This is a genomic window from Pradoshia sp. Z6_59 (genome assembly GCF_058267515.1).
Genome location: NZ_JBZCPP010000003.1, coordinates 173015 through 229276, shown reverse-complemented (window position 1 = coordinate 229276; position 56262 = coordinate 173015). Strand labels below are relative to the sequence as shown.

The window sequence follows — 56262 nt, the reverse complement described above, 5'->3', positions numbered from 1 at the left end:
GCTTACAAACAACCTGTCATGTAGAAGATAATATTGAAAAACTGAAAACAGCCTTCTCTAGTACACAAGATTTTGATACTCGTTATTTCTCAAATGGTGATCAAAAATATGGCTTGGCATTCATCAGGACAATCGTTAAAAAGGATATTATCGATCACTTTTTGATAGAACCATTAGTGGTTAACTCTTCACTCATCCCTGCTAACCTACCGGTGGCACATGTGTCTGCCTATACTTCTTTTAACGATATTATCAGTAATATGTTGGAGGGAAATATTGCTCTGTTTAAAGATGGCGATACAACCTGCTATTTAGTTGAAGCAGCAAATTTTAAGACACGCTCTATTGAGGAACCTGCATCGGAACAAAGTATACGTGGTTCTCATGAAGGGTTTGTAGAGAAAATTGAAGATAATTTAAATCTGATAAGAAAAAGGGTCAAAACGGAGAACTTGGTGGTTAAAACAAAAACACTGGGTTCAAATCCAAAGGCTACAGCCGCTCTTGTTTATATAAAAGGAAAAGCAGACCCGGCGGTTCTAGAAAAAATAGAAAAAAAATTAGATTCTATCCACATTGATAAGGCCATCAATACGGAAGTTATTCAAAATTATATAGAAGATTATGTTTACTCACCGTTTCCTCAAATCTTAAATACAGAAAAACCCAATCGGGTTGCAAATCACTTATCAATGGGTACCATTGGCTTAATGACTGAAGGAAGCTCCACTGTCTTCCTGATGCCAGTTACATTCTTTTCTTTTTTCCATGCAGCTGATGATATTGAAAGTCGGTTTTATATAAGTTCATTCGAAAGACTTTTACGCCTGTTTGCTTTATTTCTAGCTATTACCTTGCCATCCTTTTATATCGCGCTTGTATCATTTGATTTTGAGATTATTCCATTAAACCTTGTCGCTAATGTTAAAGGGTCATTGGAGAATATTCCCTACTCTCCTTTAATTGAGGCTCTTATTATGGTGGTCATCTTGGAGCTTCTTAAGGAATCCGCCATCCGTTTACCCAGTTCCGTTTCACCAACGATTGGTGTGGTAGGTGCTTTGGTCATAGGTACGGCAATTGTTCAGGCTAACCTGGTTTCTAATACGATGTTAATCGTGATTGCGATTACAGCCATTTCGGCATTTACTATTCCAAATCAGGAAGTCGCACAAATGATACGTATTCTAAACATCCCACTCATCATCATAACTTATATTTTTGGCTTAGTTGGAATAGCGATTGGATTCACTTTAATTATCTATCATTTATGTGAATTAGAATCTATGGGAAAACCTTATTTAGCACCGGTCGCGCCGTTTAATTTTAAAAGCTTGTCGAAAATGCTATTCAAAATACCATTTAAGAAGGAGAGTTAAATGGACTATGATGGCTTCTAATAAAAAGTTATTATCTGCTCACCAGTTATACTTTTTAACCGTACAATCCGTTAGCTCTGTCATGATTTTTGCCATTCCTTATCTCGTTAATGAGCATAGTAAACATAATGCCTGGATATCTGCCATCATCACTTTAATCTTCTTTCAACTAATTGGCTGGGTCATCTTTTCATTGCATAAACGATTACCGGATAAGAATTTATTCCAAATGACAGAGATATTAACAAGCAAATGGATCGGAAAAATAATGAATTGGCTGTATATCATCTATTTCATTGGCCTTGCTACCTATACGGTTTTATATTTTACGTATTTATCAAAGGAATGGACACTGCCTGTCACACCGCTATTTGTTGTTTACCTAATCTTTATTTTAATGGGACTCTATATAGCCAAAGGGACGATAACTACACTCGCGCGGTTCAGCGGCATAACATTACTGGCGTTAACAGGCTTTCTCCTGTTCTCTATTTCTTTTGCCATTCCTAAAATGCATCTTTTATTTCTACTGCCAGTTGGGGATGTTCCAGTTACTAAAATTTTGAATGGTTCATATCATATGGGGATTGGTTATGCAGGCCTAAGTTCATTACTTGTATTATTACCACTTCTTCAAGACAAGTTAAAAACAAAAAAAAGAGTAATTACTTTTTCAATCCTGACTATTTCATTGATTTATCTTTTTTTATTAGTAGTCTGTCTTGCCCATTTCGGTACATATGCATTAGGTCTAGTTCCAATTCCAGTTCTCTATTTACTAAAAATATTGACCGTACTTAGCATTTTTGAACGGATGGATTTGATTATAATGTGCGCCTGGATTGCTCCAATGCTCGTTTCCTATGTCCTATATATTTTTATGGCAGGAATAGGAATATCAGAAAATACTCGATTCAAGAACAAAAAAATGATTGTATTGGTTATTACTTTGATAATCTCATTTCTATGTGTTCTTTTTCCGGAAGCGCAGGATAACATGATTCGTCTTAATAATTATTTGCTACCCTTTACTTATTTGTTCATGATAGGTTTTCCCATTCTTCTACTGGCTATTGCTATGATTCGAAAAATAAATGAAAGTCATCAAGATCAGGCAGGTGATTGATCCGTGAAACTATTAAAGATAGGTTTAATATTATCCATATTGATTGCTACCACAGGATGCTGGGACCAAAATTTTTTATCTAAAACTTCTCTGGCATTCAGTTTAGGTTTTGACAAAGCTAAAGGCCCGGAATCACTGGAATTAATTACAATTATCCGTGCATTAAAGCCTGCAGGCGGGGGACAAATAGAACCCTATAATACAAGTTATAATGTAAAGGGAGCATCTCCATTAATTTTAAGGGAAAAAATGAATCAAATTACGCCCGGCGAATTCTCAATAAATAAATTAAGTAATGTTTTAATAGGCGAGGAATTGGCGAAAACAGATATTTATCCCCTGCTGGATGTGTTATATCGTGATGCAAAAAGTAATGTAAACGCAAAAGTCTTGATTACAAAAGGAAAATCACGAGACATTTTAAAAGACGAGTATATTAAGGGCACTTTAATTAGTAGAGCCTTACAAGAGTTACTCGACAGTGCAGAAGACCATTCCATTATTCCAGAGCAATCATTAGCTACGATTATGCCTGCCATGTTTGATCCAGGTCAGGATTTTGTCGTTCCCTATGTAGAAAAACTTAAGGGTGGCCTGGTAAAAGTAAAGGGAGTAGCTTTATTCGATAAATTAAGGTATACCGGAAAAAATTTAATTGGGGAGGACTCTTCTTTATACTTATTAATGGTTGGCAAAGAAGGAACCTATACTCAATTTACAATAAATAATCCGGAGAAAAAAAATGAAATTGATGAAAAGGTTAGCTTTTTTATTCGAAAAAACACACATAAAATAAAATTAAAAATTAAGGACTCTAAACCGGTCTATTCGGTTTCCTTAAACTTAAGGGTTTCTGTAGCTGAATATACAAAGGGATTGCTCGAAGATGACGAAATTAAAACCCTTGAAGAGCATATATCCAAGGACTTGACGAAACAAGCTAAAAAAGTAACTGATACGTTAGTGAAAAGCAATTGCGATGCACTCGCGCTTGGCCGTAAGCTGATGGTTAAGGATCCAAAATTGTTTGATGAGTATAAGAAGAATGGAATGTTAGATTTAAAAAAAGTCGAGATTAACCCAACTGTTAAAATAAAAGTTGTGGACAATGGAATTTTAGATTGAAATAGATTTTTATAAGAGCGAGGAAGATGTATGAATACTGCTCAATATATTTTCAATAAACTTCATTTAGTTGCTCGTCTGATTATTATTATCGTTGGCATTATTCTGGTCTATGGAATCCTTATGCATCTGATTGAGCCTGAAACATTTTCCAATATTGGGGAGGGAATATGGTTTACCATTGAATCAATTACAACTGTGGGGTATGGAGAAATTGTACCCAAAACTCTTATAGGGAGATTAACTGCCAGTACATTAATCTTAATTGGTGCAGCATTTGTTTCTTACTACTACGCATCTATGTCATCCTATGTGATTAAACGGCAGACAGCCCTGCAGCTTGGTTCTGCCATCTATACAAAGCGTAAGCATCTTATTATAGTTGGTTGGAATGAATGTACTAAAATGCTAATCGATACATGGCATAAGGAGAATCCACGAAGAAATATAGTCATCATAGACGAGACATTAGAATCTCATCCAATGCCAGACACTCATATCTTTTTTTTGAAAAATGACAGTACAAATGAACAGACATGGATTCATGCAAATGTAACCGAAAGTGAATTCATCATTTTAACAGCAGATCGCTCGAAAACTGAACGTGCTTCTGATTTGCATGTCATCGCTTCTTTACTGTGTATTAAAGGCCTTTATCCAGAAGCCACTTGTATCTGTGAAATAATGGCTCCCTTTCAAATGAAAAACGCCAAACGGGCTGGTGCAGATCGTATTATTGCGACTAACACGATTATTAGCCAATCCATTATAAAAACAGTAGAACAAGAGCCGTTCTAAAAGATAAATTTATTTAGTTTACTCATATCCCAACACGGCAATTTCCGCTTCATTTACTAATGCTCTGCCTAAATCTAAATATCTTTCCAAACCCGAATCACCACCATACATGTTATCTGATGGATTTGAGTCACATTCATCGGAATATGGATAATGATTCATATAAAATTGGACACCTGTTTTAGCTTCATAAGATAATAAATAAGGAGTTCCAAAGCGGATTACTCCGTTTTTATCTTCTATAGATCCTTTAATTGTAGTAAAGGGAATCCTAATATAGTTTGATTTATTACCGCTATCCATTAGATAATCAAAATAACCATGCTTATAATCCCAGTTTCCGCCAACGATAAACCCATGGCTTCCAAGCTGATGATGGGCATACACATAATTTGTTATAGCATTTGTAAGACGTGATGGTATTTCAATCATGTTATCCCTTCCTTCCTCTAGATCCTTTATTAATATCCACTGATAGAAGGAAAGGTATGTCTGGTATTGGCAGCCTTCAACACCTAATATTCTCAACTATGGTACATATAAAAAATACCCGGTTCATTTACCGGGTATTTTTTGCACGAACATAATATTAAGAATTTAATCGTTTTTCAAGCTCAGCTTTCTTTTCTTCAAAGCCAGCTTTGCCAAGTAAAGCGAACATATTAACTTTATATGCTTCGACACCTGGTTGATCAAATGGATTTACCCCCATTAAATAGCAGCTCATTGCGCATGCTTTTTCGAAGAAGTAGACCATATAACCAAATGTATATTCATCAAGTGCCGGAATGCTCACAACCAAGTTCGGAACTCCGCCATCTGTATGAGCTAATAATGTACCCTCAAATGCCTTATTATTCACGAAATCTACTGTTTGTCCAGCTAAATAATTGAGGTTATCCAAATCATTTGCTGCCTCTTCAAGAACTAATTCATGGCGTGGTTTTTCTACTTTTATAACTGTTTCAAACAGATCTCTGCGACCTTCCTGTACGTATTGTCCTAATGAGTGAAGATCAGTTGAGAAGTTCGCAGAAGATGGGTAAACTCCTTTTTGATCTTTTCCTTCACTTTCACCAAAGAGCTGTTTCCACCACTCGGAGAAATACTGTAAGGATGGCTCATAGTTAATCAACATCTCAATGGTCTTCCCTTTACGATAAAGAAGATTACGAACAACTGCATATTGATATGCCTCATTGTTCTCTAATTCAGATTCCGAATAATCTTGCTCAGCTGCGGCTGCACCTTTCATGATAGCATCGATATCCGCTCCGCTTGCAGCAATCGGCAGTAATCCAACAGCTGTAAGAACAGAATAACGTCCGCCTACATCATCAGGAATGACAAATGTTTCAAAGCCTTCTTCATCAGCAACTGTTTTTAAAGCTCCTCTAGCTTTATCTGTAGTTGCATAAATGCGGCCCTTTGCTGCTTCTGCGCCATATTTTTCTTCCAATAGCTTACGGAAAATACGGAAGGCAATCGCTGGTTCAGTAGTTGTACCGGATTTAGATATAACATTAATCGAGAAATCTTTTCCTTCAAGAAGATCCATTAAATCGCGCATATATGTAGAACTGATATTGTTACCTGCAAAAATGATTTGCGGAGCTTTACGCTTTTCACTAGGCAGAATATTAAAGAAGCTGTGTTGAAGCATTTCAATTGCCGCTCTAGCTCCAAGATAAGATCCGCCAATCCCAATAACTAATAAGATATCAGAATCGTTTTTAATCTTTTCTGCTGCTTTCTTTATACGTGCAAACTCTTCTTTATCATAATCAGAAGGCAAGGATAACCATCCAAGATAATCACTACCAGCCCCTGTTTTTTCATGAATCGTATGATGCAGTTGCTTTACAGTATCCTTCATATAAGACACTTCATGCTCTTGGAAAAATTCCAACGCTTTTGAATAATCAAATTTAATATGAGTCATTTTTTGTCCTCCATTCAGTTTCCTCATTCTCACTTTACAGAATCCGAAAATGATAATCAAGTTGCGACTAATAGCTTCAAAAATTTCAAACGCTTACATTTCGTAACATTGAGAAAAAGGTCTTACAGGAAGACCTTTTTTTCAAACTATAAAGATGCTTTGAGAATAGATAGTACATCCTCTTTATTAAGCTTTTTAAAGTTTCCGAACTCACCATTCACCATTGCTTTGTCTGCTATTAACTCTATTTTGGAATCGTCTATATCATAATCAGCCAATCGGGATGGAGCACCGATTCCTGTCCAGAAATCTCTTATATTACGGATACAATCATTAGCAATTTCCTCTTTTGATTTACCAGCTGGATCAACGTCAAATACCTCAGTTCCCAATCTGACTAACTTATCAAGATTTTCGTGCATACAGTGCTTCATCCAGTTTGGAAATAGGATTGCCAGACCTCCTGCATGAGGAATATCATAGACAGCTGACACAGCATGTTCGATATTATGCGTTGCCCAATCGCCACGGATACCCACACTCAATGTACCATTTAAAGCCACCGTTCCACAGTAAAGAATTGTTTCCCGATACTGATAATTTTCCATATCGTTCAGTAATTTCGGAGCCGTTTCTTTAACTGTTTTTAATACTGATTCACACATTCTATCCTGTAAAGGAGTATTTTCTGTGTGGTTAAAATACGTTTCCAGTACATGTGACATCATATCAACCATTCCATAAATCGTCTGATCGCGAGGAACTGTGAACGTATTAACCGGATCCAGGATAGAAAACTGAGGGTATGTATAGGGTGAACCCCACCCGTGCTTCTCCTGTGTCTCCCAATTTGTAATCACACTGCCAGAGTTCATCTCAGAGCCTGTGGCTGCCAGTGTTAAAACTGTACCAAACGGCATAGCGCCCTTTACCTTAGCCTTCTTCGTGACTAAATCCCATGGATCTCCCTCATACACAACACCTGCCGCTATTGCCTTCGTACAATCAATAACACTCCCTCCGCCAATAGCCAATAGGAAATCAACCTCATTTTCTCTGCATATATCAATCCCTTTGCGAACAGTAGAGATACGCGGATTTGGTTCAACCCCGGATAATTCATGATAGGTTAGTTCTCTGTGCTTCAGCTCATCAACGACACGGTCATATAAGCCATTCCTCTTTATGCTTCCCCCACCATAAATTAATAAAATATTTTTTGAATCGGCTGGTATTAAATTTTTCAGTTCTTTAACTGTATCCTTACCAAATACTAAATTTGTCGGATTTTTATATGTAAAATTTTGCATAATTCTATTTCCTCCTTATTATTCCGTTTTCTTTATCTTTAATTCCTTTAATTTCATTAATAAAACCTAAAATCATGTATAATATTTTCTTTTTTTAACCACTCTATAACTGAACCATGCTTTTTGAAGGAGGAAATCAAATGAGTGGTATACAACGTACCGCACTTGTCTTAACAATTATAGGCGCCATTAACTGGGGACTGATCGGATTTTTCCAATTCGATTTGGTAGCTACTGTTTTTGGGGGCGGAAGCCAAGCTGGTGGTTTCGCACGTGTTATTTATGCACTTGTTGGAATTGCAGGCCTTGTCAATCTTGGATTATTATTCAAGCCAAGCGAACAAACAAGCAGCCAGGAACAACCAAATCCATCAAAATCATAATATCTAGAATAGGCCCATCCCTTTATTTGGATGGGCCTATTCATTTATACAGACAATACCTTCTTAATTTTTGAAATCGCCCAATCAAGTTCTTCTTTGGTAATGATAAGTGGTGGGGCAAAACGGATGACATTATCATGAGTTTCCTTACATAATAAGCCCTCATTCTTTAACCGTTCACAATATGGGCGTGCTGCTTCCGTTAATTCCATACCAATAAATAAACCGCGACCTCTGATTTCCTTTATAATTGGATTTTCAATCTTCCTTAATTCTTCACTCAGATAGGCTCCCAGCTGTTCGGATTTTTCAGCCAAATTCTCTTCAACTAACACATCAATAGCTTCCATAGATACTGCGCAGGCCAATGGATTACCACCAAAAGTAGATCCATGGGATCCCGGATTAAAAACATCAAGAATATCATGATTGGCCAGAATGCAGGAAATTGGGAATACTCCGCCACCAAGGGCCTTCCCTAAAATATAAATATCAGGAACAACATCCTCCCAATCACAGGCAAACATTCTGCCCGTTCTGCAAAGCCCTACCTGAATCTCATCTGCGATAAATAACACATCATTATCCTTACATACTTCATACGCTTCCTTAAGGAACCCTTCAGAAGGTATATTAATTCCTGCTTCACCTTGGATTGGCTCAATCAAAAAGCCTGCTGTATTGGGCGTAATCGCTTCCTTTAAAGCTTCTATATCGCCAAAGGGGATAAGCTTAATGCCTGGCAGCATAGGACCAAAACCTCGTTTATATTCCTCATCAGAAGAAAGAGAAACAGCAAGCATCGTTCTGCCATGAAAGTTCCCAGTGCAGGCAATAAATTCTGCCTTGTCCTTCTCTACTCCTTTTACGTCATAGGCCCATCTTCTCGCAGCTTTAAAAGCTGTTTCTACCGCCTCAGCACCAGTATTCATAGGAAGTGCTTTATCTTTGTTTGCAAGCTTGCATATTTTTTCATACCATGGACCAAGCTGATCATTATGAAAAGCTCTTGAAGTCAGAGTCACACGATCTGCTTGCTCCTTTAAAGCTCGAATAATTCTTGGGTGACGATGTCCCTGGTTTACAGCCGAATAAGCACTCAGCATGTCCATATATCGGTTTCCCTCTGGATCCTTCACCCAAACACCCTCAGCTTCTGCTATAACAATCGGCAATGGGTGATAGTTCCTGGCACCATATTGTTCTGTTTGTTCAATCACTTCGTTGGAAACAGTTGTCTTTGTCACATGAATCGGCCCCCTATCTAAGTTTTTCATTCGTATAAGGTATAATTCCATTCGACTAAAAACCTATTTAAACGATAATTGAGTCTTGTCTATATTATCCGATAATTTACGAACAATTGGAATTAATAACTGTTTACAACAGAAAAACTGCCCTCATCACAGTCGAAACAAGTGATGAGGGCAGTTTCTGCATTTCTATTCAATTATTTTTTAATAAGATCTTCTCGTTTGGATTGTTCAATCCACTCTTCCAATTTATCTTTAAGTGTATTGAATCCTTGTGGTGTTTCAGCAGGCGGAATTTTAACTGAACTTTGTTGAGATTTTTTCTTAGGCTTACGAGCTTCCTGTTTAACTGCTGGCGGCTCTTCTGTAGCACGGATAGATAAAGCGATTTTTCCAGCTTCTTCATTAACGGAAAGAACTTTAACTTTAACTTCATCGCCTAATTTTAATTGATCATTAATATCTTTCACAAACCCGTACGTAATTTCAGAAATATGAACGAGTCCTTGTGTATTTTCGTCTAAGGCAACGAATGCTCCATAAGGCTGAATGCCAGTTACTTTACCGGTAAGAATTTGACCTACTTCATATTTTGTAGTCATAATAACACTCCTATAAATGTTTAAATTTTTCGTTTATATACGCAATATAAAATTATAGCATAATGTTGAAACATTATCAAAAATGACCTATACACTCTTCTATTTTTATTTACCCTATCGCCTAATAATAAACACCTTTCCCGACAGGAATAACTTACCTGCTCAATCAGATTTAATATTCTGGCAATTATTCCTGTATAATGCTACTATTATACGATTAATAAGATTACAAGCTATGAGGTGCATACATGCAAAAACATGAACAATGGTCATCAAAGATTGGATTTATTTTAGCTGCTGCCGGTTCAGCAATTGGACTGGGTGCCATTTGGAAATTCCCCTACATGGCTGGAACAAATGGCGGTGCAGCCTTCTTCCTTTTATTTATTGCGTTCACACTTTTTATCGGTGCTCCTATTTTAATTGCCGAATTTGTCATTGGACGAAATGCACAAAAAGATGCAGTCAGTGCCTATAAAGTTATAGCCCCTAATTCTAAATGGTTTTTATTGGGGTGGATGGGTGTAATTGCTTCCGTTCTGTTGCTATCCTTTTATAGTGTGGTAGGCGGCTGGATTTTATCCTATCTAGGCAGAAGTCTACTTGGGCAGATAACAGGGGTAGCTAATTATGAATCATTATTTAATAACATTATTGAAAATCCATATGAATCAATTATTTCCCAGATTCTCTTCATACTATTGACGATTTGGGTGGTTCAGGGAGGAATCAAAAAAGGGATTGAACGGGCAAGTAAGTATATGATGCCGGCATTATTCATTTTGTTTATTATATTGGCCGTTCGATCGTTAACCCTGGATGGAGCTATGGAAGGTGTTAGATTCTTCTTGCAGCCAGACTTCAATAAAATCACTGGTGAATCCGTATTGCTGGCACTTGGACAAGCCTTTTTCGCTCTTAGTGTGGGAACATCTGTAATGGTAACCTACGCTTCCTATTTGCCGAAAAACGAGAATTTGATGAAATCCGGCTTTTCTGTTGTGGGATTAAATATTTTAATCTCCTTATTAGCAGGACTTGTTATTTTCCCTGCCGTATTTGCGTTGGGATATGATCCTGCATCAGGTCCAGGGCTAGTTTTTGTCATACTGCCAGCTGTATTTAATGAGATCGCATTCGGAGGATTTTTTATGATCATCTTTATGGTCTTATTGTTATTTGCGACTCTTACCTCCGCCTTTTCCATTTTGGAAATTGTTGTAGCAGTCATTTCAAAAGAAAATCCCGAGAAACGAAAATCTTCCGCATGGCTGGCTGGAATCATTACCTTCATTGTTGGGATTCCGAGCGCTTTATCCTATGGAATCTTAAGCGATGTTCATATTGCAGGTAAAACTTTCTTTGATCTGGCAGATTTTATTGTTTCAAATCTTGCCCTGCCGCTCGGTTCGCTGTTTATTTCTATATTTATAGGTTACGTTATGGATAAAAATGGAGTCAGAACAGAGTTACAAAATGGATCGAAATTGAAATACTGGATGTTTAACGGTTGGTATATCTTAGTCCGTTACATATGCCCCGCCGCAATCTTATTAGTCTTCCTGAACTCTATTGGAATTATTTAGTAAGGTGGTAGAATATAAGGAGAACTATTAATATCGGGAGGGATTGATAATGGCTACAATTGGAGAAAATATTCGTAAGTACAGAATTGACAAAGGAATGAGTGTGGAAGAGCTAGCATTACGCTCCAGAATTGGCACTCACAAACTTAAGCAATACGAGGAAAATGAATTGATACCAAGCCTCCAGGTTCTTCTGACTATTTCAACTGCATTGGATTGCCCTGCCTCTGAACTAATGGAGCACGCCAATCCAACAGGACCATGCCAACTAGATCCCGAACTCCATACCCTCATCAATACAATGGGACAAAAACGAGCAAAACTAATACTAAAGAAAACCCAAGACATAACAGAAGCCGAATTTTTGAGGATAATGGGGAATTTAAAAGGCTGAAGGGCCTTAAGACTTAAACCAAAGAATAGGACGCCACACAGTGTGGCGTCCTATTCTTTTTGACCAAAATTCTGTTTTAGATGCTTATAAAAGGGATGCCAACCAATTTAATAATCGTGCCTGGCTGGAATTTTGTCTGGGTCAGCTGAATTATTCAAGAGTTTGGCTGGATTAATGTAAAAATCGGCTGGATTATTATAGGATTCGGCTGGATTCCCATCCAACTTGGCTCTATTTCTATTAAAATACGTTTTATTTAAAAAAGAATCCCCCAAGTCAGCAAACAAAATGCAGATATTCCAATGAATAGCCTGATTGTTGATAGTCTGCTATAGAAAAGCTGAGCTACTCAACACCTATGGGACACCTATGACCGACCTTTACCCGGGTATAGGTGCCTGAAAGGTGGGTGATGTATGGTGGATAGCTGCTTTGCTTCACCTATGAGGCACCTTTGACCGACCCACACTTCACCTACGCCCGACCAAGCCTTTTGAATCAAATTGGACACACATCCCTATCACAAAACAAAGGGCAACCATAAGTCCATTTAACGACTTATAGTTGCCCCTCATTTTCTATATTTGAAAATCTCTTCCCTATACTCAGAAAACTCTTAATATAAGTCAACAAGGAAATTATGAATGATTGTTTAAAAACCGTTCAATCCTGGTTAAGGCTTCCCGCAATTGATCGATAGACGTAGCGTAGGAGCAACGAATATGCCCTTCTCCTCCTATGCCAAATACACTGCCTGGCACGACTGCCACCTTTTCCTCGATCAATAATTTTTCTGCAAATTCCTCGGAGCTCATACCAGTAGATTCAATGGATGGAAAGGCATAAAATGCTCCGCCCGGCGTGTGGCACTTCAAACCAATCTCATTAAAGGAACTAACAATATAATTTCTGCGATGATTATAGCTCATACGCATTTCTTCCACATATCTCGCTCCATATCGCAGAGCCTCCAACGCAGCATATTGGGCAGATGTAGGAGCACACATAATAGCGTACTGATGGATTTTCAGCATTGCTTCAGAGATTTCCTTGTTTGCACAAACAAAACCAAGCCTCCAGCCTGTCATAGCAAATCCTTTTGAGAATCCTGATATTAATATCGTCCGTTCATACATTCCTTCAATGGCCGCAAAGCTAGTATACGCCTCATCATAAACGAGTTCCGCATAGATTTCATCGGAAATCACAAGAACATCATGTTTAATAGCAATTTCAGCTAATGCTTTCAAATCATCCTTAGACAATTGGGTTCCTGTTGGATTATTGGGTGAACAAATCATAATAGCCTTTGTTTTCGGTGTTATAGCTGCTTCTAACTGTTCGGGTAGCAGTTTAAAATCAGATTCTTTCATGGTTCCAACTGAAACAGGCTTACCTCCTGCCAATGCCACTAATGGAGCATAGGAGACGAAGCATGGTTCAACGACTATTACTTCTTCTCCTGGGTTGAGAATGGCTCGCAAGGCGATATCGATTGCCTGACTTGCACCGACAGTTACGATAATTTGATCCTCAGGGGAGTATGTTACCTGGAAACGCCTGCTCAAATAGGCTGCGATTTCCTCACGTAAATCAAGTAATCCTGCATTGGCTGTATAAGATGTATACCCTTCTTCCATCGAAAGGATAGCAGCTTCCCTATATCGCCATGGAGTAACAAAATCTGGCTCACCTACACCAAGCGAAACGATACCTTCCATGCCTGCTGCCAAATCGAAAAATTTACGTATTCCGGATGGCTTCATTTCTCGAGCCGTATCAGAAAGATAACTCGTTTTAATCATGGAGTTATCACAATCCTTTTATCCTCATCAAGAGGTGCAAATACAGTCCCATCATGTTTATACTTTTTAAGAATAAAATGAGTCGTTGTAGAAATAACTGAATCAAGAGTCGATAATTTGTCCGAAACAAATCGTGCTACCTCATTCATCGACTTGCCCTCAATGACCACAGATAAGTCATATGCACCTGACATTAAATAAACGGATGTGACCTCTTCATAACGATAAATTCGTTTTGCTGTCTCATCAAAGCCTACGCCTCTTTTAGGGGTTACTTTCACATCAATCATGGCAGTAACTCCCTCATGATCTTTAACCTTAGACCAATCGACCAAAGCGGCATAGCCGACAATAATATTAGATTCTTTCAGTTTTTTTAAGGCTAGTTCAACTTCCTCTTTAGACATTGCTGTCATTTTTACTATATCATCCAGAGGGATTCTGGCGTTTTCTTCGAGAATATTCAAAATCTCAATTTCCTTAGCTGTAAGGTTCATACCCTCACCTCCATTTAAAAGTATCAATAGATATAAAGATATCTGAAAATTTAAATTAAACTTTTTCCATTATAACACTTATTCTATACATATGAATATGTAATCAATTATTTTCTCCTCACATACCCTATTAATTTGAGGAAACAAGCCAATTAATAAATCTTCGAAAACTGGCAGTCTGTAAATATATGATAAAATAAGGGAATCATATAAAGGCGGGGTGAGAAAATGAACAGTACAACAAATACAGAGACCATTTTAGATCGTAAAGGAACAGCTTCGTATAAATGGGATAACGTTGATTCATTATTCGCAGGCAGTGACTTATGGCCAATGTGGGTGGCAGACATGGACTGGGCTTCGCCTGTTCAGGTACAGGAAGCTTTAATTACCCGCATTCAGCACCCAATCTTCGGCTATACATTTGCCTCCGATTCTGTATACCAGGCTATTATAAATTGGATGAAGGAAAAGCATAAATGGCCTCTTGAAAAAGAAAATATTTCTTTTAGTCCAGGTGTAGTTCCGTCCTTAGCAGCAGCTGTTCTTGCATTTACTGAAGCAGGAGATCAAGTGATGATTCAAACACCTGTTTACGGTCCATTTCATAATATCGTTAAAAGTAACGGAAGAACACTTGTTACCAATAGAATGAAAATCAACCAAAATCAATTTGAAATCGATTATGAGGACTTTGAAAACAAGCTTCGTGATGGAGTGAAATTATTCATCTTATGCAGCCCGCACAATCCTGGTGGAACAGTTTGGGCAAAGGAAGACCTGGAGAGAATGATCGGACTATGTCAGCACTATCAAGTACCTGTCATTTCCGATGAAATTCACGCTGACCTGATTCTTCATGACAATATTCACACACCTGCCGGAATCATCAGCAAAGATGTTATTACACTGATGGCTCCTAGTAAAACCTTTAATATCGCTGGATTGCATGGCTCCCTGATTCTAAGCGAAAAGAAAGAATACCTCTTAAAAATGGAACAGCAATTCCTCAAACAAGGTATTGGCGGCATTAATGTACTTGCCTATACTGCCATGGAAGCAGCCTATACACATGGTGCTGAGTGGTTGAGTGAGACAGTATCCAAAATTGAAGAGAATATTGAAATCCTGACTGATTATGTTTCTAAGCATTTACCGAAAATAAACATCATGATTCCTCAAGCATCTTTCCTTGTTTGGATCGACTTACGGGATTTAGGAATATCAGACATCGAAATTACAGAAAGGCTCATCCATAGAGGGAAATTAGCTCTTGAACCCGGTACGAAATATGGGCCAGATGGCGAAGGATTTGTTCGAATGAATATAGGATGCTCTAAAGAAACTCTCATTGAGGGCTTGCGCAGGTTGCACGAAGCATTCCAAGATCTACACTAATTATGTTACAGGCATTTGCCAATCAGTTTGGCAAATGCTTTTTTCGTTTTAATACGAATCCACTGAGATATTGGGCATAAAAAAACTGCACAATTTGCATGTGCAGCCATCATTGGATATTTTGCTCTTTTAATTTTTCTTCCAATTCTTTTGCCTTCTGTTCCTGCTTACGATTATAAACAATGATAAACCGCATCGTTAACACTGCAAACAATGTAAAAATGGCCATCGTTAATCCGGCTGGAATGTATTCTCTTTTATCTTCAGGAAAATACAAGAATAATCCTATAATAAACGCTAATGGCTGAGACATGTTTTAAGACATCCTTTCCTGATTTGAAAACATTTGAATTTTAACCATATTATAACACGACTGAAGTGAGTATAGGTGATATTTGATTATCCTCATCTATAAACAAGAAAAAAGCTGCCGAATCATATCGACAGCCTTCTTACATTATATAGATTATTTTAGGATGTTGATTTTTTCAATCACAACATCATAAACTGGTTTATCGTTAGGACCTACTTTAGTAGTGGCGATGTCATCTACAACATCCATTCCTTCAGTTACTTGTCCAAACACTGTATGTCTGTGGTCAAGCCAAGGAGTTCCGCCTACTTCCATGTATTTTTCTACTGCTTCCTGAGGATATCCCGCTTGTTCCATTTGTCCTTTTAGATTCGCTTCAACAGCACCTTTTTGAACAATAAAGAATTGACTTCCATTTGTACCAGGGCCGGCATTTGCCATAGACAAAGCTCCACGGAAATTAAATAAATCCATCGTGAATTCATCTTCGAATGATTGGCCCCAAATGCTTTCTCCACCCATTCCTGTTCCAGTTGGGTCTCCGCCTTGAATCATGAAATCATTGATCACACGGTGGAAAATAATTCCCTCATAGTATCCATTTTCTGCATGAGTCAGGAAATTTTCAACCGCTTTAGGAGCTTGGTCAGGGAATAATTTGATTTGGATGGATCCTTTATTCGTTACCATCTCCACTAGTCTTTCATTACCTTGTACTTCTGTAAATTGAGGTAATACTGTCATTTTATCTTCGCCTTCTTTCTCTATAATGGTTTGATCCAGCTTTAAAGTTGTTTGATCACCAGATTGGAATACCTTATCTTTTAGATACAGATTCCAAATCGCTGCACCAAGGAGGATTATTAATAATAGTATCATGGTCTTCCATTTCATTTAAACTACCTCCAATTTTTCACTTTACACGATTCTCAAAAAAAAAGCATCTTTCTGAAGAGCTTTTTCTGGGATTGATTATGGTGCAACGATATGATAGAGAAGTACAGTAATGAATGGGGGGATAGAAATGAATGAACTCACTATCAGCGACCAAGTGATTGCACATTATAAAACAGGTAAATATGTAGGTGAAATTACAAATATCCGAACTAATGGATATATGGTTGTTAAAATACTGGCTGTATTAAAGCATCCTATGCAGGGAGATCTTCATCATCCAAAACAAACAGAGGTTGATTTTTTCCATGAGCGAAAGGCTTTAGCTTACAGGGAACAGACCAACATACCGGCGAACATGGTGAAACCGTTTATAGGGGATATTCCTGATTATACAGAATCTCTCCGCCATTCTCTTGAAACATTAAAACAGGAATTGCAAAAAGAGGAATCAAAGTGGTCAGATATGTCTTTGGCAGCTATATCGAATATAGAGCGCGAGTATTTTCCAATATGATAAACATAAAAAACCAAATCACTCTTCACTGATTTGGTTTTTTACGTCAACCCATTAAATAACTGTGAAAAATCCACTACGTCTCCGATTGTCGTTGGCTTATAGTTATCCACATACCTCCTGTCCTGCTCAATTAATGTAAACAGTTCATACGTCATTCTGGCATCATCCAAAGCACGATGCCAAACACCATTACCCTTATCCCCATATTGTTGAACTGCTTTCCACAGGCCTGTTTGATTTCGGTCACCAAAAAATTTTTGATACTCAATCGATAAATCCAACTGCTTTCCCGTTAAAGGAAATATATGTCCTGAATACTGACAATTTTGCTTCAATACCTTCATGTCCATGTTTCCCCATGTAGCAATCGTTGGAGAGTTCGGATGATCCAATTCTCGCAGTAAACTGTGAAATACCTCAAATTCCACCCCTGTCTTAAGATCATCTTCGGTAATATTCAAAAACTTCTCACATCGTTTTGTTAACGTCTGAAATACTCTGGGCAGCACATAAGAATTGTATTGATTGACGATCGTTCCACTTTTTACCTCGATAATTCCATATTCAATGATTTCTGGAAAGAACCCATTCGGATTATTTCGATCCTCAGGCATTGTAAATTCAAAATCTATGAATAAATAGTGGTCATCCTTCTTCACAATGATACAACCTCCTTATTTTCGTGTATTCTATTGCCCTTTCCAATTTTTCCTCTTTTAACCATAAAATCAATACAATATAGTTAAATTACGAATAGACTACCGGGTGGGTAAAAATGAGAAAAATAATTGGATTTTGTATGATTTTATTACTGGTTCCGTCCCTATACGGTTTGTGTACATTAACACTGAATGAGTTTTCCAAATTGCAAAGCCTCAATCATGTATTGGACACCAATTTACAAATAGATCAATCAGCCATGCAGCTTAACAGTACAATCACAGATTCCGATGGACAAGCCATCAGAGAAATCTATCAAACAGAGAATCGGAAATATATAAAGGATGCTGATATCCCTCAAATTTTAAAGGATATTTACGTAGTTTCAGAGGATCAGCATTTTTATTCACATAAGGGGTTTGATTTATCAGCTATTAGCAGAGCGTTCATTATTAATACGGGAAGCGGGGGAATTCATCAAGGGGGCAGCACCATTACACAACAGCTCGCTCGAAATTTATTCCTCACCAATGAACGTACATATAATCGTAAATTAACTGAACTGCTTTATGCCTATCAGCTTGAGCGCAATTTTTCAAAGGATCAACTATTAAATACTTACATAAATGCGATTTACTATGGAAACAGTTCCTATGGAATTGAAGCTGCTGCTCATTTTTATTTTTCCAAATCAGCAAAGAATCTCACGAATGGTGAACTCTCTTTTCTGGCGGCAATTCCAAATAACCCTAGTCTTTATGACCCGCTTACCAATTTCCAAAATACAAAAAAACGCCAGGGTAGACTTCTGCAGCAACTTGAGAATAATAATCTCATAACGAAAGTAGAAAAAGAGCAAATTTTAAAGGAATCAATAAAATTAAATCTTTCAAAACGAATCCAAGAATTCCCTGATTATACCGATTATACGCTGGCTGAATTTCGTCAGCTGGTCGCAGAGCAGGATGGTTATCAGTTTTCTGGTTTGTCTGAAAAAGAATCTAATCAATTAACAAAGAAATTAGATAACCGAATTAAGGAACTACTTCATTCAGGAATTACTATCCATACATTTCTCGATTCGGATATTCAGAGAAAAGCCACAGCAGCTGTTAGTAGCACCCTGCCTTATAAAAACGTTGAAGCATCAGCGGTAGTTATTAATCATTCTACTCATGAGCTTGTCTCGTTGATTGGGGGAAAAACATATAAACCCTCAACATTTAATCGAGCCTATCAAAGTTTTCGCCAGCCAGGATCAACGATTAAACCATTGCTGGTATATGCGCCATATTTGGAAACTAATAAGGATCGTTCCATAAATCAAAAAATAGACGCACGAGCGATATGCATCGAAAATTATTGCCCAGAGAACTATGGTCATTCAACATATAGCAATCTTACTCTTAATCAAGCTATGGCCAAATCGGTTAATACTGCAGCTGTTCGATTACTTCAAAAAACAGGTATTAAGGAATCATTCCTCTATCTGGATAAATTCGGATTCAAAAAGTCAATCCCCGCCGACCGAACATATTCTGCTGCTATAGGCGGTTTTAGGTATGGAATGTCTGTTCTTGAATTATCTCGGGCATATACTGCTTTTATGAATGACGGCAACTATGTTACAGCACATGCCATCAAGAATGTTACAGATTCTAATGGGAAGATGATTTATCAATGGGATATGGAGAGAAAGAAAATATGGAGTCAAGAAACAGCAGATAAAATGCAAACTCTTCTGACTGAGGTTGTAACGAATGGTACTGCTCAATCTGCCTATATGAATAAAGCTTATATAGGGGGTAAAACCGGAACAACAAATGATTACCATGATTTATGGTTTGTTGGGATGACTGCTTCTTATACAGGTGGGGTCTGGGTGGGCAAGGATCAGCCGTCCAGTATTGAATTTTTAAATAAAAGTCAGCCACAAATGCAAATATGGAAAAGCATGATGGATTCTCTCTATTAGAGGTTCATCATGCTTTTTCCTTTACAGCGGAAGTCCAGCCATTATACTATTATACAATTTTAAGACAGAGAGACAGACTGCCAATAACAGAACGGCCCAGATTGTTACATGGAAAAATATAATCCCTATCAATCCTATACCCGATAAGGATGCACTGATTTTATACAGAAAGTATATAAAAGCGAATAATGAAGTAAGTAAAAAGCAACCCGCAAGTAACCAAATAGATAGACTACATAACATGGATACAAGTCCACCTATCAGAAAAATTATAGAAGCCCCTCTCAGCTTTTGCAGATCTTCTCCCACTTTATCCTTTGAAAAAAACAAAAGTGACAGTTCCATGAAGGTATCAACAAGAAGCTTTAGCGCAGCAAATAACATAAAAAAACAGATAAAGAACAATAATAAAAAGGATAATTTAATATTAATCTCTGATAACAACCCAGTCATGCCTGAATAGAGCCCATTGCTTTTTAAAAACACGATCATTCTCACCATAAGATGAACAGCAAAGGACAGACTAAATGCCATTATCGATAATAAGGGAAAATAACCTGTTACGTATGTATTCTTCATTTTTCGTTTTCCTTTTATTTCATATTTTCCCATTATACATCATTTACCGGAAAGGAGAATTGATTTTTTTAATTTTTTTCCTTCATATAATACATGGTTAAAACACATGAATACCAGTCTTTTCAAGTACAGTCTAATATAAATTTGCGGTATAATTTGCTATGCTGAATGTACGGATTGGTACATTTTGTTGTAATTTTTCAATATTTTATAATTTTTTAAGGGAGGTCCTTATGTCAATGCTTCACTTGAGTATATTACTGCCCTTTTTGGCTGCGATATGTATTCCGGTTATAGGCAAATATGCTCGTAAAATACATACCGGATGGTTCGTACTCATCATACCTATCGTGTTATTTGGTTATTTGTTTACGTTCCTGCCTGAAATATCAGATCATCAATCCATAACAGCAAGTTATGCATGGATCCCTTCACTAAACATTTCATTTGATGTTTATGTAGACGGATTAGGCCTGCTCTTCGCTATGCTGATCACAGGCATTGGTACACTCGTTATTCTGTACTCCATCTTTTATATGGACAAAACAAAAGAAAAATTGAGTAATTTTTATGTCTATTTACTATTATTTATGGGGGCTATGCTTGGGGTTGTCCTATCTGATAACTTAATTGTCCTTTATACGTTTTGGGAATTTACCAGCCTTTCTTCCTTCCTGCTAATTGGTTATTGGCATGAGAGAAAAGGATCCCGCTACGGAGCGCAAAAATCATTATTAATCACCTTTTTAGGTGGCTTATCCATGCTCGGAGGTTTTATTACCCTCTCCGTAATGGGAAATACCTTCAGCATCAGAGAATTAATTTCAATGGCTCCAGATTTGATAAACCATCCTCTGTTTTATTTTTCGATGATACTCGTTTTATTAGGGGCATTCACGAAGTCAGCCCAATTCCCATTCCACATTTGGTTACCTGATGCAATGGAAGCACCTACACCAGTCAGTGCTTATCTTCATTCAGCAACGATGGTTAAAGCAGGTATCTATTTAGTAGCACGTTTGAGCCCTATATTTGCTTTATCGGGTGAATGGGTATGGATTATTGGCCTGGTCGGTATCATAACCTTAATTTGGGGTTCCTTTAATGCAGTACGTCAGTATGATTTAAAAGGGATTCTTGCCTACTCAACAGTCAGCCAGCTCGGCTTAATCATGTCCCTGCTTGGCATCGGTGCGGCTTCCCTCCATAGTGGATCAGCTGAGAATAATGTATATATTGCCGCTGTTTCGGCAGCTGTTTTTCACCTGATTAACCATGCAACTTTTAAAGGTTCATTATTCATGGCAGTCGGTATTATTGATCATGAAACGGGAACTAGAGATATTCGTAAACTGGGCGGATTAATGACCATAATGCCAATCACTTTTACTATTGCTGCAATCGGAGCATTCTCAATGGCAGGCTTACCTCCATTCAATGGATTCTTGAGTAAGGAAATGTTCTTTGGCAGCCTATTAGATATAACAAAAGCAGATTTTCTTAACCTGCAAACATGGGGTAATTTATTCCCTGTTATTGGCTGGATGGCAAGTGTATTCACATTTGTTTACTGTATGATTCTTTTATTTAGAACTTTTGGCGGCAAACTTCAGCCTGAAAAATTAACGAAAAAGCCGCATGAGGCACCGATTGGATTATTGATTTCACCAATCACACTTGCAGCCTTGGTTATTATTTTTGGATTATTTCCAAACATCCTTACTTCAACAATTATTGAGCCAGCTACTGCAGCTATTCTGCCGAGCCTGTATGAAAACGGAAATCCTCCGCATCTTCATATACAAATGTGGCACGGAGTAAATGGCGCATTATTGATGACAATCGGAGTTATCATCTTAGGAATTATCTTGTATAAGTTTTATCCAAAATGGAGCAAGATTTATACGTATTTCTCTGATAAATACACATTAAACAATGCGTATAATATGGGATTAAGATCAATGGATACAGGTTCACGTCTTATTACCCGCGGATATATGAACGGGAGTATCCATGATTATTTAGTTTATATATTTGGCTTCATGATCATCAGTTTACTTTATACGGTTTGGAAAACCGATAGCTTTGCATTCGAAACTACCAGCATGACTCCAATTGGGGTATACGAAGTTATTTTGATCTTTATCTTAGTGCTGGCTTCAATCATGATCCTATTTGCAAAATCGAGACTGACTTCAATTATTTTGATGGGAGCGGTTGGTTATACGGTGTCACTTTTATTTGTTCTATTCAGGGCACCTGATTTAGCCTTAACTCAATTTGTCATTGAAACAGTTTCTACATCCCTGTTCTTGCTTTGTTTCTATCACTTGCCGAAGTATAAACCAAAGGAAAAGCGTATGCGCTTTAAATTGACGAACCTGGCAATCTCTCTTGGTGTCGGAATTACGATGACACTTATCGCACTTGCTTCTCACAGTACGAAGCTATTTGAATCCATCTCTGAGTTTTATAAAGAGGTTACGTACAAAGAAGCCGGTGGAGAGAATATGGTTAACGTAATCCTGGTTGACTTCCGTGGTTTGGATACCATGTTTGAAATTACCGTACTATCCATTGCAGCCATGGGAATTTACACCATGATTAAACTCCGTCTCACGAAAAGAGGAGGGGAAGAATGAAAACAAATGATTTAATTTTACAGACGGTCACTAAAATCGCAACTTTTATTATTATTTTGTTCTCAATAAACATTTTCTTTGCCGGACACTATACGCCCGGCGGTGGATTTATCGGTGGTCTTATGACTTCTTCTGCCATCATTCTTTTATTGCTGGCATTTGATTTAAAAACCGTAAAAAGTTTTCTGCCGGTAAATTATTTATCGTTGGTTGCTGTTGGATTGTTGTTATCTGTCGGAACTGGAGCTGGTGCGTTATTCTTCGATGCTCCTTTCCTGACGCACGCATTTGATTATTTTGATTTACCGCTCCTTGGTAAAACATCCCTTCATACAGCAGTTATCTTTGATACGGGTGTTTATCTAGTTGTAATCGGCGTGACAATGACCATTATTCAAACGATTGGGGAGAGTGAATGATGGAGATTTTAATGTGTTTTGCTATAGGAATTCTATTTACGATTTCCACCTATTTACTTTTATCAAAAAGCTTGCTTCGTATCATTATTGGAACAAGCATATTGAGCCATGCGGTGAATTTATTGGTTCTTACCATGGGAGGATTAAAACAAGGAGCTGTGCCTATTTTAAGTGAACACGCCAAATCCTATGTGGATCCACTGCCACAGGCATTAATCCTGACAGCGATTGTAATTAGCTTCGGTGTCACATCTTTCTTCCTGGTATTGGCCTATCGTTCCTATCAGGAACTAGGAACGGATAACATGGATCAACTGAGAGGAAATAAGTCATATGAATAACCTTGTTATATTACCTATTTTACTTCCGTTATTAACAGGAATTTTATTGTTATTCCTTGCGAAAAAAATAAATGCCCAAAGAATAGTCGCCTTGGCCTCTTCAATACTGGTCCTGGTAGTTACCTTTTCACTTTTAATAGAGGTAAAAACAAATGGCATTCTAACCTTGCAGGCCGGCAGCTGGGATGCCCCTTTTGGAATTAGTCTTGTAGCGGATATGCTGGCAGCCTTACTGGTTTTAACTACATCTCTAATTACATTAGTAACAATTATTTATTCTTTTAAAAATATTGATGCAAACCGTGAAAAATATTTCTACTATGCCCTTATCCAATTTTTAATTGTAGGTGTTAACGGGGCATTTTTGACCGGAGATATATTCAACTTATTTGTATTTTTTGAAGTAATGCTAATGTCATCTTATGTATTACTGGTGACAGGTGGGACAAAAGTACAGCTCCGCGAGTCTATCAAGTATTTGCTTGTAAATGTAATTGCTTCTGGCCTTTTTGTCGCTGCTGTTGCTTTTCTTTACTCTGTTGTAGGTACGCTGAATATGGCGGATATCTCAGAAAGAATTGCGGAAGTAGACCAGCCGGGAATCATCACGGTTATCGCTGTTCTGTTTCTAATCGTGTTTGGATTAAAGGCAGCTATTTTCCCTTTATATTTTTGGATGCCCGGCTCATACTTTGCGCCGCCAATTCCAATCCTGGCATTGTTTGGTTCATTATTAACAAAGGTTGGTGTTTATTCCATCCTAAGAACCTATACCATCATGTTTTATCATCAAACTGACTATACGCATACATTGCTGGAGTACCTTGGAATTTTAACCATTGTATTCGGCTGTATCGGTGTATTGGCCTATATGGATGGCAAAAAAATCATCATTTACAATATCGTAATTGCAATAGGTGTTATAATCTTCGGTATTTCAATCATGAATACCGCATCTATATCTGGTTCCATTATGTATACAATCCATGACATGATGATTAAAGCAGCCCTGTTTCTGCTTATTGGAGTTATGATGGCTAAAACAGGGACAAGTAATATTAAGCGCATGGGTGGGCTAATTCACGAATCTCCACTTTTAGCTTGGATGTTCTTCATAGCAGCTATATCGTTAGCCGGGGTTCCACCTTTCAGTGGTTTCACAGGGAAATTATTAATCATTCAGGGTGCCTTTGATGAAAGGCATTACGTTGGAGGATTGGTAGTCCTATTCTCAAGTTTAATTGTTTTATATTCCGTGATGCGCATTTTCATATTCGCATTCTGGGGTGAGAAAAAGGTTTACGATGAGAACTTCTCCAAGAAAGACAATCGTTTCTTACTATTGCCGATTGGCATTTTACTTGTAGTCTCAATATTGTACGGATTGGGCTCTGAGGTTGTTTATACGTATGTGTCTGATGCGGTTGATGTTTTAATGAATCCAACAGATTACATTCAGGCCGTACTAAAGGAGTGATGAAGATATGTCTTATCAAATATTATTAAATGTAATTCTAGCCTTGACCTGGATGTTTCTGACGACGTCAAATACAGCCGCTTCATTTATTATCGGCTATTTAATTGGGGCGATTATTCTTTTTCTATTCAGACGCTTTTTTTCGACTCGATTTTATTTGCATAAGGTATTGGCTGTCCTGCATCTCTTGGGGATATTTATACGAGAATTATTGATTGCAAACTTCGACGTTTTCAAAACAATCATCAGACCAAAGCTTGAACTGAAGCCAGGAATCTTTACTTATGAAACCAAACTTAAATCGGATTGGCAGATCACTCTTCTGTCCTGTCTGATTACCTTGACTCCCGGTACATTAGTTCTGGATATTTCTTCTGATAATAAAACATTATTCATCCATGCATTAAATATATCGGAGATTCCAGAAATGCAAGAAAGCATAAAAAATTCATTTGAACGGCTTATTCTGGAGGTGAGTGAGTAATGATTAGTTTCATCCTTCAGCTTTCTTTAGTCTGTATAGCTATTTCGATGCTCATTCTAATTTATAGAGTAATTAAGGGACCAAGCATCCCTGATCGTGTAGTGGCATTGGATGCTATTGGCATGAACTTAATTTGCATGATAGCCATCCTATCCTTATTGCTCAGCACATCGATGTTTTTAGAGGTTATCCTTCTGATCAGTATTCTTTCGTTCACTGGTACGGTTGCCTTTTCGAAATTCCTGGAGAAAGGGGAAATCATAGAAAATGAACGAAATTAGTTCCTATATTTTTGTATGTATTGTTTTAATCGGTTCTATATTGACCGTTATATCAGCTCTTGGAATACTTCGTCTACCTGATGTATATACACGGAGCCATGCAGCTTCTAAAACATCCACTTTGGGTGTAACCCTTGTATTGCTGGGCACATTCTTATATTTCTGGCTTACAGAGGGCCATTTTAACTCCCGTATCCTGCTAGCTATTTTGTTTATTTTTATGACAGCTCCAGTTGCCGGACATTTAATCAGCCGTGCAGCCTATAATACAGGCGTTAAATTGTGGAAACATAGTGTGCGTGATGATTTAAAAAAGGCAAAAAAACAGAAAAATAGTTAATGACAGAAAAAGAGGATGCTTACAAGGTCGCTTTAGACCTTGTAAGACATCCTCATTTTTTTATTTGGATCACTGCAAGTGTACATCTGCTGATACATATTAATTCGTTCTCTTCATCAGTTATTTTAATTTCCCATACCATTGTTTTTTTTCCTCTGTGTATAATATTTCCTGTTGCGGTCACCAAGCCCTCCCTTTTGCTTTTAAGATGATTCGCATTAATCTCTAAACCAACGACTGCTTCTTTCTCCTCGTCAACCATTGTATATCCACCAAGACTGGCGACCGTTTCGGCAAGAGCAACCGATGCACCACCGTGAAGTAGTCCCATAGGCTGGTGTGTCCGTTGGTCAACGGGCATGGTTGCAACAACCCTTCCTTTACTGACCTCAACTATTTCTATCCCTAATGTACCCATCAATGTTTTACTTAAATCCAATTAAAGGCATCCTTTCCATTGCTTATTTGTTATGAATTAGATAAAGAGCGGAAAAATAAAGGAGTAAAGCTTACTTACAAGTGATTCCTATTCAGATTTTTTAAGGTGAATCCCTTCAAAGATGATGAATGGGCTATCCGTAGGACTTTACAAAAAGCATATCTAGATGATGGAGGTATGGTCAAATGGATCTTCGAGAAGGAATGGTTCCAACTGTATTAGGTACTGCTGTCGCCGCTACTGGTTATGCTCTTAAACAAAAGCATAATAGCAATAAAATGATTGCCAATACACTATTTGGATTTGGGCTTGCCCATATTGCTCTTGGTGTTATTGACTTAGTCGAGCATCGCAACGATATCTAAATGAACATCATCTATCCCCTAAATAAGCAACTTAACCGTTGCTTATTTTTTGGTCTAATACAATCTACCTTCTCCTATATATAGTTATAAGGTAATTTATTTCGTAAGAGGAGGTGCCCATATGTATGCAAATCAACAGTTTTATAACTGGGCTCAAAGTCTAGGTCCTCATTACCACATACCCACATGGATCCATCCATCTGTTATGGGTATGAATTCTTATTCTTCATATAACAGAAAAGTTCCTGCTATAGATACAACAAAATTTAAGAATTCTGCTAATCGAACCGCGTCCTATCTGACTGAAGCATTAAGAATCGCCAATCAGATCTCTACATCTCAAGACTTAGCTCGTCAAATTATGGCAGCCTCGGAGTTTAATAATCTAAGCGAAGTGAATCGATTATTGCTTTCAACCGGTATTCGAATAGCTCCGTCCATCTATTACGATCCGGAGGGAATTCGGCTGGTTTTTGCTGATAAACAAACCAGTCCTCCCTGTTGTGAAGTTGGGGTAGTCATACGATGGAGCTAAAAACCAGCAGTTTGATAACTGCTGGTTTTGTTTATAAATTATTATTAATAAAATCCGCCACCATATCCATAAGGGTATCCATATCCATACGGAGAATAACCATATCCATATCCCCATGGTCTGCTAAGCAATGCTCCACCTATTAATCCGCCGGCTAATCCTAAACCAAATCCCCCGATCGGACCTCCAAATCCAAAACCAAAACCTGGTCTACCCCATGGTCTTCCCCACGGTCCGCCCCACGGTCTACCCCATGGTCTACCCCATGGTCTCTGTCTATAATCCATCTGTAAAATACCTCCTGTGTGTTTTAATGCCTACACTATTATGTATGCAAAAACCTAACAGCAGGTAAGGGCGAATGCCCTCTTATAAGAATACATTCACATTTAAATCTATTTATGAGTATGGATTATTCTTTACCATCTAAACCAAAACGTTCAACCAATACAGCCAATGTCCTCGCCATTACACCAGTAGCACCTGATGGTCCAAGCTCATAGCTGGAACGTCTTGTTGATGTACCAGCTATATCTAAATGCACCCATGGAGTCTCCTCAGCAAATTCACCAACAAATGCACCTCCCATAATGGCATGCCCCTCTGCTCCCGGCGAATTATTAAGATCAGCTATTTTGCTATTGCGAACACGCGCTTTATCCCTTTCGGTAATTGGCAATCTCCACATGGGTTCTCCAGCTTCATCAGATGCTTTTAAGACTTCCTCAAACCAGCTTTCATGATTTGTCATTGCACCTGTCATTTCTACACCTAATGCTGTAATAACTCCCCCGGTTAATGTAGCTACATCAACTAAATAATCCGCTCCATGCTGTTTAGCATATGTAATCGCATCTGCCAACACAAGACGCCCCTCGGCATCTGTATTCAAGACCTCAATTGTTTTACCAGCCATGGAGACTATGACATCATCTGGTTTGAAGGCATTTCCGGATATCATATTGTCTGTTGATGGAATAACGGCCACAACATTTTGTTCAGGTCTCAATTCCCCAATTATCTCCATAGCTCCAAGGACAGCGGCTGCTCCCCCCATATCCGTTTTCATTCCAACAATCCCTGCTTTTGTCTTTATTGAATACCCGCCTGTATCAAATGTAATTCCTTTGCCAACCAAACCAATTACATCTGTCCATTCAGATTTCCCTTGATATTTCAGGACAATCATTTTAGGTGGTTCAGCCGATCCTTGGTTGACGGCAAGCAAGGCTCCCATTCCAAGCTCCTGCATATCCTCTTTTTCAAGGATTTCACACTCAAACTGATATTTATCAGCCAGTCCTTTTGCATAATTGGCCATATCTGTAGACGTTAGCATATTACCTGGAAGATTTACTAAAGTCCGAGCTGAATTGGTTCCTTTTCCGTATGTATATCCAACAAAAAGGGAAGATTCAACTAGCTCTCGGTCAGCTTCCGTATATACAGAAACCTCTTCTATTTTCTTATCAGGTTCATTTTTCTTTTGCTTATATCCTTCAAATTCATACGTAGACAAAGCTAATGCTTCTCCTAAAGCGTGTGCTGCATCCTCCACCGTAATGACATCTGTCAGGAATGACGTTAAATCGACGCTAATCTTTGTCCATCCACAATCTTCGACTTTTTGAAACATTTTGCCGAATGCTTCTTTTAGCTCTTCGAATGTTAAATCTTTTTGTTTGCCCAGTCCAACGAACACCAATCTCTCCGGTGGAATTAGACCAAGTGTATGCAATGTCGATACTTTTTTCTTCCTAGCGGAAATATCTCCAACCCTGACAAGATCCTGAAGCTTACTATTCATCATTCTATCTGCGTCCGATAAAATCGCTGCAAGCGTAACTGGATGATTAAATGCTCCAGTTACCAAAACCGGCATATGTGTTTGACTCGGATTTTCATTATAAACTTTAAACATACTACTCCTCCTGATCGTTTATCTTCATTCATGCCTTTTCTTACTGACATCAACTTTCCTTACCTATTATCTTACCATTGACATCGTAATTTAGAACAAATGAAGTATTCCATTCACTGAAAAATTAAACGATTTATCCGATATATCTTGCCTATTTTACCCTTTCTTTAGGTATAAAAAAACAGAGGACTTAATCCTCTGTGAATTAGTTGCGGAGGCCTCAGGACATTGGTCATGGAGGCTTTGCTACAGGGTGGGGCGGTTTTAGTCTTCGTTCCTTGTAATCCGGCTTCAACGGCTAGAAACTCAGGACATAAGCATGACCTCTACAGGAGGCCTATAGGATGTAGGTCATGAAGACGTTGCCACAGGACGTGGCGGTTTTAGTCTTCGTTCCTTAAGATAGCCGCTTCAGCACTATATTTAATCCGGCTTCGGCTCCTAGCTCCTCGAGTCATAAGTGTAGCCACTGCGGGAGGGAAAAACGCCTCCCTACGTGCCTCCTCTTATGCTTGTCGGAGCTGACCAGTCGCCTCAGCACTATAACCAACACATACCGGTGCATGATCGTATGGGTCGATGATGATTCTGGCTTCTATTTGGAAGACGGTTTTTAGTACTTCTTGGTTTATGATTTCGGTTGGTGTGCCGGATTTGATTATACTGCCGTCTTTCATGGCTATGATATGGTCTGAGTATCTGGATGCATGATTGATATCATGGAGTACCATTACTATTGTGCTTTTTTCTTGGCGATTGAGTTCCTGAATAATTTGCAATACGTCCAGCTGGTGGGCCATATCTAAATATGTTGTGGGCTCATCTAAGAGGATGACATCTGTTTTCTGAGCCAGTGCCATGGCCAGCCAAACCTTTTGCCTTTGCCCACCAGATAAGCTTGCGATACTTCGTTCTCGACAGGCGGATGTTTTGGTAATTTCCATTGCCCATTCTATGATTTCCATATCTTCCTTCGTCATTATTTTATTGTTTTTACGATGTGGATAACGCCCATAGGATATCAGTTCCTCCACACCCAACAATCCCGGTGCAGCTGGGCTTTGCGGTAGCATAGAAAGCCGTTTGGCAATTTCCTTCGTTGAAACGGTATTCATATCTTGCTCCTGCAAAAATACCTTTCCTTGCTTTTGTTTCAATACGCGTCCCATCGTTTTTAATAAAGTAGATTTCCCACAACCGTTCGGTCCAATAATAGTCGTTATGTTTCCTTTAGTAATCTCTAAGTTTAAATTTTGAAACACGGTCTTTTTTTCATAACAGGCTTCAAGATTTTCTGTACGCAGAATACTCATATCAAATATCCCCCTTTATGCTTTCGCCTTTTTGAGTAAATACAAGAAGAATGGTACCCCAATAATGGATACGATAATACCAACTGGCAGTTCAGCAGGGGCAATAATTGTTTTGGCAATATAATCAGAAGAGACCACCAACAGCGCACCTATTACTGCACTCACAGGGATAACAAATCTATTTTGAACACCAACAAGATAACGCGAAATATGCGGCGCCATTAAGCCAATAAATCCAATACTGCCTGATACTGATACACAAGCGCTTATTAAGCCGATACTGCTGAGAAGTAAGATTGATTTTTCTTTATTAATGGCTATACCTAAACTGATAGCGCTACTATCCTCCAATTGGAGCAAATCGAGTATATAGGCCTTTTTTAGAATGATCGGTATACATATAAACAGCCAGGGGGCCATGGCAAGTATATAAAGCCAATTGGCATCATAAATGCTGCCTGTGATCCACACAACTGCCATTTCAAAATCAGTTGCTTTCATTTTCAGCGACAAATATAAGGAAACGGCACCAAAAGCTGAACCAATCGCTATTCCAGTCAAGATGAGTCGTTCTACATCAAGGGAGCCATTTTTCCATGAAAAGGCGAATATAATTAAGGCCGCCAGCAATCCTCCAACGAGACCAAATAAGGGCATAGCCATAATGGAGAGCCATGTCATTCCTTGAAATACGCTATGAAAGAAAAACATGAATAAAACTACAGCCGTACCAGCACCGGCATTAATACCAAGTATTCCTGGATCGGCCAAGCCATTCTTCGTCACTCCCTGTATCACAGCACCGGCTATTCCAAGCCCAATCCCAACCAGACAGCCAATCAGAATCCTCGGTAACCTAAAATCAAAGATGACCAAATCGTGTTCCGGATTTACGTCTATTCGTGCTAATGTCTTTATTACATCGATAACAGACAATTGAAAGGTTCCAGCCATCAAGCTATAAACGATGACTGCTGTAATAGCGAGTACAATCAGCCATAATGTTATGTAATATCTTCGTTTTGAAACTTTATGCAAGGCCTCTTCCTCCTTTTGTTCTGATTAAATAGAGGAAGAATGGTACACCAATCAATGCAGTCACAACGCCAATCGGTGTTTCAAAGGGATAATTGATAAATCTGCTTAAAACGTCACATAGACCGAGAAATACAGCCCCAAGTATGCCTGCACAAGGAATTATCCATTTATAATCAACGCCGACAAGCATACGGCTAATGTGCGGAATGATTAAGCCTACGAAACCAACTTTTCCTACTAATGCAATTGCCGTACCCGTTAAACAGATAACCGACAGAATACAAATCGCTTTGACTAATCCGGTACGCTGACCCAAGCCGATTGAAACTTCCTCACCAAGAGAAAGGATCGTCACGGATTTGGAAACCAGTAAGGCAAGGAAGATTCCAACTATACCAAATGGCACAGCCAGTGCAAGGAGCTCCGAATCTATTTGATGCAATCTCGCATTATACCAAAAACTAATATTTTGGGAGACTTGGTAATAGGAAGCCAATGCTTGAGACAGGCTGCTCAAAAACGTCCCAAGCACAGTACCTATAATGGCCAAGCGAACAGGTGATAAACCATTAGGTAGCATGGAGCCAAATCCATAAACAATTCCTGCACCGAGCGCAGAACCAACCATTGACAACAAAATCATTTCAATAGATGTCATATTCGGCAGAAAAATCATTGATACCGTAATGATAAAAGCTGAACCATCTGCCACACCCATAATGGAAGGGGATGCAAGATAGTTTCTTGTCATCCCCTGCATGAGTGCACCTGATATAGCAAGGAAGGCTCCAACAAGAAGTGCCCCTATTGCTCTCGGTAAACGGGATGTCATAATAATGGCATGGTCCACATTATCGGCATTATAATGAAAGAGGGCATTCCAGATCGTTATATAATCTATATTTTTGGCTCCATAAAAAACGGATAACAGGATGATAAGGAGTATAAGAATGGGTGCCGCACTTATTATCAGTAAAGGTATTTTCCTCTTATCCATACACTCATCAACCTTACTCAGTTAAAGAGCTGGTTGCAGCTTTGAGGAAAGCCGTCTTACTCCATGCCGTTCCACCCTGGGCAAGAGGATCCACAGTATTAACGAAGACTTTTCCGTTTTTAGCAGCATTCATACTTTTCCAAATTGGATTAGCTTCTAACTCTTCCAATGCTTTCGGTTTATCAGCATTTTCACTTTCTTCAAATTGAAGGAACACATAATCCGGATTCACTTCCGCAAGTTTTTCCATTGAGATAACTTCCTGTGCCTTCGCAGCTTTTACCACTTCCGGTACCTCAAGTCCTAAATCACTGTACAGAACCGGGTTGAGGTACATACTTTCTGGATACACATAGACATTGCCTCCCCGAATACGAAGGACCATTGCCTTTTTCCCTTTCAGAGATTCACCCAATTGTTCTTTTGCTGCCCCAGCATCTTTCTTATAATCAGAAATAATCTTCTCTGCTTCAGCTTCTTTACCTGTCAAATGAGCCATTAAATTTAAGTTATCTTCCCAGTTTGTTGAGATATGGGAGTATGGGAATGTTGGTGCAATCTTCGTTAACTGTTCAGTGATATTCTCCTTCGCTTTGGAAGTCCAAAGGATCACATCAGGCTTTAATCCAAGTAAGGTTTCATAATTTGGCTGTGTTTTTTCCCCTATGGACTTAGCACCAGCCAAATCATCTGCCAAATAAGCTGGCAGTTCTCCGGCAATTGTAATAGCACCTACAGGTTTAACTCCTAAAATCGCTGCATCCTCCATCGATTCAAGACTCGCTGTAGCAATCTTTTTCACCTCAGAAGGAACCGTATATTCTTTATCAAGGTATGTAATCGTTTGAGTTTTATTTTCTGATTTCTTGCTATCATCAGCTTGAACTTCATTCTCAGATTGTTTTATTTGTGTCTCCGTACTGTTGCATGCTGCCAAACCAAGGCAAGTCATAGCGGATAATCCCATGATTAATAAATTCTTTTTAATACTCATTTTCCTCTTCCTCTCATCTGGTCCTTTTTCTATGTACTCGCTTTCAATCTAACTAAACAATTTGTCTTACCAACCCCCATATTTATTGCGGAAAGTATTGAAAATGATAATCATTATCAAGTATTATATAAAATATAAACGAACAAACTGGAATTTTCAATTAATTTTATGTAAATTTTTGAATGATTTATACTTAATTTGTCAAATAATCTTTTGAATACAAATGAAAAGAGGTCAATAAATGAGCGAGACAGCCCCTAAAAATTCTTCTTGGCATCAAAATGTTTCTTTACCTAATACCTGGGATGTAGATATGTACAATCAGAAACAGGACCGGTTTTATCGTATTTTCATTTACAAGCCGGATACTGTTCCTCCTCCTGAAGGATACCCGGTTTTCTATGCGTTGGATGCAAACTCTGTTTTTGGCACCTTTGTTGATGCAATGCGTGTTCAGATGAGGAAGCCGGAAAAAACAGGGGTATATCCAGCAATTATTGTTGGAATTGGTTATCACACAGATCAGCCATTCTCTCCTTACCGTGTCTATGATTTTACCAGGCCAATATCAAAAGAGAATTTACCGCCGCACCCAGCAGGCATAGAATGGCCGTCCCATGGTGGAGCTGAGCATTTCCTTACATTTATTAAAGAAGTAGTTAAACCGGAAATAGAGCGAAATCTGCCGGTCAATATAAACAAACAAACACTGTTTGGCCACTCACTAGGCGGATTATTTGTTTTACAAATTCTTTTCTCAGAGCCAGACACTTTTCATACATACATAGCAGGAAGCCCCTCTATTCATTGGGACCCGATGTTTTTTAGAAGCGAGAAAGACGCATTCATCCATAAGATAAAACAATCAGAGCGGCAAATAAAGATTATGATTGGTGTAGGCGAGCTGGAAAAGCAACACTTTAGTCATATGAATAAAAATGCTGCTGAAATTTCCGAAGACCTTAATCAGTTGCATGAATACGGGATTCACATACAGTTCAGGGAGTTTTCAGAGGAAAATCATGTATCCGTATTATTACCACTTATAAATCGCGCAATTAAACTGGGGAGTATATAAAAAAACTATATAGCGAACACCGAATTTAAAGCACAAAAAAACCGTCCATGAGGAACGGTAGGAAAAAAATATTTAACTACTTTTTATTAATAATCTGATTTCTAAATACTTGCAAGCTCTCTGTTTCATTCAAAGCTTTTAGCTCAGGTTCAGTCAGCTTGCCTGTTCCCATACTGACTACATACACCTTCAGCTGTTTTTTTCCCCATTTCTGATATACATCATCCACGGTATCGTAATATAGATCAATTTTATTCCCTTTTATCGCTGAACCTGTATCAGCAACCACTCCATACCCATAGGATGGGATAAAAAGAATGGTCCCAATTGGAAAGACGCTTGTGTCCGCTGCAATCGTTGAATATAAGTCGCGTTTTACCTTTACACCGGAATAGGTGATTCCATAGCTGGGATGGTTTGGATTTTTCCCAGTTGACTCGTACCCTGCTGTATAACCTGTAGCAATCACTTCTTTAGCAGGGTATTTATTCCAATCATCATTTTCTTCCAGTGTGGACGCTGATTTTATTTGTCCAACAGAGGAAGTTGTGTCATAGCTTGATAACGATATTTGATCTTTGGGCTTAGGATTTTCCCTAATTTTAGAATGTATATGGCGAAAAACAGGAAACTCATGAACACTAATTCCTGTAAAATATGAAAGGGTTACAACGGTAGCCAGTAAGAATAAAAAAACGAGTGAAATTGCTCTGATAAATTTAAAAGTATGGTCCATGTGACGATTTCTCCTTTCACACAAACCATTCTTCCCAATACCAGAGTATCTATTCCTTTTTCAGAACTATCTATATTTTGTTAAAATAAAAAAACCCACTAACGATTACTCGAAGAGGGTTAAAACATTCTGTATCCCATTGAACGAAGAATTCTTATAACGATACCTGAAACAATGGATCCTGCTAATCCTGCTGCCAAAATAATTGCATCTGCGGAGGCAAGGTTGAAAAATCGCTCTTTTAATAATTGAAAACTAGAAGAAGGATTTACAAAGTACTCCGTTAACTTAACACTATTAATAAAATATAATGCTGCCAAGGGATAAATTACTGCCATAATCCATGTCTTTCTAAACAGCATATTTAAAATAAAGCCCAATCCAAAAAAAAGAATAAAGAACAATACCACTGATATAATTACAACCGGAATTGACATGCCCATTCTCTATAACTCCCCCTTAGTCGTACAAAAGTAAGTTTATAGGATGGAAGAATTTTCGTCAATTGGGTTGTTTTTGAAAATAACATTTACCGCCATTTATTTAGTGTTTTTTGTTTTACCGCTTCCCCCGCAGCATGAGCATGTTTCAGATCCACCAAGCAGTAATTGAAAATATCCTTTTCCATAGCAATACGGGCACTGATAGGCTTTTTGATTCATAACGTAATCAACCCCTAATTTATTGAATTTTCTGATAATATATCAGAAATTTCAGAAAATGAAAAGTACCCAAAAAGTCTCAGTAATCCGATGTAAGCGTATACAAATTTATTTTCCTTTTAAATACTCCCTTATACACAAGAAATCAATTATATAAATAATTTATATGCGGTGTATTGAAAGACATCCCCTGGATTGATTCCTTCAAGCGGTTTCTTATGCAGGGATGCATGCTTTTCATTTAATTCCGTTAATAACAATGAACTATCCGGATCCTTTTTAATTGTCTCCTGGTCCATAAAAGCAACATCCAGTAGTTCAGTTTTTTGCATGGAAATTTCTCCGGAAATTGGTTCCAATAAGAAAAGCAGCATATTATCACTGATTTCATTACGAATAACACCTGTTCTAAGACCAAATAACCCAATAATCTTTGTTTCAATCCCCGTCTCTTCTTTAATCTCTCTAACCACTGCTTCATCTGCTGTTTCTCCCGCCTGTACAAAACCTGCCGGCAATGACCATTTCCCTTTTAAACCACCATATGACTTCTTCACAACAAGCCATTTACCATCCTTTGTTACGACCAACCCTGCTACACCTAACCAGACATATTTACTTCTTTCTAACATATGAACACCTTTTCCTGGATTTTTTTAGTAATCAAAAAGCTGTCTCGAGTATAATCGGACAGCTTTCTTTCGAGGTATGTTATACCTTATTAGATTAATTTAAATTTACCCTTTTTCATGAGAAGCGGCAAGCCACCCATCATGTATAAGGCACGATTATCTATGATTTTTTTCATCGCAGCTGCTTTTGTACCTTTTAATTTTTTGCCAAAAACAACTCCAATCGCATCATCATCGCCAAGTGAACATACAGTGCCTTTTGGCTCAAATACGAAATCCTTCAATTTCTCTCCTCGAATAAGAGCAGCAATATTTTCGGAGCAAACTTCAGCCTGCTGCATAGAGATTTGAGCTGTTGGTGGGTAAGGACGATTTATCTCTTCATTAATGATTAACGCACAATCTCCAATGACAAAAACATTTTCAAGACCGGGCGCCTGCAAAGTAGGTTCCACTTTCACGCGGCCGCGCATCGCCTCAATACCTGACTTTTCGATGATACTGCTTCCTCTGACACCCGCAGCCCAGATAACTGTACCCGCTTTTATTAATTCTGTTTCATCTTCGCCTTTACCAACCAGTATTCCCTCTGCCGTGCAGCCTTTGACCGGTGTGCCAATCATGAACTCCACGCCTTTTTTCTCCAATCGGGCAACAGCATATTGTACAAGCTCCGGATCAAAGCCTGGTAATGCTGTAGGTGCTGCTTCTACACAAATAATACGCGCTTTATTAGGATCAACATCATATTCTTCACAAAGAGCTGGCATACGATTAGCAAGCTCTCCAATAAATTCAATACCTGTAAATCCAGCACCGCCCACTATAATGGTTAATCTTTCTTCCTTTTTATCCGTTTGGTATTGGGAGAACTGATAATCAATATGTTCACGAATATGACGTGCTTTATTTACACTGGAAATACTGAATGCATATTCCTTTAATCCTTCAATACCAAATGTTTCAGATTCGGCACCTAAAGCAACCACTAAATAATCATATGAAACAGTACCAGTCTCACAAACTATCACTTTCTCATCTTTTTTTATTTCTACAACGGTATCTTCAATCATCGTTACTTTATTACGATCGATGATACTACTAATATCATAGCGTACTTTATTGTGATGTATGGTACCCGCTGATGCTTCATGCAGCCAAGTTGTTTCATAATGATAACGATGCTTATTAATGAGTGTAATTTCAGCTTCATTCACATTCATTTTATTCTGCAAACGCTTAGCTGTTAACAATCCGCCATAACCGGCTCCTAGAATAACAATTTGAGGCTTTTTCACTAGTATCACGTCCACCTTTTTTATATGATATAAAAAATTCAAACATCTTGTGATATCATTCACGTATATTACGTCAAAAATGTCACAAAATATTAACATTTCGCTATAGATTACTATATTCCCTTTTGGTTATTTTTTCAAGCGCTGGATATAAAAAGGATAAAAAAACTAGGAACGGTTTTACCTTTGACTTTTTTGAATATTTACTCTTATTATCTTTATATACACACTTATCCTTTAGAGGAACGTTATACCAAGATATATGGTACTATTTATTAAAGATTTATTTACAATATAGGGGGTAATCAAGTGAAAGAAGATCAAAAAGTATATGACGTAACGATCATAGGTGGAGGACCTGTAGGATTGTTCACTGCTTTCTATGGTGGTATGAGGCAAGCCTCAGTGAAAATCATCGAAAGTCTGCCCCAGCTAGGCGGACAATTATCCGCACTCTATCCTGAGAAATATATTTATGATGTAGCAGGTTTTCCTAAAATACTTGCTCAAGAATTAGTTAATAACCTAAAGGAACAAATGGCTAAGTTTGATCCAACCATTTGTCTTGAACAAGCTGTCGAGAATGTTGAAAAACAGGCAGATGGTGTTTTTAAAGTAACAACCGATAAAGAAGTTCATTATTCAAATACGATTATCATCACAGCCGGAAATGGAGCATTCCAGCCAAGGCGCCTTGAACTCGAAAATGCGTCTAGCTATGAAGGAAAGAATCTTCATTATTTTGTTGATGATTTGAATAAATTTGCCGGTAAAAAAGTCGTCGTATGTGGCGGAGGGGACTCTGCAGTAGACTGGGCATTAATGCTTGAGCCTATCGCCGAGGAAGTAACACTTGTTCATCGCCGTGATAAATTCCGTGCCCATGAACATAGTGTGGAAAATCTTAAAAACTCAAGTGTAATCATTAAGACTCCTTATATACCATCTGAATTAGTTGGCGATGGGGAAACCATTAAACAAATCGTGTTGGATGACGCAACAGGGGAACATAAAGAAACGATTGACGTTGATGCCGTATTAGTTACATTTGGTTTTGTTTCTTCACTTGGACCTATTAAAGAGTGGGGACTTAATATCGAGAAAAATTCCATCATTGTGAATAGCAAAATGGAAACTAATATACCTGGTATTTATGCAGCTGGAGATATTTGCACATATGATGGGAAAGTGAAGCTAATTGCCTGTGGATTTGGTGAAGCTCCTACGGCTATTAACAATGCAAAAGCATATATGGATCCTAAAGCAAGAATCCAACCCCTTCATAGTACAAGTATGTTTAAAGATTGATTGACTGAACTAAAACTGGTCAAGACGCATCATGCAAAATAAATAAGAGGAATTCAGAATGTAAGCTGCTATGCTCATACATTCTGAATTCCTTCTTTTTTTAGTCACAACTCACTCTCTCTTTGTATGTATATAAATTATTCCCTTACGTACTAGTAAATACCAGAGTCAGGCCCCATATGAAGCGGGTATGAGATACTAGTGAGGTGATTACAATGAATGTGTTAATTGTCGGTGCAAACAACCGCACAGGCCAGCGAGTACTTGAGCTTTTGAATAAGTCTTCTCATCAGGCATATTGTTTAGTTCATGATGAAAATCTTGCTTCACTAGTTAGAAGTCTTGGTGCTGAACCCATGTTCGGAGAAATAACCGATTCTCTCCAATTGGAGGGCATGGACGCAGTTATTTACGCAGTCGATGTAACAAATCCTAGTATTCATGATACGATCTCCCATGTGACACAGCACGGAGCTATCCACTTTATACGAGAGTGTGAAAAAGCGGGCGTAGAGCGTTTTGTCATGTTAAGCTCCATTTATGCTGACAAACCGGATGAAGCACCATGCATTCTTTATTCTTTTTTGGAGGAAACAAGAATGACGGAAAATTATTTAACTGAATCCAGTAGGTTGAAGTATACAATTGTCCGTCCAGGCAAATTGATTGATTCTGATGGCACATTTAAAATACTGGCGGCAAAATCACTCGATGATGATGGAATGATTTCACGTAATGAAGTTGCACAGGTTTTAGTTGACACATTAGAAACAGATACGACCTTTAATAAGAAATTTTATTGTATTGAAGGCCCTTATCCTATTAAGGACGCCTTGGCTGAAGTGTAATATAAAACAACTAGTCTCCCTCTCCCCGCTCTTATTGGGAGAGGTTATTTTTGTTCAGCAGGAACCTTAAAATGCCTTAGTCTCATATAAAAAAATTCCTTCTCAATAGATACCTTTTTGATCGCATCTGTTTAAGAAGGAATTCCAACTAAATCAGTATTGATTTGTTAGTTTAACATTGCTCTGGATTACCCGTAACTTTAGCTGTACGGAATGAAGACCCACAACCACATGTGGCAATGGCATTCGGATTATCAATCGTAAAACCTCCGCCGAGCATCGATTGTTTATAGTCTATACGCGTTCCAGTCAGGATGGGCGCGTCCTCTTTATTCACAAGAAAATGAATTTCATGCTGTATGGTTTCAATATCACTATCTTGCTTTTTTTGCTCAAAGTTCATGCCATACGATAAACCGCTGCACCCTCCACCATGGACGGAAACACGCAAATATGGCTGATCTTCACCGCTTTCTTTTATCATCGTATTTATTTGAAAAGCTGCTGCTTCTGTTACAATAATGACATCATTATTCATTACCATTCTTCCCCCTTATAAAAAAGTTAGAAGGAAATTAAATCCTCTATTTATTAGTATATACATTAACCGGTGTCCTCTCAACCTTAAAACTGCCCATAATATGCTGCTGTTCGCACGTTTTGAATAAGATATACACTTTTAAATAACTCTTTCCCTAAATGACTATATTATTTTATCCAAAAGATTAATTAATATTTTTTACATAAACAGCAGCGGAATGAAAGAAAATAGAAAGACGAAATTGAAAGGAGTTTCCTTTGATGCTTTCTTCCGAACAACAATCTAATCTTCAATCAAAATTAGCAAATGAAAAAAAGGAACTTGAACATCACATTTCCCTGAATAATCATTTTGGTATAGGGGAAGATGAAAATTTTTATAATTATGTAGGAGAACTCTCTACATATGATAACCATCCGGCGGATACCGCCACTGAGCTATACGAACGTGGTAAAGACCTGGCCTTAAATGAACATTTTGAGAATGAACTTAATCAGGTGAACAGAGCTTTAGAGGCAATAGAAAAAGGAACCTATGGTAAGTGTGAAATATGCGGTAAAGACATCCCTTTTGAGCGGCTTCAAGCATTACCATCTACCACTTATTGCATCGAGCACAGTACTGAACAAACTGTTTCTCACGAACGTCCAATAGAAGAGCAGGTCCTGCATCCATTATATGAAAAAAAGCATGAGACAGAAGTGAATGGCTTTGATGAAGAAGATTCATGGCAGGCTGTAGCCGAGTGGGGGAGTTCAGATACCCCATCTGATTATTATGATCCAAAAGAGCACTATGATCAGGTCTATTTAAATTCCGATGAACATATCGGATATGTGGAGGATATTGAAAATTTCGCTGGAAACGATATTGAGGGGAAAAATGTTCAAATCTATCCCACAGCTGAACTCGAGCAATTAAAGGATTTATTGGATGAAGAAGGAATCATGACATCTTTTGGAGATTTAAAACCATATGAAGAAGATCCTTATACTGAAGATACCAATGATGATGAGTAATTCTTTATACAAAAAATAGGGAAGAAATAAGCAGAGTATGCCTATCTCTTCCCTTTTTATTATATTAAAACATTGGATTTTCTTCCAGATATTCATAAATATGATCAACCAGTTCTTCCGGACTGTCCCCTGTTACGACTTCGCCATTTACAAGGGCATACATACTGGCAGAGCAAATTCCACAATAACTAAGACACCCATATTCAATAACATCCAAATTAGGATCTTTATCTAAAATCTCCATAGCGGCCTGTGAACCGCTGACAAGATTACTGACGCAAAATTCAATAATTGGTTTCATACTATTGTCACCCCTTAGCACAACCAAAATCCTACTCTAAAATGATATAATAGTCAATTAATTTAAGTGAATCAGTTACCTTTTATACTCCATTTGCAGGGAGAAGTACTAGCAAATTGTTCATGATTTAGGAAATTAGATTTGGATGAATAATGCGACTTTTCACAAATAATACACAATTCAGTTGTTATTTTTTCCTATTTTCGATATACTTTGTATGGAATTTTACAATATTGACATCTATTATGATAATTTAATATTTTTATAGCACTTTATTAAAATTAGTATTCTAGCATAGTTAAAATTAGAAAATTGTATCCCAACAAAGGAGTCGTCATTTCTATGAAAAACTTAGTCATCCTCGGTGGTGGGTATGGTGGTATGAGAATACTTAACAAGCTCACTGATCATCAATTCCCTGCAGATATTCAGGTTACTCTGGTCGATCGAGTTCCTTATCATTGTTTAAAAACCGAATTTTATGCGCTTGCCGCTGGTTCCATTTCTGACCACAATATTCGTGTATCATTCCCTCAGCACGAAAGAATTCAATATAAATACGGTGAAGTATCCTCTATCGATTTATCAAATAAGAAAGTTCTATTAAAAGATCAGGAACCGCTTACATATGATGAACTGATTATCGGCCTGGGCTGTGAGGACAATTATCATAATGTGCCTGGAGCCGCAGAATATACCTATAGCATACAGTCTATTGATAAATCTCGCAGTACCTATCAAGCACTGAATAACCTCGGACCGGGTAAAGTAGTTGCCATCATTGGCGGAGGATTAAGCGGAATTGAACTGGCTAGTGAATTGATTGAAGGACGCCCGGATTTGAATATTAAGCTTTTTGACCGCAATGAACATATTTTATCCGCATTTCCTAAAAAACTTAGTAACTATGTGGAAAGTTGGTTTCATGAACATCGCGTAGACTTAGTCCCAAACAGTAATATTACTAAGATAGAACCTAACCTGCTTTATAATGGTGACGTTTCCATTCCGTGTGATGCCATTGTTTGGACTGCTGGCATTCAGCCGGTACAGCCAGTCAGAGAACTGCCTGTTGAAAAAGACAGCGGTAACAAAATAAAACTGACAGTCCAGCACACCATCCCAGACTATCCGGATGTATTTGTCATTGGAGATTGTGCAAGCCTTGGACACGCCCCAAGTGCGCAATTGGCAGAGGGACAGGGTGAACAAATTTATCAGGTTCTGGTCAAAAAATGGGCCGGAGAACCGCTCCCTGAATCCTTCCCACCAATTAAACTGAAGGGAATACTAGGATCCCTTGGTAAAAAACATGGCTTCGGACTAATGTCTGAACGTACTATTATTACTGGCAGGATGGCGCGTTTGTTAAAGTCAGGGGTTTTGTGGATGTATAAGTATCATAATGGGTAATTAGAACCTATATTAATGCAAAAGCTTGCAGATCCTAAAAAAGGCTGCAAGCTTTATCCAAACTTATTCAACTTATTCACTTTTATATCCGTAATCCTGTAAAGCTTCAGTTATGACTTTTAATCGGGGGCTTCCTTCTCCGACTACTTTCCCGTCCAAGATGACTAAAGGATAAAAATATTCTCCTTCAGCAACTTTTGCAGCTATTTCTTTAATTTCCGGATCTTCTGGTGGGTTAAAAATATCAATGTATGTGATCGTTAATGGGTGACTTGGGAACTTTCTCGATAAGGCAGCTTGCAGCCATTCATAGGTTTCTTTTGATGATGGCATTCCAACACAGCTTGCACATATTTGTGTCGCACCGTATACATATAAATTTGCAACCGTCACCTGTTTTCCCCCTATTTTATCGCTTTTCTTTTCATCATACATAAATTTAATATAGGAAACAAATTTTAACTATAAGCTAAGGAATGTAGATAGCTTTTTTAAGGTAAAATCATTATAATATGATTAGGAAAGGAGTCGATAGCCATGGCAGAACAAGAATTATTTGGGCAAGTTCAGGAAGTACTAGATAAATTACGTCCATTTCTTCTTCGCGACGGCGGCGACTGTGAGCTGGTTGATGTGGATGATGGAATTGTAAAATTACGTCTATTAGGGGCTTGCGGAAGCTGTCCCAGCTCCACGATCACATTGAAAGCTGGCATCGAACGTGCACTTCTTGAAGAAGTTCCAGGCGTTGTTGAAGTTGAACAAGTTTTCTAATGATTAAAACACAAATAGCAGCGATTCCCCTTGATAGGGGGAATCGCTGTTTTTAGTTTGAATCCGTCAGTTGTATAGTAGAACCCGTATTGACCATCGGAACATGCAGGACATTCATCTCAGGAAACTCTCCTTTAAGACGTTCACAAATAATTGGAACGGAATGTGAAGGAGCTAGAGAAAAAATAGTTGGCCCGGCACCGCTGATCGAACTGCCATAAGCTCCTTCCTCTTTTGCTAAACGTTTAATTCTAGAATAGTGAGGAATTAACTCACTTCGATAATTTTCATGGAAATGATCTCTTTCCATCATCTCTCCAACCAGTTTCCAATCATTCGTTGCAGCAGCGGCTACCAAAATGTTTGCTGCTGCACTTGAAGACACAGCTAGAGAATGGGACAGATGAGTCGGCAATACTTCACGTGCTCTTTCAGTGTTCAATTCAAACGGAGGAATCGTTACAATTGCCCCGACATCCCCAATCGGTAATGATACAAGGGTTGATTCACGATCATTATGAATTCCGACAATCATACCACCGTAAATGGATGCACCCACATTATCTGGATGTCCTTCCTCTAAACTCGCAAATCTTAGTTTTTCTTCCTTGCTCAAATTCAGATTACAAAAGACATTGGCAAGCTCAAGCCCCGCTACAATTGCTGAAGCACTGCTGCCCAGACCTCTTGCCAACGGTATTTCACTTTTCACCATCAATCTGCAGGACGGCATCTCTGTCCCAAAATAGGCTGCTGCTTTCTTAGCCATACGAACAATATAATTACTTTCATCCGAAGGAGTATGCTTTAATTCATCTGATTGGATCATGACCATCCATTCATCCGATGGAACAGCCTCTATCGTCAAATACAAACCCAGTGCTATTCCAATTGAGTCAAATCCCGGTCCCAGATTGGCTGTACTTGCTGGTATTTTAATGCGTAACATGTCAGGCAGGTTCATGATGAGACTACACCGCCAAAGCATCTTACCAATTCTTCTTCATCGTTTTCAATAACAGTTGGCTGTATTTGACTGTACTCCACAGCCGTATTTGGGTCCTTAAGCCCGTTACCGGTTAATACTGCGACAACTGTTTGTCCCTTCTTAATTTCTCCTGTTTGCACTTGTTTATAGATACCTGCAATAGAAGCACAGGAAGCTGGTTCAGCAAATATCCCTTCTTTTTTAGCTAGTAACTGATAAGCCTTGATAATATCGTCATCATTGATTTCATCTACTTTTCCGTTTGATTCCTTTACTGCCTCAACTGCATATTCCCAACTCGCCGGATTTCCTATACGAATTGCTGTAGCAATGGTTTCCGGTTGTTCAAACACCCGATTATGTACAATCGCAGCCGCACCTTCCGCTTCGAAGCCTCTCATTTCCGGCAGACCGCTCTGGCAATGTTCATGATATTCCTTAAACCCTTTCCAATATGCTGTAATATTACCGGCATTTCCAACCGGAATTGCGAGCACATCAGGGGCTTTACCCAATTGATTACAGATCTCAAAAGCAGCTGTTTTTTGCCCTTCAATTCGGTAAGGATTCACCGAATTAACAAGTGTGATGGGAAATTTAGCACTGATGGAGCGGACCATGGTCAATGCCTGATCGAAGTTCCCTTTAATGGCATAGATTTCGGCTCCATACATAACTGCCTGAGCAAGCTTCCCCATGGCAATTTTGCCATCAGGAATAACAACAATGCAGCGCAGCCCTGATCTGGCTGCATAGGCTGCAGCTGCAGCAGATGTATTGCCTGTTGAAGCACATATAATCGTATCACTGCCCTCTTCAATGGCTTTTGCTACTGCCATCACCATTCCCCGATCTTTAAAGGAGCCTGTTGGATTGGCACCTTCATATTTAACATATAAATCAATCCCCAACTCCTTTGAAAGATTATGACAGCGAATTAACGGCGTATTCCCCTCCAACAGACTTAAATTCGGGGTCTGGTTATTCACCGGTAAAAATTCTTTAAATTCCTGCAGTAATCCATTCCAGCTCATTCTATGCTCCTCCTTCAACTCGATACGTACTTTTTATGGAGTAAACTTTTTCATTCGTTTCCAGCTCACGCAATACGTTTTCAAAATTAGCCAACGGAGCATGATGTGATACAAGTACAATTTCCGATAATTCGTTGACCTTAATTGGCAGCTGCATGATTTTCTCAAAGCTTATTCCATGGTTAGCAAAAATAGCCGTTAGCTGTGCAAAAACACCGACTTCATCCTTCACATGAATCCGCAGAAAAAACTTACTATTAATTTCTTCATTCGTTTTTAAATTTTTATCAAATTGAGGTATAACAGCACTTCGCCCGTTTACATCCAGCCTCATATTTTTCATGATGGCAACAAGATCCGATACTACAGCTGTTGCTGTTGGCAGACTGCCGGCTCCAGGTCCGTAAAACATGGTCTCACCTACTGCCTCCCCATATACATACACCGCATTATATTCGTCATTTACGGTAGCAAGAGGATGTTCCTCCGGTAAAAGGGTTGGTTGGACGCTCACTTCTACTTTATTTTCGCTTCGATTGGCAAACCCAAGCAGCTTCATAGTGTATCCAAGCCTTTTGCAGAGCTCTAGGTCCGCATCAGAAACAGTTGTAATCCCCTGTACCTTCACATCTTCCAATCCAATATTCATTGAAAATCCCAAGGTTGCCAGAATCGCCATTTTTCTTGCTGCATCTAAGCCCTCTACATCGGCAGTTGGATCTGCTTCAGCAAAGCCAAGATCCTGTGCTTCCTTTAAAGCTTCCTGATAAGAGACCTTTTCCTTGATCATTTTCGTCATAATATAATTCGTAGTACCATTTACAATGCCCATTATTTTTGTAATATGGTCTGACGCAAGTCCATCTACTAAGCTTCGTAAAATAGGGATTCCTCCAGCCACACTTGCCTCATAAAATAAATCACAGCCATTCTCTGAAGCAGTTCGCAATAAATCTGGTCCATAGGCTGCCATCAAATCTTTATTAGCTGTTACTATATGTTTTTTATTATGTAAAGCCTGCATCAGCAACAAGTAGGTATCTTCCACACCGCCTATTACCTCAATTACGATATCTATTTCAGGATCAGAAATGATGTCCTTTGCGGAAGTCGTTAAAAGTTCGGATGATACATCCATTGCTCTATCTTTATATTTATCTTTAACGAGGATTCTTTTAATCTCTACCGGGCAACCAACCTGATGCATCAGTTTTTCCTGGTGATTTTGAATGATTTGTACCACACCTGTTCCGACAGTTCCCAGTCCCAGTAATCCAATTGTAATTGGTTTCACCCTATCTCCCCCTCTTTGTCTACCATAAAAATACATTTGTTTTCCTATAAAAGACATTATAAGTTTAAATATACCTGTTTACAACTTAAATTAACTAAAAATTATAATAATTTTAACTTATCATCCCATTATACACAATATTCTAAAAATATTTTTGAATTCTAACCAAATCACCTTTACTGCTATTAAATGAGTAAATCTTCTTGTGGATGCGAATTTTTATTCAGCAAATAATCACCTCTTATTAGCATGCTAACTAAGATATAGAAAGAAGATTTTTTCATTATCAAAGCGTTGGATTTCACATAGATTGCAAGGGATTAGGATTAGTCGGTATGGGAGAAAGCCTTTTAATATGCTCATCAACCACTATTTGTACGTATTATAAATGGAAGTCGGTGTACACTTAATGAATGACAAATCAATGGATAAAACGGAACTGACTGCAAGACAATGGCTAAAGGATCGTGGCGTATCAGTAAAAGATATCGGTGAATTAGTTATGTATCTCCAGCATAAATACCATGATGATTTGCAATTGGAAGATTGTATTTACAACGTGGAACGCGTTCTTTCAAAACGCGAGGTTCAAAATGCCATTTTAACCGGCATTCAGTTAGATATGTTAGCTGAAAAGGGCCTATTGGAGGAACCAATACAATCTATTATTGGTATCGATGAAGGTTTGTATGGCGTGGATGAGATTCTTGCATTAAGCATTGTTAATGTATATGGCTCGATTGGCTTTACCAACTATGGATATGTAGATAAGCTTAAACCCGGTATCCTGAAGCGATTAAATGATAAATCAACCGGAGAATGCCATACCTTTCTAGATGATATTGTCGGAGCCATCGCAGCTGCTGCCTCAAGCCGGCTGGCACACCGTATTGAAAACGTGGAGTAAAGAAATTAAAGAAGGCTCACACTCGAGAATTAATCATGAGTTATGAGCCCTTTTTTCAGATTAAATAGTCCATTGATCCAATGAATCAATTGTGTAAGTTGGCTTGCGGTCATACCCTTTTAAATGTTCTCTGGTCGTAACACCAGTATGAACAAGCAATGTATCAACCCCAGCATTCATACCAGCCATAATATCCGTATCATAGTTGTCTCCAACCATCAACGTATCTTCTTTAGATACACCAAGCACCTTCATCGCCTGCTCCATAATGATTGATTCAGGCTTTCCGATAAATATAGGCTCCGTTTGAGTGGACACAGTAACAACGGATGTTAAGGACCCATTACCTGGTAAGAGACCTCGCTCAGTTGGAATGGCTATATCAGCATTTGTAGAAATGAATGTTGCTCCATTACGGACTGCAAGGCAGGCAACCGATAGTTTTTCATATGTAATTCCACGATCAATTCCAGTAATCACAAAATCAGCATCTTCATTCTTAAAGGTAAATCCTTTTTCTTTACAGGCTTCAATGATACCGTCTTCCCCAATAATGAAAACAGATGCATCCTGTTTTTTCTCATATATATAATTTGCTGTAGCCATACTTGTTGTAAAAACTTGCTCACCTGTAGCAGGAATGTCAAATTGGCGCAGCTTTTCAGCTACCTGCTCAGGAGTACGTGATGAATTATTCGTTACAAATAAATAAGGAATTTCTTGTCTTTTCAGTTCCTGCACAAAATGGACAGCCTCCAAAATTCGTTCTGTCCCCTTATACATTGTTCCGTCTAAATCAATTAAATAACCTTTATACTTTTTCATACGCATTGTTCTCTCCTGGACGTGTTAGATTTACTTCATTTACTTTACCACAGTAGCATTCAATCGAAAAGCAGAAGCCCGTCTAATTCTCTCCTGATGCTAATTAGAACATACCCAAAAAAATTTAATCCTCTTTTTCTACTTTTAAGCCTTGGATTTGGCCAATTAACTTCCTATAAAATTCTGAACGAATGGAAAATCCGCCGAATTCCTCATGTGTAGTACAGGTAAACCATGCAAAATTGTTCTTTATAAAGGTCAGATCTTCCGGCAATTTTGGAGCTACCCAATCATATAAAGAGTGCGATAATGTTTGCATTAGTTTACACGAATCTCTATTAGCTTCCATGACATACACCGTTGCAGGGGGACCTAATGTAATGGTATTTGCCCATTCTTTTGTTTGATAGGTTTCAAGCAAATGAGGCTTAAATTGTTCAAGTATCTCTTGTTTATAAGTTAATTCCTTCCGTGTTATAAAATAGAATGTGTCCGAGTAATCGCATAAGACTTCCAATAATTGTCGATAAGTATGACCCAAAGGATTTTCAGTCAAGTTCCAGAATTCCATCATAGCACCTTCTTTTATCAGGGAATTTAAAATTCAAAAGTACCCATAATGTCTAACTCGAACGGTTATCACAATCAGTAAAAAAACGATAAGCATCCTGCTCATCGTTTATGTACGTATCATTTTTCATATGGTTTAAAAGCTGTTACGACACCCAATTCAGTTTCAATATAGTTTCTTACACATGCAGGGAATTGTTGAATAGTATTCAGGTTTTCATATACTGCTTTTTGCAGTTGCTCGTGATGAATAGCTGTGTAGTCTTGTACGAGTTCTTTTCTGTATGGGAGCAATGCTTTTAGATCAATCTCCATCGCTGTATCAATCACTTTTTCATCCAGCAGAATATCGATTATGTCTTCATAGCTGCCTGGATCTCTCATAATAAAACCATCTATCATTGAATTTCCGACATCCAAAACAGCATCAATGATAGTTTGAAAAATACGCTCTAATGCCAGCTTCTCAATAACCGATTCAGTCCATTCTCCTTTACTTTTCAGAAGATTTGTCTGAGTTTCTAAATATAGCAGTTTATCCTCAATTGCTTCTCGATCTACGAAGTACATCCTGTATTCCTCCTCATCAATCTCACCACATAAACGATCCATATTTAAGCTTAAATGGTTGCTAATGAAAGTTCAAGAAATTGGGGTCTCCCATAAAAATAGCCCTGAGCAAGGTCTACCTTATTCCGTACCATCACCATAGCTTCATCTTCATTTTCTATTCCTTCTGCAACGACAAGAGAACCAGTTTCCTTAGCAATGAGCAGCAGACCCTTAAGCATAGATTCTTTCACACGGTTCGAATGAATATTTTGTATAACAGTACGATCGATTTTTATGATATCCGGCAATACTTCTCCGATAATATGCAAACTTGCATATCCAGCTCCCGTATCATCAATTGCTATTCTAATTCCAAGTGAACGTAAATAGCTGACATTAGATCTTAGTAGGTGAACTCCTTCAATCGAATCTCTCTCTGTTATTTCAAACACAACCATGGAAGGGTCAATCTCATATTTTTTTAATAGCATCTCTACATGTCCAGGAAAATTACGCTCTCCCATTGTAATTGGTGTAAAATTAATATAGATATCACCCTCTATATCCGTCATTTGGATGTGTTGAAATACCTTTTCCAACACAATCATTTCAAGAGTAAACAATCTGCCAGTTTGTTTAGCGACTGCAAATAACGTTAACGGGTTTTCAAGCTTTGTTCCAGCCGGTCCTCTCGATAGCATTTCCCATGCTTTAACCTTACCCGTTCCTACATCTAAGATAGCCTGTGACATCAAGCGAATCGATTTATCATGGATAATACCTGTAAGCTGATGAATCATATCATTATAATCTGGCTCTACCTCATTACGAGCCATTGAATGAGCTAAAACGAAGGCCCGATTAATCGTTGTTTCAATATTTTTATAGGTACGGTCACAGTACATATATCCATGTCCGATCGTAAGCTCAATTGGCGAATATCTATATATGTGAGATTCCTGTACAGACTGGTGTATATTCCCTATGATATTATCCAATGGGTCCGTTCCTGGTGTGCACAAGGGACTCCTTACATACAAAACAATGCTATCCTGATTAAAATCTTGTACCCCTATAATATTTGTTTTACAAATATATTTTTTAATCGCTATTTCAAATTCTTTTTTTATATCATGAAAGAAGGAGTAATAGGCTTGCTCACCAGCCATTTCCTTTAATTCATCCATTTTGCTTATATGGAATACAACGATCGCAATTTCAATTTGATTCCCAAATGCTTTCTTTATCCTTGATACAATTGGGTTTCTTATTGTAAATTTCGGAGGATAGAACAGAAGTCTCGAATCAGGAAGAAAAATGGACATCCACTTACTCCATTTTGTTCCTCCATTATTGGAATGAACCATATTACACAATCCTCTCACAAAAGCATAGTTGGGATTTAACACTCGGAAATTTAAACTTTCAATATATTCCTATTATATCCTTTTTTTAAAATTTTTGTTGAAAAATGTTAGAATAGAACTTGAAATATTCGGTCTAAAAGCCACAGGATTTAGTAAATTAAATGATAATAAAAAAATGGAGGAACCCATATGTCCGAACGATTTTTTCTTTATGATGATACGTATGATACAAAAACTAGATTTGTCAGTTTCATGGGTGAAAACAGCAGGATTGACCTTACTTTAACCAGAACCGATCGTTTCTATGGAAAAACACTCGTGTTGGATATGCAAGGGAACCGTTTTGCCATTATTGGCCCAGATGATTTAGAGGAACCCGGCTATTTGGAATATGCTTTTTCTATAACGAGTGATGAGGCGTCGGAGTGGAAGAAATTCTTAGACGAGGTCATCTAATTTTGCACAGCGGTTAAAAGTAAAGCCCTCAATTACGAAGAATCGGGGGCTTACCACTTACTTTTTAGTTTTCTTTAAAATAAAGTACGAACAGCCAAAATTACAGTATTCATACAGATATTCTTTGATGGTACTTATTTTATTATCGTAGGATGCTTTCTGATTCTGGTCATCAAAAAAACCTTTAAGGCGAAGTTGCCCATATCCCCAATCTCCAAGAATATAGTCATAACGGTTCAATATCTCACTAAAACGGCTTTTAAAGGTCTCTTCATTAAATCCGTCTCCATGTTCTTCAACAATCTCATATTGAGTGTTATTAATGGTAATCATTTGTTCACCTCTTACTCATTTATTCCGTAATTTGTTTCCTTATTATATCATTCCCCACATATAACCATGAAGTTTTTTATTTATGAGTCAGATTTCTATAGTCCTAATATTTTCTTTATTATGTTTACCCACTGTTAGTATAATGAGCTACCTTACAATTTTATAATCACTTTCCAATTTCCTACTTAAATAATCATCCTTATTTATCGGTATACTAACGAACAGTAAAGGAGTGTTCCAAATGTTCTATCGTATATTGATTCTATTCATTCTGGCTGCTTATATTACCCCCTGCATACCTGTGCAAGCATCGGCCAGTCAAGATGAGCAGCAACTATTAAACAAACGGATGGAAATGTACAAACGAGTAGAAGACTCCACCCAACTCCCTTGGTACTATATAGCTGCTTTTGATCAATATGAGCGAAGTATCAGATTGGCTCGAAAAGACCTCTCGGATCCAAATACACTTGGTATTTTAATTCCGGCTGATAAGTGGACCGGAATTTCAAATCCAAATAGTAGTGACACTAATCCTTTAACCATTTCATTTTTTGGTGGCATGGGGATTGATGGCGATCAAGATGGTAAAGCAGATCGCTTTAATGAATATGATCAATTAGCTGCGATAAATCAATATTTGCTATCCTATGGAGTAGATAAAGATAACTTCCGTATCGGTATATGGGAATACTATAAAAGAGATCGAGCAGTAAGTATTATTATGAGCAATGCTCAATTATTTAAAAAACATCAAACCATCGATTTGCAGAAAAAAGCTTTTCCTGTTCCGCTTGGCAGCCATTATACATATACAAGCACATGGGGAGTTGCCCGTGGCTGGGGTGGCCGTCGTTCTCATGAAGGTACAGATATTTTTGCAGGCTACGGTGTACCCGTAAGATCCACCTGTTATGGAATTATAGAGCTAAAGGGCTGGAATAAATTTGGTGGGTGGAGAATCGGTATTCGTGATATCAATAACACCTATCATTATTTTGCACACCTAAATGGATTTGCAAAAGGGATTGAGGTTGGTCAATTAGTTGAACCTGGTACCCTCCTTGGAGGCGTTGGCAGCTCTGGTTATGGTCCCCCCGGTACATCCGGAAAATTCCCTCCCCATCTTCATTATGGAATGTATAAAGAAAACGGCCTAACTGAATGGTCCTTTAATCCATATCCATATTTAAAGCTTTGGGAAAGAGCTGAAAAAGCTGCGAAGGCAAAGTAAACAGAGGGAACGGCTTGAGTTCTTGTATTAAACAAGAACCAAGCCTTTTACCTTTTTATTCCATATGCTGGATCATGAAAAGACAAGTCAGACTCCTATTTTGCGGGTAGTTGAATAGCAGGGGATCCCCCTGTCCCGCTGCCGTTGAAATAAGTAGGTACATGACCGGACACGACTCTCATTCCCATTGGAATAGTGGTTTTAATCTTCGTCGGCTTTGAAGCAAATGGGATAATAACCTGAGCATGAACTTCAACCTCTAAATAGACCTTAATGAGGGCATTATTGATTCCGTATGGCTCTAGGGTCGTTTTGACATCACTTTGAATATCACTGATTGTTTCCATTTCTACCGGGATTTTTGGCCCAAGATTACCAAGCAAGGCGTTATTCGTTGCTTTCCCGAGCGGTACCTCATGTATAATTCCCTTTGAACCATTTTCCTTCACCATTACTCGATCCTTCAAATAGTCAAAGGATGATAAATGACCATTTTCTATTTCACTTAATTGATTTTGGATAAGCAAAGAGGTTTCCGAGCGAATTCTATTAATAATTTCTGTGTTAAACTGGATTCCATCCACAGCTATATCGTCTCCCTGCTTGGGTATATCTGTGATAATTTTGTCCATATCATTATGTTTGGAAAGAGTTTCTTTAATCGCTTGATTAATAACCAAGCTGGTAAGTTTTTTCGTTTCAGATTCTGCATAACGCATCAATGTAGGTTCAATAGCCGCATTCACGATCCAAAGACTGATTAAACTCGTTCCCATAAAGAACAAAAATGTTATAAGAATGACATGCTTAACCGGCAAGGGACCCCGCATAATAGATCGTTTCCTTTTAATCCGTTTACGCCTATACATAAAAAATCCCCTCCTTACAAGTATACCTATGCTTGTAAGAAGAGGTTTATTAGCTTAATTTCATTGTATGATTGCTGAAGGTTGTATCACATTTTTTAATGGTTATATCCAGCTGTATTTTCAAATCAACTTCATATCTAAATGGGAGCTGCTCACCATTTCTTTCATACACTTCTATGACGGGGCGATCACTGTAGCCTGCATTCTGCCTAGATACGATTCCTTTGCGTCCATCATTTAATTCAACAGTGATGCCGACTGGATAAATGGCAATCGACCTCTTGAATGCATCTACAATTTCCTGATCAAATTTAGTACCTGTACCTGCATACAACAGTTCCAGAGCTTCACTTGGCAGCATCGCTTCCCGATACACACGATTGGATGTAACAGCATCAAAAACATCTGCTACAGCGATAATTTTAGCCATGTATAAAATTTCATTGTTTTTTAGTCCTCGAGGATACCCACTGCCATCAAGCCGTTCATGATGCTGATATGCACAATGAGCCACGAGCAATGAAAGATTGTGGACCTGTCTAAGTATATTGAATCCTTCTTCCGAATGTCGTTTAATAATTTGAAACTCACTTTCCAGAAGTTTTCCTGGTTTAAAGAGGATTTCTTCCGGAACGGCCATTTTCCCCACATCATGGAGGATTGAACCAAGTCCTAATGTTTTTAATACATCTGGCTTTAATTTTAATTCCAGACCAATGGCCAGTGAATATAGTGCCACGTTTAAGGAGTGGTTAAAAACATAATTGTCAAATGCATAGATATCAGTAATAATATGAAATAAATCCTGATGTCCTTTTAATTCTGCTGTCAGTTGATCAACCAGCTTTGACATGGTCAAAGCAGCCTTTTCTATGACTATACTTTTAGATTGCTTGACTTCATTCTTCATATTATCAAAGGTATCTTTAATTGTTACAATAGCTCCTCTTCGGATTTTATCAGAAATAATATCCTCAGGAATTATATGACTGGTTTCTATATCATCAATATATACATATGGAATATTATATTTCTGCAGCCGTTTAATCTGCCAGTCTGTAATTTGCACACCCTTATTAAGCAGGGTACGCCCCTTGA

At 38.2% G+C, this 56262-nt stretch carries 65 protein-coding genes (2 of these 65 only partly in view); 29 read left to right on the top strand and 36 right to left on the bottom strand.

Translation table 11 applies throughout. The features are described from left to right. The 4 genes in view from AC4D4B_RS05205 to AC4D4B_RS05190 are tightly spaced (at most 30 nt apart) and all read left to right on the top strand, a layout consistent with a single transcriptional unit that may run on beyond the window. Positions 1-1379 carry the 3' portion of a spore germination protein gene (locus tag AC4D4B_RS05205; protein ID WP_490997119.1) on the top strand. It extends 82 nt beyond the left edge of the window, so only the last 1379 of its 1461 coding nucleotides appear in the window; its start codon lies off the left edge, out of view; its stop codon occupies positions 1377-1379. Positions 1380-1389: 10 nt separating this feature from the next. Further along, entirely contained in the window at positions 1390-2505 is a 1116-nt protein-coding gene (locus AC4D4B_RS05200) for a GerAB/ArcD/ProY family transporter (RefSeq protein ID WP_490999337.1), read from the top strand. 3 nt (positions 2506-2508) lie between these two features. Then, positions 2509-3630: a Ger(x)C family spore germination protein gene (locus AC4D4B_RS05195; protein WP_490997121.1), complete on the top strand. Its 1122-nt coding sequence runs from the start codon at positions 2509-2511 to the stop codon at positions 3628-3630. Positions 3631-3660: 30 nt separating this feature from the next. Then, positions 3661-4428 carry a potassium channel family protein gene (locus AC4D4B_RS05190; RefSeq protein WP_490997122.1) on the top strand — a complete coding sequence of 256 codons (768 nt, stop codon included), beginning with the start codon at positions 3661-3663 and terminating at the stop codon, positions 4426-4428. Positions 4429-4446: 18 nt separating this feature from the next. Here the strand turns inward: AC4D4B_RS05190 and AC4D4B_RS05185 are convergent, their stop codons facing one another. The 3 genes from AC4D4B_RS05185 to AC4D4B_RS05175 form a co-directional block, all read right to left on the bottom strand. Continuing rightward, a complete protein-coding gene (locus tag AC4D4B_RS05185; protein ID WP_490997123.1) occupies positions 4447-4860 on the bottom strand; it encodes a YugN family protein in 414 nt (137 codons plus the stop codon). A 157-nt stretch (positions 4861-5017) separates the two neighbouring features. Then, on the bottom strand, positions 5018-6370 hold the full coding sequence (locus AC4D4B_RS05180; protein ID WP_490997124.1) for a glucose-6-phosphate isomerase: 1353 nt from the start codon (positions 6368-6370) through the stop codon (positions 5018-5020). A gap of 146 nt (positions 6371-6516) precedes the next feature. After that, positions 6517-7680: an iron-containing alcohol dehydrogenase gene (locus AC4D4B_RS05175; protein ID WP_490999336.1), complete on the bottom strand. Its 1164-nt coding sequence runs from the start codon at positions 7678-7680 to the stop codon at positions 6517-6519. 140 nt (positions 7681-7820) lie between these two features. Between AC4D4B_RS05175 and AC4D4B_RS05170 the strand changes: the two genes are divergently transcribed. Further along, complete coding sequence (locus AC4D4B_RS05170; protein WP_066106678.1) at positions 7821-8063, top strand: DUF378 domain-containing protein; 243 nt, start codon at positions 7821-7823, stop codon at positions 8061-8063. 44 nt (positions 8064-8107) lie between these two features. On the opposite strand, the gene AC4D4B_RS05165 is transcribed toward AC4D4B_RS05170, so the two are convergent. After that, positions 8108-9310, bottom strand: a complete 1203-nt coding sequence (locus AC4D4B_RS05165; RefSeq protein ID WP_490997126.1) for an ornithine--oxo-acid transaminase — start codon at positions 9308-9310, stop codon at positions 8108-8110. A 203-nt stretch (positions 9311-9513) separates the two neighbouring features. Further along, positions 9514-9918: a S1 domain-containing post-transcriptional regulator GSP13 gene (gene yugI / locus AC4D4B_RS05160; RefSeq protein WP_490999335.1), complete on the bottom strand. Its 405-nt coding sequence runs from the start codon at positions 9916-9918 to the stop codon at positions 9514-9516. Positions 9919-10166: 248 nt separating this feature from the next. Between yugI and AC4D4B_RS05155 the strand changes: the two genes are divergently transcribed. The 3 genes from AC4D4B_RS05155 to AC4D4B_RS05145 are packed head-to-tail and all read left to right on the top strand — an operon-like array spanning position 10167 to position 12073. Then, positions 10167-11504 (top strand): sodium-dependent transporter, encoded by a 1338-nt coding sequence (locus tag AC4D4B_RS05155; RefSeq protein WP_490999334.1) that lies wholly within the window; start codon positions 10167-10169, stop codon positions 11502-11504. Positions 11505-11553: 49 nt separating this feature from the next. After that, the gene (locus AC4D4B_RS05150) at positions 11554-11898 is read left to right on the top strand and encodes a helix-turn-helix domain-containing protein (protein ID WP_490997128.1); all 345 of its coding nucleotides are present in this window, start codon (positions 11554-11556) and stop codon (positions 11896-11898) included. Between the two features lie 40 nt (positions 11899-11938). Next, positions 11939-12073 (top strand): hypothetical protein, encoded by a 135-nt coding sequence (locus AC4D4B_RS05145; protein WP_490999333.1) that lies wholly within the window; start codon positions 11939-11941, stop codon positions 12071-12073. Positions 12074-12536: 463 nt separating this feature from the next. Here the strand turns inward: AC4D4B_RS05145 and AC4D4B_RS05140 are convergent, their stop codons facing one another. Beyond that, positions 12537-13703: an aminotransferase gene (locus tag AC4D4B_RS05140; RefSeq protein WP_490999332.1), complete on the bottom strand. Its 1167-nt coding sequence runs from the start codon at positions 13701-13703 to the stop codon at positions 12537-12539. After that, positions 13700-14200 (bottom strand): Lrp/AsnC family transcriptional regulator, encoded by a 501-nt coding sequence (locus AC4D4B_RS05135; protein WP_066106655.1) that lies wholly within the window; start codon positions 14198-14200, stop codon positions 13700-13702. Before AC4D4B_RS05135 ends, AC4D4B_RS05140 begins: the two co-directional genes overlap by 4 nt. A 228-nt stretch (positions 14201-14428) precedes the next feature. Between AC4D4B_RS05135 and AC4D4B_RS05130 the strand changes: the two genes are divergently transcribed. Then, positions 14429-15598, top strand: coding sequence for a MalY/PatB family protein (locus tag AC4D4B_RS05130; protein ID WP_490999331.1), 1170 nt, complete (start codon positions 14429-14431; stop codon positions 15596-15598). 109 nt (positions 15599-15707) lie between these two features. Here AC4D4B_RS05130 and AC4D4B_RS05125 read toward each other — a convergent pair whose 3' ends face one another. Continuing rightward, positions 15708-15911 (bottom strand): hypothetical protein, encoded by a 204-nt coding sequence (locus tag AC4D4B_RS05125; RefSeq protein ID WP_490997131.1) that lies wholly within the window; start codon positions 15909-15911, stop codon positions 15708-15710. A gap of 153 nt (positions 15912-16064) precedes the next feature. Further along, positions 16065-16805, bottom strand: coding sequence for a peptidylprolyl isomerase (locus AC4D4B_RS05120; RefSeq protein ID WP_490997132.1), 741 nt, complete (start codon positions 16803-16805; stop codon positions 16065-16067). Between the two features lie 130 nt (positions 16806-16935). Between AC4D4B_RS05120 and kapB the strand changes: the two genes are divergently transcribed. Next, on the top strand, positions 16936-17322 hold the full coding sequence (kapB, locus tag AC4D4B_RS05115; protein ID WP_490997133.1) for a kinase-associated lipoprotein KapB: 387 nt from the start codon (positions 16936-16938) through the stop codon (positions 17320-17322). Positions 17323-17363: 41 nt separating this feature from the next. On the opposite strand, the gene kapD is transcribed toward kapB, so the two are convergent. Then, on the bottom strand, positions 17364-17984 hold the full coding sequence (kapD, locus tag AC4D4B_RS05110; RefSeq protein ID WP_490999330.1) for a 3'-5' exonuclease KapD: 621 nt from the start codon (positions 17982-17984) through the stop codon (positions 17364-17366). A 116-nt stretch (positions 17985-18100) separates the two neighbouring features. Here kapD and AC4D4B_RS05105 point away from each other — a divergent pair, with 116 nt between their 5' ends. Next, complete coding sequence (locus AC4D4B_RS05105; protein ID WP_490999329.1) at positions 18101-19960, top strand: transglycosylase domain-containing protein; 1860 nt, start codon at positions 18101-18103, stop codon at positions 19958-19960. A 21-nt stretch (positions 19961-19981) separates the two neighbouring features. On the opposite strand, the gene AC4D4B_RS05100 is transcribed toward AC4D4B_RS05105, so the two are convergent. After that, on the bottom strand, positions 19982-20572 hold the full coding sequence (locus AC4D4B_RS05100; RefSeq protein WP_490999328.1) for a DUF5366 family protein: 591 nt from the start codon (positions 20570-20572) through the stop codon (positions 19982-19984). A gap of 200 nt (positions 20573-20772) precedes the next feature. Here AC4D4B_RS05100 and AC4D4B_RS05095 point away from each other — a divergent pair, with 200 nt between their 5' ends. The 7 genes from AC4D4B_RS05095 to mnhG are packed head-to-tail and all read left to right on the top strand — an operon-like array spanning position 20773 to position 26523. Then, positions 20773-23181, top strand: a complete 2409-nt coding sequence (locus AC4D4B_RS05095; protein WP_490999327.1) for a Na+/H+ antiporter subunit A — start codon at positions 20773-20775, stop codon at positions 23179-23181. Further along, positions 23178-23600 (top strand): Na(+)/H(+) antiporter subunit B, encoded by a 423-nt coding sequence (locus tag AC4D4B_RS05090; protein WP_490999326.1) that lies wholly within the window; start codon positions 23178-23180, stop codon positions 23598-23600. The genes AC4D4B_RS05095 and AC4D4B_RS05090 overlap by 4 nt, the downstream gene beginning before the upstream one ends. Continuing rightward, positions 23600-23941: a Na(+)/H(+) antiporter subunit C gene (locus AC4D4B_RS05085; RefSeq protein WP_066106626.1), complete on the top strand. Its 342-nt coding sequence runs from the start codon at positions 23600-23602 to the stop codon at positions 23939-23941. Before AC4D4B_RS05090 ends, AC4D4B_RS05085 begins: the two co-directional genes overlap by 1 nt. Next, positions 23934-25418: a Na+/H+ antiporter subunit D gene (locus AC4D4B_RS05080; protein ID WP_490997139.1), complete on the top strand. Its 1485-nt coding sequence runs from the start codon at positions 23934-23936 to the stop codon at positions 25416-25418. Before AC4D4B_RS05085 ends, AC4D4B_RS05080 begins: the two co-directional genes overlap by 8 nt. A gap of 7 nt (positions 25419-25425) precedes the next feature. Beyond that, entirely contained in the window at positions 25426-25902 is a 477-nt protein-coding gene (locus AC4D4B_RS05075; protein ID WP_490997140.1) for a Na+/H+ antiporter subunit E, read from the top strand. Continuing rightward, positions 25902-26183 carry a Na(+)/H(+) antiporter subunit F1 gene (locus AC4D4B_RS05070; RefSeq protein WP_490997141.1) on the top strand — a complete coding sequence of 94 codons (282 nt, stop codon included), beginning with the start codon at positions 25902-25904 and terminating at the stop codon, positions 26181-26183. Before AC4D4B_RS05075 ends, AC4D4B_RS05070 begins: the two co-directional genes overlap by 1 nt. After that, complete coding sequence (mnhG, locus tag AC4D4B_RS05065; protein ID WP_490997142.1) at positions 26170-26523, top strand: monovalent cation/H(+) antiporter subunit G; 354 nt, start codon at positions 26170-26172, stop codon at positions 26521-26523. The genes AC4D4B_RS05070 and mnhG overlap by 14 nt, the downstream gene beginning before the upstream one ends. Before the next feature lie 52 nt (positions 26524-26575). Here the strand turns inward: mnhG and AC4D4B_RS05060 are convergent, their stop codons facing one another. After that, positions 26576-26941: a hotdog fold thioesterase gene (locus AC4D4B_RS05060; RefSeq protein ID WP_490999372.1), complete on the bottom strand. Its 366-nt coding sequence runs from the start codon at positions 26939-26941 to the stop codon at positions 26576-26578. A 206-nt stretch (positions 26942-27147) separates the two neighbouring features. Between AC4D4B_RS05060 and AC4D4B_RS05055 the strand changes: the two genes are divergently transcribed. Continuing rightward, a complete protein-coding gene (locus tag AC4D4B_RS05055; RefSeq protein ID WP_490997143.1) occupies positions 27148-27327 on the top strand; it encodes an asparagine synthase in 180 nt (59 codons plus the stop codon). 121 nt (positions 27328-27448) lie between these two features. Further along, entirely contained in the window at positions 27449-27862 is a 414-nt protein-coding gene (locus tag AC4D4B_RS05050) for a YuzC family spore coat inner layer protein (RefSeq protein WP_490997144.1), read from the top strand. 44 nt (positions 27863-27906) lie between these two features. Here AC4D4B_RS05050 and AC4D4B_RS05045 read toward each other — a convergent pair whose 3' ends face one another. From AC4D4B_RS05045 to AC4D4B_RS05020, 6 genes are all read right to left on the bottom strand, one after another. Further along, the gene (locus AC4D4B_RS05045; RefSeq protein ID WP_490999325.1) at positions 27907-28149 is read right to left on the bottom strand and encodes a hypothetical protein; all 243 of its coding nucleotides are present in this window, start codon (positions 28147-28149) and stop codon (positions 27907-27909) included. Positions 28150-28274: 125 nt separating this feature from the next. After that, positions 28275-29783 carry a leucyl aminopeptidase gene (locus tag AC4D4B_RS05040; RefSeq protein WP_490999324.1) on the bottom strand — a complete coding sequence of 503 codons (1509 nt, stop codon included), beginning with the start codon at positions 29781-29783 and terminating at the stop codon, positions 28275-28277. A gap of 506 nt (positions 29784-30289) precedes the next feature. Next, complete coding sequence (locus AC4D4B_RS05035) at positions 30290-31096, bottom strand: ABC transporter ATP-binding protein (RefSeq protein WP_490999323.1); 807 nt, start codon at positions 31094-31096, stop codon at positions 30290-30292. A gap of 15 nt (positions 31097-31111) precedes the next feature. Then, positions 31112-32104 (bottom strand): FecCD family ABC transporter permease, encoded by a 993-nt coding sequence (locus tag AC4D4B_RS05030; RefSeq protein ID WP_490999371.1) that lies wholly within the window; start codon positions 32102-32104, stop codon positions 31112-31114. Between the two features lie 22 nt (positions 32105-32126). After that, positions 32127-33131, bottom strand: a complete 1005-nt coding sequence (locus AC4D4B_RS05025; RefSeq protein WP_490999322.1) for a FecCD family ABC transporter permease — start codon at positions 33129-33131, stop codon at positions 32127-32129. 13 nt (positions 33132-33144) lie between these two features. Further along, a complete protein-coding gene (locus tag AC4D4B_RS05020; protein ID WP_490999370.1) occupies positions 33145-34119 on the bottom strand; it encodes an iron-hydroxamate ABC transporter substrate-binding protein in 975 nt (324 codons plus the stop codon). A gap of 247 nt (positions 34120-34366) precedes the next feature. Between AC4D4B_RS05020 and AC4D4B_RS05015 the strand changes: the two genes are divergently transcribed. After that, positions 34367-35203 carry an alpha/beta hydrolase gene (locus AC4D4B_RS05015; protein ID WP_490999321.1) on the top strand — a complete coding sequence of 279 codons (837 nt, stop codon included), beginning with the start codon at positions 34367-34369 and terminating at the stop codon, positions 35201-35203. A 76-nt stretch (positions 35204-35279) separates the two neighbouring features. Here AC4D4B_RS05015 and spsC read toward each other — a convergent pair whose 3' ends face one another. From spsC to AC4D4B_RS04990, 5 genes are all read right to left on the bottom strand, one after another. After that, positions 35280-35939: a stationary phase survival protein SpsC gene (gene spsC, locus AC4D4B_RS05010; RefSeq protein WP_490997151.1), complete on the bottom strand. Its 660-nt coding sequence runs from the start codon at positions 35937-35939 to the stop codon at positions 35280-35282. 119 nt (positions 35940-36058) lie between these two features. After that, on the bottom strand, positions 36059-36382 hold the full coding sequence (locus AC4D4B_RS05005; protein ID WP_490997152.1) for a YuiB family protein: 324 nt from the start codon (positions 36380-36382) through the stop codon (positions 36059-36061). 96 nt (positions 36383-36478) lie between these two features. Then, on the bottom strand, positions 36479-36601 hold the full coding sequence (locus AC4D4B_RS05000; protein WP_175354293.1) for a YuiA family protein: 123 nt from the start codon (positions 36599-36601) through the stop codon (positions 36479-36481). A 149-nt stretch (positions 36602-36750) separates the two neighbouring features. Continuing rightward, positions 36751-37233, bottom strand: coding sequence for an NUDIX hydrolase (locus AC4D4B_RS04995; RefSeq protein WP_490999320.1), 483 nt, complete (start codon positions 37231-37233; stop codon positions 36751-36753). Between the two features lie 89 nt (positions 37234-37322). Further along, positions 37323-38540: an NAD(P)/FAD-dependent oxidoreductase gene (locus tag AC4D4B_RS04990; protein ID WP_490999369.1), complete on the bottom strand. Its 1218-nt coding sequence runs from the start codon at positions 38538-38540 to the stop codon at positions 37323-37325. A 300-nt stretch (positions 38541-38840) separates the two neighbouring features. Between AC4D4B_RS04990 and AC4D4B_RS04985 the strand changes: the two genes are divergently transcribed. Continuing rightward, the gene (locus AC4D4B_RS04985) at positions 38841-39839 is read left to right on the top strand and encodes an NAD(P)/FAD-dependent oxidoreductase (protein WP_490999319.1); all 999 of its coding nucleotides are present in this window, start codon (positions 38841-38843) and stop codon (positions 39837-39839) included. A gap of 215 nt (positions 39840-40054) precedes the next feature. After that, a complete protein-coding gene (locus AC4D4B_RS04980; protein WP_490999318.1) occupies positions 40055-40687 on the top strand; it encodes an NAD(P)H-binding protein in 633 nt (210 codons plus the stop codon). Positions 40688-40859: 172 nt separating this feature from the next. On the opposite strand, the gene AC4D4B_RS04975 is transcribed toward AC4D4B_RS04980, so the two are convergent. Then, a complete protein-coding gene (locus AC4D4B_RS04975; RefSeq protein WP_066106916.1) occupies positions 40860-41225 on the bottom strand; it encodes a HesB/IscA family protein in 366 nt (121 codons plus the stop codon). Positions 41226-41488: 263 nt separating this feature from the next. On the opposite strand from AC4D4B_RS04975, the gene AC4D4B_RS04970 reads away from it, so the two are divergent. Beyond that, positions 41489-42247 carry a TraR/DksA C4-type zinc finger protein gene (locus AC4D4B_RS04970; RefSeq protein ID WP_490994771.1) on the top strand — a complete coding sequence of 253 codons (759 nt, stop codon included), beginning with the start codon at positions 41489-41491 and terminating at the stop codon, positions 42245-42247. 64 nt (positions 42248-42311) lie between these two features. Here AC4D4B_RS04970 and AC4D4B_RS04965 read toward each other — a convergent pair whose 3' ends face one another. Then, on the bottom strand, positions 42312-42548 hold the full coding sequence (locus AC4D4B_RS04965) for a YuzB family protein (RefSeq protein WP_066106566.1): 237 nt from the start codon (positions 42546-42548) through the stop codon (positions 42312-42314). 342 nt (positions 42549-42890) lie between these two features. On the opposite strand from AC4D4B_RS04965, the gene AC4D4B_RS04960 reads away from it, so the two are divergent. Further along, positions 42891-43961: an NAD(P)/FAD-dependent oxidoreductase gene (locus AC4D4B_RS04960; RefSeq protein ID WP_490999317.1), complete on the top strand. Its 1071-nt coding sequence runs from the start codon at positions 42891-42893 to the stop codon at positions 43959-43961. 72 nt (positions 43962-44033) lie between these two features. On the opposite strand, the gene AC4D4B_RS04955 is transcribed toward AC4D4B_RS04960, so the two are convergent. After that, a complete protein-coding gene (locus AC4D4B_RS04955; RefSeq protein WP_490999316.1) occupies positions 44034-44396 on the bottom strand; it encodes a YuzD family protein in 363 nt (120 codons plus the stop codon). Between the two features lie 102 nt (positions 44397-44498). Here AC4D4B_RS04955 and AC4D4B_RS04950 point away from each other — a divergent pair, with 102 nt between their 5' ends. Then, on the top strand, positions 44499-44735 hold the full coding sequence (locus AC4D4B_RS04950; protein WP_066106557.1) for a NifU family protein: 237 nt from the start codon (positions 44499-44501) through the stop codon (positions 44733-44735). Positions 44736-44787: 52 nt separating this feature from the next. Here the strand turns inward: AC4D4B_RS04950 and thrB are convergent, their stop codons facing one another. From thrB to AC4D4B_RS04935, 3 genes are read right to left on the bottom strand one after another with little or no spacing between them, the layout of a single operon-like run. Next, positions 44788-45699 carry a homoserine kinase gene (gene thrB / locus AC4D4B_RS04945; RefSeq protein ID WP_490999315.1) on the bottom strand — a complete coding sequence of 304 codons (912 nt, stop codon included), beginning with the start codon at positions 45697-45699 and terminating at the stop codon, positions 44788-44790. After that, positions 45696-46757 (bottom strand): threonine synthase, encoded by a 1062-nt coding sequence (gene thrC, locus AC4D4B_RS04940; RefSeq protein WP_490999314.1) that lies wholly within the window; start codon positions 46755-46757, stop codon positions 45696-45698. Before thrC ends, thrB begins: the two co-directional genes overlap by 4 nt. Position 46758: 1 nt before the next feature. After that, a complete protein-coding gene (locus AC4D4B_RS04935) occupies positions 46759-48051 on the bottom strand; it encodes a homoserine dehydrogenase (RefSeq protein ID WP_490999313.1) in 1293 nt (430 codons plus the stop codon). A gap of 409 nt (positions 48052-48460) precedes the next feature. Here AC4D4B_RS04935 and AC4D4B_RS04930 point away from each other — a divergent pair, with 409 nt between their 5' ends. Further along, entirely contained in the window at positions 48461-48958 is a 498-nt protein-coding gene (locus AC4D4B_RS04930) for a phosphatidylglycerophosphatase A family protein (RefSeq protein ID WP_490994777.1), read from the top strand. Between the two features lie 60 nt (positions 48959-49018). Here AC4D4B_RS04930 and AC4D4B_RS04925 read toward each other — a convergent pair whose 3' ends face one another. The 4 genes from AC4D4B_RS04925 to AC4D4B_RS04910 form a co-directional block, all read right to left on the bottom strand. Further along, positions 49019-49783, bottom strand: a complete 765-nt coding sequence (locus AC4D4B_RS04925; protein WP_490994778.1) for a TIGR01457 family HAD-type hydrolase — start codon at positions 49781-49783, stop codon at positions 49019-49021. 124 nt (positions 49784-49907) lie between these two features. Next, positions 49908-50354, bottom strand: a complete 447-nt coding sequence (locus tag AC4D4B_RS04920) for a hypothetical protein (protein WP_490999312.1) — start codon at positions 50352-50354, stop codon at positions 49908-49910. A gap of 119 nt (positions 50355-50473) precedes the next feature. Continuing rightward, entirely contained in the window at positions 50474-50923 is a 450-nt protein-coding gene (locus AC4D4B_RS04915) for a DUF86 domain-containing protein (RefSeq protein ID WP_490994780.1), read from the bottom strand. Between the two features lie 50 nt (positions 50924-50973). Continuing rightward, a complete protein-coding gene (locus tag AC4D4B_RS04910; protein WP_490999311.1) occupies positions 50974-52272 on the bottom strand; it encodes an EAL domain-containing protein in 1299 nt (432 codons plus the stop codon). Between the two features lie 189 nt (positions 52273-52461). Between AC4D4B_RS04910 and AC4D4B_RS04905 the strand changes: the two genes are divergently transcribed. Beyond that, positions 52462-52728, top strand: a complete 267-nt coding sequence (locus AC4D4B_RS04905; protein WP_490999310.1) for a DUF3055 domain-containing protein — start codon at positions 52462-52464, stop codon at positions 52726-52728. 57 nt (positions 52729-52785) lie between these two features. On the opposite strand, the gene AC4D4B_RS04900 is transcribed toward AC4D4B_RS04905, so the two are convergent. Then, positions 52786-53061: a YutD family protein gene (locus tag AC4D4B_RS04900; protein ID WP_066106535.1), complete on the bottom strand. Its 276-nt coding sequence runs from the start codon at positions 53059-53061 to the stop codon at positions 52786-52788. A 241-nt stretch (positions 53062-53302) separates the two neighbouring features. On the opposite strand from AC4D4B_RS04900, the gene AC4D4B_RS04895 reads away from it, so the two are divergent. Then, on the top strand, positions 53303-54295 hold the full coding sequence (locus AC4D4B_RS04895) for a M23 family metallopeptidase (protein WP_490994783.1): 993 nt from the start codon (positions 53303-53305) through the stop codon (positions 54293-54295). A gap of 95 nt (positions 54296-54390) precedes the next feature. Here the strand turns inward: AC4D4B_RS04895 and yunB are convergent, their stop codons facing one another. Both yunB and AC4D4B_RS04885 read right to left on the bottom strand, forming a co-directional pair. Next, on the bottom strand, positions 54391-55164 hold the full coding sequence (gene yunB / locus AC4D4B_RS04890) for a sporulation protein YunB (protein WP_490999309.1): 774 nt from the start codon (positions 55162-55164) through the stop codon (positions 54391-54393). Between the two features lie 49 nt (positions 55165-55213). Next, a protein-coding gene (locus AC4D4B_RS04885; protein WP_490994785.1) for an HD-GYP domain-containing protein crosses the window boundary here: on the bottom strand, positions 55214-56262 show its 3' portion. It continues 64 nt past the right edge of the window; the window shows 1049 of its 1113 coding nt (coding positions 65-1113); its start codon lies beyond the right edge, outside the window; its stop codon occupies positions 55214-55216.

What these genes read in the sequence shown, in the direction of transcription:
- AC4D4B_RS05200 (WP_490999337.1), top strand. Translation starts at nt 1,390, where the DNA reads ATGGCTTCTAATAAAAAGTTATTATCTGCTCACCAGTTATACTTTTTA.
- AC4D4B_RS05190 (WP_490997122.1), top strand. Translation starts at nt 3,661, where the DNA reads ATGAATACTGCTCAATATATTTTCAATAAACTTCATTTAGTTGCTCGT.
- AC4D4B_RS05185 (WP_490997123.1), bottom strand. Translation starts at nt 4,860, where the DNA reads ATGATTGAAATACCATCACGTCTTACAAATGCTATAACAAATTATGTG.
- AC4D4B_RS05180 (WP_490997124.1), bottom strand. Translation starts at nt 6,370, where the DNA reads ATGACTCATATTAAATTTGATTATTCAAAAGCGTTGGAATTTTTCCAA.
- AC4D4B_RS05175 (WP_490999336.1), bottom strand. Translation starts at nt 7,680, where the DNA reads ATGCAAAATTTTACATATAAAAATCCGACAAATTTAGTATTTGGTAAG.
- AC4D4B_RS05170 (WP_066106678.1), top strand. Translation starts at nt 7,821, where the DNA reads ATGAGTGGTATACAACGTACCGCACTTGTCTTAACAATTATAGGCGCC.
- yugI (WP_490999335.1), bottom strand. Translation starts at nt 9,918, where the DNA reads ATGACTACAAAATATGAAGTAGGTCAAATTCTTACCGGTAAAGTAACT.
- AC4D4B_RS05155 (WP_490999334.1), top strand. Translation starts at nt 10,167, where the DNA reads ATGCAAAAACATGAACAATGGTCATCAAAGATTGGATTTATTTTAGCT.
- AC4D4B_RS05150 (WP_490997128.1), top strand. Translation starts at nt 11,554, where the DNA reads ATGGCTACAATTGGAGAAAATATTCGTAAGTACAGAATTGACAAAGGA.
- AC4D4B_RS05140 (WP_490999332.1), bottom strand. Translation starts at nt 13,703, where the DNA reads ATGATTAAAACGAGTTATCTTTCTGATACGGCTCGAGAAATGAAGCCA.
- AC4D4B_RS05135 (WP_066106655.1), bottom strand. Translation starts at nt 14,200, where the DNA reads ATGAACCTTACAGCTAAGGAAATTGAGATTTTGAATATTCTCGAAGAA.
- AC4D4B_RS05130 (WP_490999331.1), top strand. Translation starts at nt 14,429, where the DNA reads ATGAACAGTACAACAAATACAGAGACCATTTTAGATCGTAAAGGAACA.
- AC4D4B_RS05125 (WP_490997131.1), bottom strand. Translation starts at nt 15,911, where the DNA reads ATGTCTCAGCCATTAGCGTTTATTATAGGATTATTCTTGTATTTTCCT.
- AC4D4B_RS05120 (WP_490997132.1), bottom strand. Translation starts at nt 16,805, where the DNA reads ATGAAATGGAAGACCATGATACTATTATTAATAATCCTCCTTGGTGCA.
- kapB (WP_490997133.1), top strand. Translation starts at nt 16,936, where the DNA reads ATGAATGAACTCACTATCAGCGACCAAGTGATTGCACATTATAAAACA.
- AC4D4B_RS05105 (WP_490999329.1), top strand. Translation starts at nt 18,101, where the DNA reads ATGAGAAAAATAATTGGATTTTGTATGATTTTATTACTGGTTCCGTCC.
- AC4D4B_RS05100 (WP_490999328.1), bottom strand. Translation starts at nt 20,572, where the DNA reads ATGGGAAAATATGAAATAAAAGGAAAACGAAAAATGAAGAATACATAC.
- AC4D4B_RS05095 (WP_490999327.1), top strand. Translation starts at nt 20,773, where the DNA reads ATGTCAATGCTTCACTTGAGTATATTACTGCCCTTTTTGGCTGCGATA.
- AC4D4B_RS05090 (WP_490999326.1), top strand. Translation starts at nt 23,178, where the DNA reads ATGAAAACAAATGATTTAATTTTACAGACGGTCACTAAAATCGCAACT.
- AC4D4B_RS05085 (WP_066106626.1), top strand. Translation starts at nt 23,600, where the DNA reads ATGGAGATTTTAATGTGTTTTGCTATAGGAATTCTATTTACGATTTCC.
- AC4D4B_RS05080 (WP_490997139.1), top strand. Translation starts at nt 23,934, where the DNA reads ATGAATAACCTTGTTATATTACCTATTTTACTTCCGTTATTAACAGGA.
- AC4D4B_RS05075 (WP_490997140.1), top strand. Translation starts at nt 25,426, where the DNA reads ATGTCTTATCAAATATTATTAAATGTAATTCTAGCCTTGACCTGGATG.
- AC4D4B_RS05070 (WP_490997141.1), top strand. Translation starts at nt 25,902, where the DNA reads ATGATTAGTTTCATCCTTCAGCTTTCTTTAGTCTGTATAGCTATTTCG.
- mnhG (WP_490997142.1), top strand. Translation starts at nt 26,170, where the DNA reads ATGAACGAAATTAGTTCCTATATTTTTGTATGTATTGTTTTAATCGGT.
- AC4D4B_RS05060 (WP_490999372.1), bottom strand. Translation starts at nt 26,941, where the DNA reads ATGGGTACATTAGGGATAGAAATAGTTGAGGTCAGTAAAGGAAGGGTT.
- AC4D4B_RS05055 (WP_490997143.1), top strand. Translation starts at nt 27,148, where the DNA reads ATGGATCTTCGAGAAGGAATGGTTCCAACTGTATTAGGTACTGCTGTC.
- AC4D4B_RS05050 (WP_490997144.1), top strand. Translation starts at nt 27,449, where the DNA reads ATGTATGCAAATCAACAGTTTTATAACTGGGCTCAAAGTCTAGGTCCT.
- AC4D4B_RS05045 (WP_490999325.1), bottom strand. Translation starts at nt 28,149, where the DNA reads ATGGATTATAGACAGAGACCATGGGGTAGACCATGGGGTAGACCGTGG.
- AC4D4B_RS05040 (WP_490999324.1), bottom strand. Translation starts at nt 29,783, where the DNA reads ATGTTTAAAGTTTATAATGAAAATCCGAGTCAAACACATATGCCGGTT.
- AC4D4B_RS05035 (WP_490999323.1), bottom strand. Translation starts at nt 31,096, where the DNA reads ATGAGTATTCTGCGTACAGAAAATCTTGAAGCCTGTTATGAAAAAAAG.
- AC4D4B_RS05025 (WP_490999322.1), bottom strand. Translation starts at nt 33,131, where the DNA reads ATGGATAAGAGGAAAATACCTTTACTGATAATAAGTGCGGCACCCATT.
- AC4D4B_RS05015 (WP_490999321.1), top strand. Translation starts at nt 34,367, where the DNA reads ATGAGCGAGACAGCCCCTAAAAATTCTTCTTGGCATCAAAATGTTTCT.
- spsC (WP_490997151.1), bottom strand. Translation starts at nt 35,939, where the DNA reads ATGGACCATACTTTTAAATTTATCAGAGCAATTTCACTCGTTTTTTTA.
- AC4D4B_RS05005 (WP_490997152.1), bottom strand. Translation starts at nt 36,382, where the DNA reads ATGGGCATGTCAATTCCGGTTGTAATTATATCAGTGGTATTGTTCTTT.
- AC4D4B_RS05000 (WP_175354293.1), bottom strand. Translation starts at nt 36,601, where the DNA reads ATGAATCAAAAAGCCTATCAGTGCCCGTATTGCTATGGAAAAGGATAT.
- AC4D4B_RS04995 (WP_490999320.1), bottom strand. Translation starts at nt 37,233, where the DNA reads ATGTTAGAAAGAAGTAAATATGTCTGGTTAGGTGTAGCAGGGTTGGTC.
- AC4D4B_RS04980 (WP_490999318.1), top strand. Translation starts at nt 40,055, where the DNA reads ATGAATGTGTTAATTGTCGGTGCAAACAACCGCACAGGCCAGCGAGTA.
- AC4D4B_RS04975 (WP_066106916.1), bottom strand. Translation starts at nt 41,225, where the DNA reads ATGAATAATGATGTCATTATTGTAACAGAAGCAGCAGCTTTTCAAATA.
- AC4D4B_RS04970 (WP_490994771.1), top strand. Translation starts at nt 41,489, where the DNA reads ATGCTTTCTTCCGAACAACAATCTAATCTTCAATCAAAATTAGCAAAT.
- AC4D4B_RS04965 (WP_066106566.1), bottom strand. Translation starts at nt 42,548, where the DNA reads ATGAAACCAATTATTGAATTTTGCGTCAGTAATCTTGTCAGCGGTTCA.
- AC4D4B_RS04960 (WP_490999317.1), top strand. Translation starts at nt 42,891, where the DNA reads ATGAAAAACTTAGTCATCCTCGGTGGTGGGTATGGTGGTATGAGAATA.
- AC4D4B_RS04955 (WP_490999316.1), bottom strand. Translation starts at nt 44,396, where the DNA reads ATGTATGATGAAAAGAAAAGCGATAAAATAGGGGGAAAACAGGTGACG.
- AC4D4B_RS04950 (WP_066106557.1), top strand. Translation starts at nt 44,499, where the DNA reads ATGGCAGAACAAGAATTATTTGGGCAAGTTCAGGAAGTACTAGATAAA.
- thrB (WP_490999315.1), bottom strand. Translation starts at nt 45,699, where the DNA reads ATGAACCTGCCTGACATGTTACGCATTAAAATACCAGCAAGTACAGCC.
- thrC (WP_490999314.1), bottom strand. Translation starts at nt 46,757, where the DNA reads ATGAGCTGGAATGGATTACTGCAGGAATTTAAAGAATTTTTACCGGTG.
- AC4D4B_RS04930 (WP_490994777.1), top strand. Translation starts at nt 48,461, where the DNA reads ATGAATGACAAATCAATGGATAAAACGGAACTGACTGCAAGACAATGG.
- AC4D4B_RS04925 (WP_490994778.1), bottom strand. Translation starts at nt 49,783, where the DNA reads ATGAAAAAGTATAAAGGTTATTTAATTGATTTAGACGGAACAATGTAT.
- AC4D4B_RS04920 (WP_490999312.1), bottom strand. Translation starts at nt 50,354, where the DNA reads ATGGAATTCTGGAACTTGACTGAAAATCCTTTGGGTCATACTTATCGA.
- AC4D4B_RS04915 (WP_490994780.1), bottom strand. Translation starts at nt 50,923, where the DNA reads ATGTACTTCGTAGATCGAGAAGCAATTGAGGATAAACTGCTATATTTA.
- AC4D4B_RS04910 (WP_490999311.1), bottom strand. Translation starts at nt 52,272, where the DNA reads ATGGTTCATTCCAATAATGGAGGAACAAAATGGAGTAAGTGGATGTCC.
- AC4D4B_RS04905 (WP_490999310.1), top strand. Translation starts at nt 52,462, where the DNA reads ATGTCCGAACGATTTTTTCTTTATGATGATACGTATGATACAAAAACT.
- AC4D4B_RS04900 (WP_066106535.1), bottom strand. Translation starts at nt 53,061, where the DNA reads ATGATTACCATTAATAACACTCAATATGAGATTGTTGAAGAACATGGA.
- AC4D4B_RS04895 (WP_490994783.1), top strand. Translation starts at nt 53,303, where the DNA reads ATGTTCTATCGTATATTGATTCTATTCATTCTGGCTGCTTATATTACC.
- yunB (WP_490999309.1), bottom strand. Translation starts at nt 55,164, where the DNA reads ATGTATAGGCGTAAACGGATTAAAAGGAAACGATCTATTATGCGGGGT.